Raw genomic sequence first — 46,455 nt, 5'->3', positions numbered from 1 at the left:
GAGAAGGAATGCGGACAGAGTGGCCGCGATACGGGACAGTTTCATGGAACCTCCCAAAGCAGGATTGCTGCCAGATCTGTGGTAGCAGCACCACGGATACTTTGGAAGTGTCCATGCCAAACCTTGCCCCGTATGGCCTCATAATTGGCGCCAATTCGCCCGCGCGGCCCGCTCCCGGGGCCTGCCCCGGACCCGCACCCCGCCCGCCCTTCGGGGCGACCACGGCCCGCAACGTACCGTCAGGCTCCCCCGTACGCGGCCCGCAACGCCTCCTCGACCGCCGCTCGGGCTGCCCGACGGTCCAGGCCGAGCCGGTGGACCCGCTGCGCGTAAGCAGTCGCCGCTGCCGCGGCCTCGCGCTCCGCTGCTTCTCCGGCCGCCGCGACGAACGTGCCGTTGCGCCCCCGGGTCTCGATCACACCGTCCGACTCCAGGGCCCGGTACGCCTTGGCCACGGTGTTCGCGGCGAGCCCGAGTTCCTCGGCCATCCCGCGCACCGTCGGCAGCCGGTAGCCGACCGGAAGCGCTCCCGACCGGGCCTGATCGGCCAGTTGGGCCCTCACCTGCTCGTACGGCGGCTCGGGCGAACCGGGGTCGACGCTGATCTGCAACTTCACGGACAGCTCCTCACGACACGTTCGTCGCACCCATTGTGTGGCATACCGGGGAGCTGCCTGCCCGCAGCCGCTCCGAGTTGATCCGAGCAGTCGGCAGGCGCCGCCCGCGGTGCGTACGCTCCCGGGCGGTGGCTTCGAACACCTTTGCCGGCCGGCCGTTTCGGCGTGGGCGAAGCCGGCTGATTCAGCCGGCCGGCGGCGGGGACGGCCGGGCACTCCGGGTACCCGGCAGGGGGACCGCGCGGGACGGTGAGCCCGGGGAGTGGGCGATCGCGTCCCCGGGCCGGTGCCGGTGCAGCACGAAACGGTGGCCCGCCCGGTACGCGTCCAGGCCGGCCCGGCAGTAAGCGACCATGTCGTCGGGCAATTCGGCGAGCGGGAACCAGCCGATCTCCGAGCACTTGTCGGGCTCGGCGTTCACCGGTTCGCCGCCCTCCCCGGCAGTGGCCTCGAAGAACCAGCCCATCCGCGGTTGTTCGCCGGGGGCGCAGTGCTGCATGACGAGGGCGACGCGCAGGTCCTCGGGAGCCAGGTCCATTCCGGTCTCCTCACGGGCCTCACGCACCATGGCCTCGACGACGTCCTCGCCGTCCTCGAGACGCCCGGAGGGCGCGTGCAGCAGTCCGTCGGCGTAACCGGTGCCCGCCCGGCGGCCCAGCAGGACCTCATCGCCCCGGCGCAGGATCAGGTGCACATCCACGATTTCGGCGTGACGCTGCGGCGGGGCCGGACGGACCACCATCGCGTACCGCTCGTCGGTCACCTGCCGCCCCCAGAGCCGGGGGTCGGCGGAGAGACGTTCGGTGTGCAGGCGGGCAGCAAGCGGCTCGGCCGCGGCTGCGAGGGCCGCGGCGGGGATGCCGATCGGATTCACCTGTCCCCAGACACCCTCCACCAGAACCAGCCGGCCGCCGGGGCGCACCAGGGAGACCCAGTGGCGCAGCACGGCCTCGGGGGACGGCAGCGCCCACAGCAGGTGCCGGGCGAGGACCACGTCGAACTTCCGCTCGCCGACCGGGGGGTGAGCTGCGTCGCCGACCAGAACGTCCGCGCCGGTGCCGGCGAGCTTGGCCCGCGCCCGTTCGGCCATGGCCGGTGACAGGTCGACCGCGGTGACCCGGTGGCCCTGCTCGCAGGCGAGCAGGGCCAGGCTGCCGGTACCGCAGCCGACGTCGAGGACGTCCGACGGTTCGCCGGGGAGCCAGTCCGCGAGCCGTTCGGCCCAGGCCGCCCGCACGCCGGGGTCGCGCAGCCCGTGGTCGGGTTCGTCGTCGAACCCGGCTGCGGCGGCGTTCCAGTACGCGATGGTGGCGCTCTCGGCTCCCATGGACGGATCCTCGCACCCGCCACTGACATCTCGACCGGGGCCCGGCGCCGCGGGTCCGCGTCCGCACCGGCGGGCCGGCCGGGTCTGCGGCCTCAGAGCCGCTTGCGGTAGTGGATCCTGTCGTAGGGCCCGTCCACCCGGCGCTCGGTGATCTCGTAGCCGTGCCGGGGATAGAGGCGCTGGTTCTCCCACATCAACACGTTGGTGTAGAGGCGGATCTCCGGCAGGCCGAGTTCCCGGGCGCGGGCGTCGGCGAAGTCGAGCAGCCGTCGGCCGGCCCCATAGCCCTGGTGATCGGGGTGGACGGCGACGCTCTCCACGAAGAGGTGATCGGCCTCGGCGACGAGGACCAGCACGCCGGACGCGGGCTCCCCCGTCACGTGGACCCGCCCGGCCGCGATGTCCGCCTCGTGGTTCGCGTCCATCGGCGCCGGGCGGATCCCGATCCGCTCGACGTAGTGGCGGTAGGCGGCTTCCGTCACGGCGCGCACGGCTGCGGCATCGGCGGGCCCCGCGGGGCGGATGGCGTCGTGCACGTGCTTCTCCTCGATCGGCGGGCAGTCGGCGGACGGTTCGCGGCGCGCCCACGCCTCACTCCTGCGAGGGCTCCGCATCCGCTGCTGTCGTGCTGCGGCGCCGGTAGTGGCGCGCGACCCGGGCCCGGTTGCCGCACGACGGCTTGCACCACTCCTGGCGTCCGTGGCTCCTGACGAAATACCGGACGCAGCGCGGAGCGGTACAGGCCCGCAGGCGGTCGAGTTCCGGGCCGGCCAGGAAGTCGATGGCCGCGCGAGCCAGGGCAGCGACGAGCCGCATCCGGAAATCGGGGCCGTCCGACAGCAACCGGACCGACGGCGGCTCCCCATCTGCCCACTCCAGTTGAGGGATGACGGGCTCCCGCCGGGCCGCGGCGTTCAAAGCAGCCAGAGCCCGGTCTGCGGGCATGAGACGGCCGGCGTCCGCGGGGCTCGGCGGCGACGGCCTCACCGCCTGTGCGAACAGCGCCCGTACCGCCTGCCGGAGAGCGACCAGCTCCCTTCTGAGCGCCTCGTCGGCGGCGAAGCCGTCCGCTTCGACGCCGACGGCCAGGAGCTCGGCCCGGTCGCGGATCCACGCGGATGTCCTCAGGAGGTCGCCCCAGTCGTCGGCGACTCCGCCGGCCCCGTCGTGCCGGATCGTGCCGACCAGCTCCAACGCCAGATCCCGGTCCATGCCGTTCCCCTTTCCGCCCGTCCCACCCTTCGTCAACGGATCACACTCACAGCCCTGATCCCGGGATTCTAATGAAACATTGACGCTGTGCCATTAGAGTCCGGATCCATGGCAGCCCGCGCTGTGCGGCTGCACGGATCGTGGCGGCATCCGCCGCGGGAGGGCAACAGCGATGGGAACTCTGCTGGCTCAGATCAGCGATCTCCACCTGGACGGAAGCGAGCGTGCGACGCAGCGGGCCCTGCGCGTCATGGACCACCTCCGGGCCCTGCCGCGTCCGGTCGATGCCCTGCTGGTCACCGGGGACATCGCCGACCACGGCGACCCGGCCGAGTACGAGGAGGCGGCGCGCCTCCTCGCCGCCCCGTTCCCCGTGCTGCCCTGCCCCGGCAACCACGACGAACGGGTGGCGTACCGCAAGGGGTTGCTCGCCGAGCCTGCCTCCGACGGTCCCGTCAACCGGGCCCACCACATCGCCGGAACCGCGATCCTCATGTGCGACTCGTCCATTCCTGGACGGGACGAGGGCCTGCTCGACGCGGAGACCCTGGACTGGATCGCGGGCACGCTCGACGGTCTGCCCCGGGAGACGCCCGCCCTGATCGCCTTCCACCATCCGCCGGTCGGCCTCCATCACCCGCTCCCCGACCGATACCTGCTCGGGCAACCCGCAGGCCTGGCGACCGTCCTTGCTTCGCACCCCCAGGTCACTGCTGTTCTCACCGGTCACGCGCACACCGCGGCGGCCTCCATGTTCGCCGGCCGGCCGCTCGTCGTCGGCCCCGCGGTCACGTGGACGCTGCGCCTGCCCTGGGAGGGCGACCGTCCCGCGGACCGCGAACAGCCACCCGCCCTCGCCTTCCACGTCCTCGACGACGACGGACGCCTGACCACCCATTACCGCGTCGTGATCTGACACCCGCGGGCTGCCGGAGACACAAATGGCGCATCACCATGCCGTGGCCGCGTTCCTCACCGCGATACTCCCCCTGGTCGCCACGCCCGGGGCGAGTCTCGCGCTGCTGATGCGGCAGGTCACCGAACGCGGCCGCGGCCGGGCTCTGCCCGTCGTCCTCGGCACCGCCACCGGTCTGTACGTTCACGCCGTGCTCGCGGCTGCGGGACTGTCCGCCCTGGTCATGCACTCCGACCAGGCCTTCCGGTCGGTCCGGCTCGGCGGAGCGGTCTTTCTGATCGGTCTGGGCGTGTGGACCTGGTGCTCGGCCGGAAGACGGCCGCCGGAGACCCTCTCGCGGTCGCGCGTCCGCCGGCGCCTGCCGGGGTTCACCGGTTCCGCCTACGCCCAGGCGTTGGCCGCCAACGTCCTGAACCCCAAAGCGGCCTCCGTGTACCTGACCCTGGTGCCCCAGTTCGTCGCCCCGGAGCGTGCCCTCACCGGCCAGATCCTCGTTCTCGCCACCGCACATGCCGTCCTCATGACGCTCTGGCTCCTGTTCTGGTCCCTGCTCGCCGGCCGGGCGGCACGCGCGCTGCGTACACCGCGCGTCAAGGACTGCCTCACCCGGGTCACGGCTCTCGTGCTGCTCGGGCTGGGCCTGCGGTCGGCCGTGGCGTAGGGCGCCGGCTCACCCGCGGCGTCGACCGCCGGGCCGGCCGGCGCACGGTTCAGCCCAGCCCCAGGCGCCGGTGCTTGAGCCGACGGGCCACGAGCCGTGTGCCGGACGGCTGCCCGCGCAGGGCGTCGAGTTCGGCACCGACCAGACGCCCGAGACGGGTGAGGAACTCCTCCGGGCGGTCGGCGGCGTCCAGGTCCCCGTCGGCCTCCTCGACGACACGGTCGACGATGCCCTGCTCCAGGAGATCGGCGGAGCGGACGCCCTGTCCTCCTGCCACCTCGAACGCCCGCTCCGTGGTGCGGTGCAGGATCGCCGACGCACCTTCGGGCGGCAGCGGCGAGAGCCAGGCGTGGCGGGCGGCGAGCACCCGGTCGGCGGGCAGCAGTGCCAGTGCTCCCCCGCCCGCGCCCTGGCCCAGCAGCAGGCAGAGGGTCGGCGCGGGCAGGGTGACGAGGTCGGCGAGGCACCGGGCGATCTCGGCCGCCAGCCCTCCCTCCTCCGCCTCCCTCGAGAGCGCGGCGCCCGCGGTGTCGACGACGGTGAGCAGCGGAAGACCGAGCTCCGCGGCCAGCCGCATTCCGCGCCGGGCCTCCCTCAGGCCCCCCGGGCCAAGCGGCGGCGCGTGGGCGCCGCGCCGGTCGTGGCCGAGGACGACACAGGGCGCGCCGCCGATCCGGGCCAGCGCGAGGCAGAGGCCGGGGTCGTGCTCCCCCGCGCCCGTGCCGTTGAAGAGGGTGACCGAGGTGCCCGCCACCTGCAACAGGTCGCGGACGCCCGGGCGTTCGGGGCGCCGGGAACGCCGTATCGAGTCCGCGGTGGACGGAACGGGCGCCCCGGGACGGCACTCCTGCCAGGGAGCCGGCACGGCCGTACGGTGGTCCGGGGCGGGCGCCGGGCACAGCACGTCGAGCGCACGGGCCAGGACGGCGGGGAGTTCACCGGACGTCAGCACCGCGTCGACCAGGCCGTGAGCCAGGAGGTTCTCGGCGACCTGGACGCCGGAGGGGAACGGCTCGCCGTACAGCGCTTCGTGCACCCGCGGCCCGAGGAAGCCGATGAGCGCCTCCGGCTCAGCGGACGTGAGGTGACCGAGCGATCCCCAGGAAGCGAGGACGCCGCCGGTCGTCGGATGCCGCAGGTGCACGAGGTAGGGCAGCCCGGCCGCCTTGTGCTCGGCGATGGCCGCCGTCACCTTGATCATCTGGACGAAGGCAACCGTGCCCTCCTGCATCCGCGTTCCCCCGGAAGCCGGGGCGGCCAGCAGCGGAAGCCGCTGAGCCGTGGCCCGTTCCACCGCGCGCACCAGCCGCTCCCCCGCCGTGAGGCCGATCGAACCGGCGAGGAAGCGGAACTCGCAGGCGACGACGGCGACCCGGCGGCCCCCGATGCGCGCCTCGCCGGTGACGACGGACTCGTCGAGGCCGGTGCTTTCCCTGGCCTTCGCCAGGTCGGCGGCGTAGTCCGGATCGGAGGTGGCTGCGGCGGCCCCGGGGGAAGACGTTCCACCCGGCTCGACCGGTTCGTCCCAGCCGATCCAGCTGCCGGGATCGGCGACGGTGTCGATGAGCTGGAGCACTGGGGCGCGGTGGCCGGATCCGGTCATGGATCCACCCTGCCACGGCGGCCGTCACCACCGGCAAGGCGCACTTACGCGGGGACGTTGCCGTCCGCCATGTCTCCCGACGCCACAGAAGCGGCCCACGGGACGGTCCACGAGGCCACCTCCGGGCCGTGACACGCCGGGTGCGGCCGAGCGGCGGCAGAGAAACCGGAGAAACGGGGCCGGCCTCTTCCCCTCGTCCACCGGCACCTGAAGGATGCGGTGCCAGTTCACGGTCCGGCCGGACGCGCCCGACGACGCGCACGGAACCGGCCGTCCGACGAGGGAAGCGAGGCAGGGCATGGCCGGTGACGTCGAGACCGCACCCGGTGCCGGGGAGCGGGAGGAGGAGACCCGGCTGGCACGGGTCGCCCTGCGGTTCACCGCCTTCACCGAGAAGTGGCTGCCGGACGCGTTCGGGTTCGTGCTCGTCGGCACGTTCATCGTCTTCGCTCTCGGGCTGGCCACGGGCGAGAGCCCCACCGCCCTGGCCGACGCCTGGGGCGAGGGTTTCTGGTCGCTGATCGAGTTCACCCTGCAGATGGCGATGATCATCATCGGCGGGTACGCGGTGGCGGTCTCCGCGCCCGTCGCCCGGCTGATCGCCCGTCTGGCGCAGGTGCCGAGAACGCCCCGTGCGGCGATCACCTTCACCGCTGCGGTCGCGATGATCAGCGCCTACCTCAACTGGGCGTTCAGCCTGGTCTTCACCGCCATTCTGGCCAAGGAGATCGCCCGGGTCGTGCGCGGTGTGGACTACCGGGCGATCGGCGCGATGGCCTTCCTCGGGCTGGGCACGGTGTGGGCGCAGGGTTTCTCCGGCTCGGCGGCCCTTCAGGTGGCCAGCCCCGCGTCCAGCCCGGAGGCCGTGCAGAAGGTGATCGCCGAGGGCCGCAACGGTGAGGGGATCATCCCGCTGACCGACACCATCTTCACCTGGCAGAGCCTGGTGTCGACGCTCGTCGTCTTCCTGGTGGCCCTCACCACGGCCTGGTTCCTCGCACCGACCGCAGCCCGTGCCAGGACCGCGGAGGACCTCGGGATCGAACTCCGCCCGCTGCTGGAGGACCGCCAGGAGAAGCAGACCGCCACCCGCCGCCCCGGCGACTGGCTCGAGCACAGCCCGCTGTTCGCGATCCTGACCGGACTGCTGGGACTGTGGTACCTGGTCCGCCACTTCGCGAGTGCCGAGGGCAATCCGATCGCGGCGCTCGACCTCAACACGGTCATCCTCATCCTGCTGCTGCTCGCGCTCTGCCTGCACTGGCGGCCGATACGCATGGCGGACGCCGTCCGCCGCGGCGCGCCCGCCGCCTCCGGTGTGCTGCTGCAGTTCCCGTTCTACGGGGCCATCTTCGGCATGATCGCGTTCACGGGGCTCTCCAAGCAGATCGCCGGCTGGCTGGTCAGCGTGTCCGACGAGGTCCTCTTCGCGCCGCTCATCGCCGTCTACTCGGCGGTGCTGGGGGTCTTCGTCCCGAGCGGCGGCAGCAAGTGGGTCATCGAGGCGCCGTACGTCATCGGCGCGGCGAACCAGCTGAACGTGGACCAGGGATGGATGGTCGTCGTCTACGACCTGGCGGAGGCGTCGGCGAACTTCCTGCAGCCGTTCTGGATGCTTCCGACACTGGCCGTTCTGGGACTCAAGGCCCGGGACATCATGGGGTACACGTTCGCGATGTTCCTCGCCTGCTTCCCGGTCGTCCTGGTGCTGGTCACCGTGTTCGCGCAGATCTGATGCCGTGGCCGGGCAGGTTTCCCGGCCCCATCACTGGACGCCGCGAGGTGCCGGGGGCGTGCAGTCAGGACGTACGCACCCGGCGCTCCGCCGGTCCGCTACCCGCTCCGGCCGGTGACGGCCACGCCCACGCCGAGCCCGATCATCGTCAGACCCCCGGTGCGGCCGAGGGCCGCCAAGCGGCGCGGAGACCTCCCCATCCAGGTACGGGCTGCCGACGCCGCCATGCCCCAGCCGCTGTCGGACAGGATCTGCAACAGCGCCCCCGCCAGTCCGAGCAGCAGCATCTGCACCACCACGTGGCCCGCCGCACGGTCCACGAACTGGGGCAGCACGGCGGTGAGGAAGACGATGCTCTTCGGATTCGTCACACCCACCACGAAGCCCTGCCACACGTGCCGGACCGTGGTTCGGGAAGCGGCCGTCCGCGCGGCCTCGAAGGCGCGGGCGTCGGGCGGGGACGGCCTGCGGTGGCTGCGCAACGCCTGGACGCCGAGGTACACCAGGTAGGCGGCGCCCGCCGTCCTGATCAGGCCGAAGAGAACCGCGGACTTCTCCACCGCGCTCCCGATCCCCCACGCGACAGCGACGACCAGCAGGTACCCGCCGAGCGCGTTGCCGGCCACGGATGCCAGGGCGGCCCGCCGGCCATGGGCCAGGGCCCGGCCGACGACGAACAGCACGGCGGGCCCGGGGAGGGCGGACAGGAGGAGGGACATCGCACAGAACGCGGCCAGCCGCTGGGGATCGAGCACGACCGGATCCTGCCGCGCATCCCGCGAACGTGTCGAGAGGGACCTTTGTCGTAGGACGTCAGGACGTCCCCGGTAATTGGTTGGACGCGCCCCGGAGGCTTGCCGGAACACTGTGTCCATGAAGCCCCGTCACTGGCCCTTGTACGGGTTGCGGATCACAACGCCCCGCCTCGAACTGCGGCTGCCGGACCTCGACGCGCTCGACGCACTGGCAGCCGTCGCCGGAGCCGGCGTGCACGACCCGGCGCAGATGCCGTTCACCGTGCCGTGGACGGACACGTCCCCCGAGGAACGGGCGCGGGGGACGTTCCAGCACGTGCTGGGGACCGTCGCCGCATGGCAGCCGGAGCAGTGGACGCTCAGCCTCGCGGTGCTGCACCAGGGGCAGGTGGTCGGGCGGCAGGACCTGATGACGAGTTGCTTCCCCGTGACCCGTGAGGCGGAGACGGGTTCCTGGCTGGGAACGGCGTACCAGGGCCGGGGCATCGGCACGGAGAGGCGAGCGGCCGTGGCGCATCTCGCGTTCGAGGGGCTGGGGGCCCGGTCCCTGACGTCCTCGGCCATGACGGACAACCAGCGCTCGCTGGGTGTCTCGAGGAAGCTGGGCTACCGGCCGGACGGACTGCTGACCGCCTCGGTGCGCGGCGAGGCGGTCACACTGCAACGGCTGCGCCTGGACCGCGAGAGCTGGCAGGCGCACCGCACGACGCCGGTCCGGCTGGACGGACTGGCGCCGTGCAGGGCGTTGTTCGGCATCTGACCCGGCCGTTGCGGGCCCTGTTCCGGCCCGCGGTCGGCAGGGTTCCGGCCCGTCAGCTCAATGCGGAGGCACAGGTGGTCGGGGTGGCACGGTCCGGATCCAGGGCGTTGGCCGCCTCGTGGAAGGCGATCCGATCGGCCAGTCCGATGGCCAGGTGCTCGGAGACGTCGGCCGGGCAGAGGTCCTGCAGGAGCACGTTGCGCACGTCGGGCCCGGCCAGGAACTGCGAGGTGTACGGGGTGACCACCTGGTCGTAGCGGGTGGCGATGACGGTGTACCGCACGCCCGGCACGGTGTCGCCGCCCTCGTTGAGCCTGCGCAGGAAGTCGGATCCGGCCATCTGGTCGGCGAGGCCGGGGGTGTGCTCGTCGACCGCGTCCTCGGCGCCGGGGAACTGCCGGACGAGCTCGGTGAGTCCGCCCATGGTGGTGCCGTGGTTGTCCGGGGCCAGGCCCACGAGGGTGTGCACCTTCGCGGCCCCGCCATGGAACTTGAGGTACTGCCGGGGCATCATGCCGCCCTGGGAGTGGCCGACGATGTCGGTCTCGGCGGCGCCTGTGGCCTCCAGGACGCGGTCGACGTAGACCTCCAGCTGCCGCGCCGAGTCCTCGATCGGGCCGAGACCGTGGAAGAAGGGCACACCGGGGAGCTGCCCGTAGTCGAGCGAGTAGACGCAGTACCCGCGCTGCACCAGGTAGGGCGCGAGGCCGAGCCAGTTGTCGACGGAGTTGCCGAACGTTCCGTGGACGAGCACCACGGGCCGGGGGTGGGCGGCGGACGGCTTGCAGCTGAAGTCGTTCCATCCCGCCTGCGTACGGGCGGTGTGGTCGCTCGTGGCCGGCCGGGCGGCTGCGGGGGCCGCACCGAGACCGACGGCCATCAAAATCACCGGCAGGATCCGGAGGGTCCGCTTCCAGGGCAGCTTCATGGGAACTCCTTGCGTTTCCGGTCAGGTTGGGGGCGCTGCTCCTCTGTGACCCGGGTCACGAAACGGCTGGTCGGTTGTCAAACTACGGGCGAGTAGCAAAGGTCACCAGCTACCGGTCGGTAAAAAAACCGTCAGATGCCGTGCTGAGGTACCCCGTTGCGCCGAACAGGCTGCGGAGCCCGAGCGGGCCCATGGCGCGGAGCGGATCGGGGGAACTCCGGGAGTAGCGTCCGCCGCATGACTGAAGCAGCGCACAGGACCCGGCTGGAGCGGATCCTCGGTGTCCCCCTGGCGGAGAACGCGGTACGGCAGTGGCCGCAGAGCGGCGAGATCCTGCACGGTCGTGCCCGTATCGCAGAGGTGGAGTCACACTTCGCCGGACTGCGGCTCGGCGTGGGCAGGAGGCATGCCGGCGGGGACACCCTGACCGTCGAGTGGAGCACGGACTACGGCGACGGACGGGTCTACCGGAACGTGTCGATCGCCGAGCTGGTGGCGGGCGAGGCGGTCCGGGTGACCGACTACTGGGGTGAGCCGTTCCCTCCGCCGGAGTGGCGCAGCGGACTCTCCGAGAGGCTGGAGATGCCCCGGGACGGCGTCTGGCCGGCCGCGGATGCCCTCACCCAGGACTGAGCGGCGCGCCGGACCACGACCGGGGCGGAGCCCCGATGTCGTCGAGCCCGGGCACCCACAGGCCCGAAAGGGCGTCAGGCGCTCCTCGGCCGCCCGGATTCCGCAGCCGCATCCGGGCCGGCGAGGGTGGCCGGCCGGACCGCGCCCGGCCAGCGGGAGTTGAGCCGGTCGATCACCGGCTCGAGAATGCGGGCCCGGGTGGCCTGCTCGTCGAACGTGAGCTGGTGGCCGGCGGAGTCGTCGCCGGTGATCTTTTCAGCCCGGAGCGAGACCCCGCGGACCCGGGCCCGCTGGAGCGCCAGCGCGTCGTGCAGGGCATAGGCCGCGGCGGTCAGTGCGGGGGTGTGGCCCGTCGGTTCCGCCAGGGTCCGGCTGCGGGTGGTCGTGGAACCGTCGGCGTAGCGGACGGTGAGGGTCAGCGCCCTGGCCAGCCGTCCTTCGGTGCGCAGCGCGTCGCCGAGCCGGCAGGCGAGCATGAGCAGCGCCCGTCGCCGCCGGTCCGGGTCCAACTCATCCTGCCGGAAAGGGTGTTCGGTGCTCAGGGAGCGGGGCGGCGCCTGTGGCGTGACAGAGGTCGGGTCGATCCCGCGGGCCCGCTCGTGGACCCGCCGGCCCGCGCTCGCGCCGAGGATCCGCTGGAGGGTCGCGGGCGGCGCGGCCGCGATCCGGCCGACGCTGTCGAGTCCGTAGGCGCTGAGGGTGCGGGCCGTCGCGGGGCCCACGCCGTGCAGCACGCCGGCGGGCTTGCGGGCGAGGAAGCCGGCCACCGCGGCCGGGTCGTCGGGAACGGTGCGGATCGCACCGGGACGGCCCGTTGTTCCGGCAGCGACCCGTGCGAGAAGCGGGTTGGCGGCGACACCGATCGTGCAGTCCGTGTCGTGACGGGCGAGAGCGCGGATCCGTACGAGCGCGGCGAGTCCGGCCGCATCCCGGCCGAAGTAGCGCAGCGCGCCGCGGACATCGGCGATCGCCGTGTCGGGGGGCAGCGCCTGCACCACGGGCGTGAACTCGGCGAGCAGGCCGAGGAGCCGGGTGTACGTGTCCGGGTCGAGCGAGCCGCTCCGGGCAGTGGGATGGAAGCGCACGTACAGCACGTGCGGGCCCGCGGGGGACGTCCGCTCCCGCTCCGGACCGGGGTGCTGCGTCGTCCGTGCGGTCATGGTCCCGCGCTCCCCGGACTGGAGTGCCACAGCTTGCGGCCGGTGGCGGCGCGGTCGCCCGCCGGCTGGAGGTCGGCCCAGGGGTGCATCTCGTACCCGGTGGGCATGCCGATGCGCCGGCCGGCCGCCGCGGGGCGGGGACCGGTGCCGTCGGCGGGCGGCTCGGGCACGGTCTCCGCGAGGCGGGCGGCGACCGCGTCGAGACCGCCGGTCCGGCGCAGTCCGGCGAGTTCGGCGAGGTCCCAGGCCCGGACGCCGACGACGCTGAGACTGCGCGGGCCGCGGCGCTGGACCGTCCCGCGCACCAGCAGCAGCCAGGAGTGGAAGACGGTGTGCGCGCAGGCGGCGTGGCTGTCGTCGAAGAAGGCGAGGTCGGCGAGGCCGGTGCCGTCGTCGAGGGTGATGAAGATGACGCGCCGTCCGGAGCGGATCGGCGGGGTCTGGGTGGCCGCCTTGGCCCCGGCGACGAGGACGGTCTCTCCGTGCCGTGCGTCCCGCAGCCGCTTCGCCGGGATCGCGCCCAGCTCCTCCAGCAGGGCGGTGTGGTCGCCCATGAGGTGCCGGGAGGTGTCCATGCCGAGGACACCGAGTTCGGCGCCGAGGCGTTCGTCCCGGTCGAGGTCGGGCAGCCCGGCGGGCTCGACGGCGGTGCGCGGCCCGGCGTCGAGCGGAAGCTGTCCGGTGCGTGTTCCCGCACCGCGGCGGGAGGCGGTCCGGTGCAGCCGGTGCAGTTCGGCGATGTTCAGCAGCAGGTCGCGGCGGTTGCCGCCGAAGGCCTCCAGCGCGCCGACCTGGGCGAGCCGTTCGGCGACGGGCCTCCCGGGGCGCGCCCGTTGCCAGAAGTCCTGGAGCGTGGAGTACGGCTGTCCGGACTCGATCCGCTGCGCCTCGGCGTCGCTGATGCCGTGGACATCGGCGAGTGCGAGGCGTATGCCCCACTTACCGTCAGACTCCAGTTCGATTCCATAAGCGACTGCCGACCGGTTGACGTCCAACGGCAGGACCGGCACCCCGCGCCGCCGGGCGTCCGCGAGCAGCAGCCGCTTCGGGTACATCCCGGGATCGTGGGTGAGCAGCCCGGCGTAGAAGGCCGCCGGATGATGGGCTTTCAGCCACGCCGACTGGTAGGTGGGCACGGCGAACGCGACGGCGTGCGCCTTGCAGAACCCATAGGACCCGAAGGCCTCGACGATCTCCCAGGTGGCCCGGACCGTCTCCGGCGGGTAGCCGCGTCCGGCCGCCTCGGCCGCGAACCAGGCCCGCACCCGTCCCTGCCGTCCGGAGTCGGAGAGCGCGCGCCGGGCCTCGTCCGCCGTCCCCCGGGAGCAGCCGGTCATGACCGAAAGGATCTCGATGATCTGCTCGTGGAAGACGACGACGCCGTACGTGTCCCGCAGCGCGCCCTCCAGATCGGGGTGCGGGTAGCGGGCGGGGCGGCGGCCGTGCCGCGCCTCGATGAAGGGGCGGACCATGTCGGCGGCGACCGGCCCGGGTCGGAACAGCGAGATGTCGACCACCAGGTCGTGGAAGGTGGCGGGCTCGAGCCTTCCGATCAGGTCGCGCTGGCCCGGCGACTCGATCTGGAAGCATCCGAGGGTCTCGGTGGACCGGATCAGCTCGTAGGTGGCAGGGTCGCCCGGCGGTACCTGCTGCGGATCGTCGAGGTCGAGCGGCCGGCCCGTCGTGCGCTGCACCTCGGCGGCGGCGTGGGCCATCGCGGACTGCATCCGGACCCCGAGCACGTCGAGCTTGAGCAGCCCCAGGTCCTCGACGTCGTCCTTGTCGAACTGGGACATGGGGAATCCGTCGCCACTGCTGACCACGGGGGTCCGGTCGTGCAGCGAGGCGTCGGACAGCAGCACTCCGCAGGGGTGCATGGCCGTCCCGCGAGGCAGTGCGTCGAGGGCCTCGACCAGTTCCCACAGCCTGCCGTACCGGTCCTGCCCGGCGGCGACCTCCCGCAGTTCGGGCAGTTCGGCGAGCGCTGCACGGGCGTCCCGGGCGCGAATGTGCGGGAACGCCTTGGCGATCCGGTCCACCTCGGCCGGATCCATGCCCAGGGCGGCGCCCACGTCCCGGACCGCGTGCCGCACCCGGTAGGTCTCGGGCATGGCGAGCGTGGCCACCCGCTCCGCGCCGAAACGCTCGAAGATCGCCCGGTACACGTCGAGGCGGCGGGCGGACTCGACGTCGATGTCGATGTCGGGCAGGACGCGCCGTTCCCTGGACAGGAAGCGTTCCATCAGCAGTCCGTGCTCGACGGGGTCGGCGTGCGCGATGCCGAGCAGGTGGTTGACCAGCGATCCCGCTCCGGACCCGCGGGCCGCGACGCGGACGCCGAGGCCCCGGGCGTCGTCGACGACCTGGGCGACGGTCAGGAAGTACGAGGCGAATCCGTGGTGCCCGATGGTGCCGAGTTCGTCGTGCAGTCGCTCCCACCGGGCACGGTCGCGGTCGTAGCCGCGCATCACCATCGCGGCGGCGCAGCGGGAGCGCAGCACCCGGTCGGCGGTGCGCCGGCCGCCGCCCACCAGGTGGGCCTCGGGGAAGTGGACGCTGCCGATGCCGAGGTCGTCCTCCGGGTCCACCCGGCACTCCGCGGCGGTCCGGCGGGTCTGTTCCAGCAAGGCGAGCGCGGTGTCGCGGCGCAGACCCGCGGCCTGCACGACCTCCTCCGCCAGGCCCGCCATCTCCGGTGCGCCCTTGAGCCAGCGCTCACCACTGTCGAGTCCCCCGGGCTTGCGCGGGTCGACGGGGACCAGCCTGCGGGAGGCGTCGAGCACGTCGGCGACCGGTCCCTGTCCGGGATCCGCGTAGCGGACGGCGTTGGTCAGCACTGCTCCCACGCCCTGTTCCCGGGCGAAGCCGAGGGTGCGGGCGGCCAGGCGCAGCGAGCCCGGGCCGTTGCCTGCTCCGGCGGGGCGCCTGTGGTGGACGATCTCCAGCCGCAGCGCGCTGCCGTGGATCTCCCTCCAGGGCTCGATCAGCCGCGCGGCCCGATCGGGCCGACCCGCTGCCAGGGCCCGTCCGACCTCCGAGTCCGGACCGAGGAGAACGGTGACCCCTTCTCCGGCCAGGTGCTCGAGGTCGTTCCACTCCAGTACGGGCCGCTCCGGCGTCCCGGCGTGAGCGGCCGAGACCAGCCGGCACAGGGCCGCCCAGCCCGGGGCGCCGTCCCGGGCGAGGAAGACCGCGCGGGGTGCCGATTCGTCGATGAACGCCCCGCCGCGCACCGGGGTCCGTCTGCGCTCGGTGCGATTTCCGGGTCCGGCCGCGGCTGAGCCGCCCTGCCGGTCCCGTCCTCGTTCCTCCGCTACGGCCAGGTCTGCCCCGAACAACGGCCGGACGCCGGCCTTCGCGCAGGCCTTGGCGAAGCGGACCGCGCCGGCGAGGGTGTCCCGGTCCGTGAGCGCGAGGGCTTCCAGTCCGCGCTCCGCGGCGCGCTCGGCGAGCCGCTCCGGGTGCGTGGCCCCGTAGCGCACGGAGAACCCGGAGGCGGTATGCAGATGCGTGAAGTCCGGCATGCGCACCTCCCGCTGAGCTCACCCCGCCGACCGACTGTTTCTGGCCACCCCTTGCCTCCACCATAAACCACTCTTCGAACATTCGTACGAGCAGCACGACCACAGCCTTTCCTCGCCAGGACGTCTCCCGAGCGCACCCGGGGGGCACTCCCCGGACGACCGGAAATGAACGTTCGGAGGTGCATCGCTCCGCGCATCGGCCACTCCCCTCCGGCCGGCCCCGCGAGAGCGCGCCCCCATGCCCAGAGGGACGACTCCGGCAGCACGAACCGCAACGAGGCCGCTTCCCGGCCCCGCTCCGGGACCGTGGGGCACCCGGGAACCAGGACCGGGAACGGCGCCGGCCCCCGTACACCTGGGGAGGTGTACGGGGGCCGGCCCTGTGGGACGTGGGCGTCGGGTCCTAGCCGATCTCGGCGCCGTACGCATCGAGCGCCTCGGTCACGGGCTGGAAGAAGGTCGTGCCGCCTGCGGAGCAGTCGCCGCTGCCGCCGGAGGTCAGGCCGAGGGCGGTGCTGCCGGAGAACATCGCACCGCCGCTGTCGCCGGGCTCGGCGCAGACGTCGGTCTTGATCAGACCCTCGACCGTGCCCTCCTGGTAGTTGACCGTCTCGTCGAGCCCGGTCACCTGGCCGTCGTGGAGCTGCGTGGTGCTGCCGCTGCGCTGCACCTGCTGGCCCACCGTGGCCTCACCGGCCTGCGTGATGGCCTGGGCGCTGCCGTTGTAGAGGTCGACCTCGCTGGGGTGGTCGGTGCCGGCCGTGTACTTGACCAGTCCGTAGTCGTCACCGGGGAAACTGCCCTCCTCGGTGACTCCGATCTGCGCGCCGCCCTGCGTGTCCGACCAGCTCTGCACCGCCGCGGTGCAGTGGCCCGCGGTGAGGAAGTACGGCTCACCGTTCCTGACCACGTTGAAGCCGAGCGAGCAGCGGCTGCTGCCGCCCCAGATGGCGTCGCCGCCGGCGACGAACGGCTCGAACTCCCCCGCGGAGCGGTTGACCTCGACCTTGCCGCCGAGGCTGCGGGTGACCTCGGTGAGCTTGGCCAGCTTGGCGCCCTTGACCGTGGAGTCGGCCGTCACGACCACCTTGTTCGAACGGGGGTCGATCGACCAGGAGGTCCCGGGGATGGTGGCCTTCGACTTCAGCGTCGCCCGCGCCGAGTTCAGCTCGCCGAGCGTGTGGGCGACGATCTTGGCGACGGCACCCTTGTCCCGCACCCGCTCCGCCGCCGACTCGTCGACCACGTTCACGACGAGCTTCCGGGACTTCGCGTCGTAGAACGAGCCGGCGGTCCGGCCGTCGAGGTCGGCGACCAGCGAGGTCGCGAGCCGGCCCGCGCCCTCGACCGAGAGGATCCGCTCACTCGGCGCCTGCGATGCGCTGGCGTACGAGAACGTCAGCGCTCCCGCGATCACTGCGGCCGCACCGGCCGCAGCTATCGAGGTGCCCCGTTTGGTGATGCGACGGTGCTTCAAGTCTTTTCCTCCAGTGGGGGGCGGGCCACCGCCGTGGGGAGCTCGGGCCCGGGGTACGCCCAACACGGACAGAGCACCCCAAACAGGACGCGTCCATGTCAATCGCTACCGCAGAGTTCTCCGGCGTCCATTCGCCGAACACAAGGTCGATTTCAAGCCGGGCACACCATAGCGAAGATGCGCCCCGCGGACGAGGCGCATCACATGGAAACCTGCGTCAGAGCAGGTCAGCAGGGCTTTCCGGCAGTCTCACGATCGTTCCGGCATGCGGACCGAAGGAACAGCCGTGGCCAGTAATCGACCGGAAAATTCTGAATTCCAGTCATAGAGCTCGCACGTCACTCCCCGTCGTACACCCCGGGCGGAAGGGGCTTCTCCGCCTGGTCCGGCGAGGGCCCCGGCCGGGACCGGCGGCCGGCCATCGGACGCACGGGCGTCTCGGGCATTTCGAACACCACCGGGGGCTCCTGCTCCCGGAGCACCCCCTGTCCGCCGGACGCCGCGGACGAGGATCCGGGCGTGGCCCGGGCGGCTTCCGCCCCCGAATCACCGGCCGGCGCGCTCTCCACCGCGGTCGTCGCCGTCCCCTGCGCCCGCTCGAGGAAACGCAGCAGTTCCACCGGGAACGGCAGCACAAGGGTCGAGTTCTTCTCCGCCGCCACCGCGACCACGGTCTGCAGCAGCCGCAACTGCAGGGCGGCGGGTTGCCCGGACATCTGCGCGGCCGCCTCGGACAGCTTCTTCGATGCCTGCAGCTCGGCGTCCGCATTGATGACCCGTGCACGCCGGTCCCGGGCCGCCTCGGCCTGGCGGGCCATGGACCGCTTCATCGCCTCGGGCAGGGAGACATCCTTGATCTCGACCCTGTCGATGTGGACCCCCCAGCCGACGGCGGGGCTGTCGATCATCAACTCCAGCCCCTCGTTGAGCTTCTCCCGGTTGGAGAGCAGGTCGTCCAGATCACTCTTGCCGATGATCGACCGCAGCGAGGTCTGAGCCATCTGCGAGACGGCGAAGCGATAGTCCTCCACCCGGACGATCGCGTCGGCGGCGTCGACGACCTTGAAATAGACGACGGCATCGACCCGGACCGTGACGTTGTCCCGGGTGATGCCCTCCTGCGCCGGCACGGGCAACGTGACGATCTGCAGGTTCACTTTGCGGAGCCGGTCGATCGCCGGAACGATCATGGTGAATCCGGGCTGCCGCACCTCCGGGAGAAGCCTCCCGAGCCGGAAGACGACCCCGCGCTCGTACTGCTTGACGACCTTGGCGGCCGCCATGACGTATACGGCAGCACATGCCGCCAGTGCGATCACTGCTGCCAGAAGCTCCCCGATCATCAGGCCACCCGCCGTCCCTCTCGCCCAGGAAACACTCGTGCCCCTTTTTTAACGATAGTCCAGTTTCGAACCATCGGGGAGAGTCCCGGAAGGCGGCCGACCGGGCTGCGCCGGGCCCGCGCAAGCACCTCGCCCCCGCCCGGGATCCGGGCGGGGGCGAGTGCTCACCGGGGAGAAGACCGGGCCGGTGACCTGCTCAGATGATGCTCACGCCATAGGCGCTCAGCGCCTCGGTGACCGGCTGGAAGAACGTGGTGCCACCGGAGGAGCAGTTGCCGCTGCCACCGGAGGTCAGACCGAGCGCGGTGCTGCCGGAGAACATCGCACCGCCGCTGTCGCCGGGCTCGGCGCAGACGTTGGTCTGGATCAGGCCGTACACGATGTCGCCGTTGCCGTAGTTGACAGTCGCGTTGAGGCCGGTGACGGTGCCGCCGTGGAGGCCCGTCGTGCTGCCGCTGCGCTGGACGGACTGACCGACCGAGGCGCTGCCGGCACCGGTGATGTCCCGGTACGAGCCGTTGTAGAGGTACACCCGGCCGTCCGCGGCAGACGGGTTCGAGTGCTGGATGATGCCGTAGTCGTTCGTCGGGAAGCTGCTGCCCGCCGTGGTGCCGATCGACCAGGAGCTGCCCGCGTTGGTGCAGTGGCCCGCGGTCAGGGCGTACTTGGTGCCGCTGCCGCTCTGGACGTTGAAGCCGAGCGAGCAACGGGAGCCACCGGTGGTGATGGCCTCGCCGCCGGCGATGAGCTTGTTGAACTTGCCCTCGGTGCGGTTGATCTCGATGGCACCGGCCTTGGCGCCGGCCTCCTTCTTGATCTTCGCTATCCCGGCCTTGGAGACCGTCGAGTCGGCCGTGACGACGACCTTGTCGGTCTTCTGGTCGACGTACCAGGCGGTGCCGGCCACGTCGGCCGTCTCCACCGCGTCGCTGACCTGCGCCAGCGCCGAGGCGCTGAACGTGGCCGGGGCGGGCTGCGCCGAAGCGGTGGCAGCCGGGACGGCAAGGGCGGCGGCAGCGAGGCCGGCCGTCATGGCGATGAGCCGCGCGCGTCTCGCAACAGAGTTGCGGTGGGGGGCAGTGCGCGTGATCTTCACATATTTCCTCCAGTCGTGGGGAACCGGCGGGCCCGTTGGGGGCGGGCCCGTGACCTGCCGTCAGAAAACAGCCACCCCTGCCGGTTGATCCGGCTTGATCGGCGTGCCCCTGACAAGCAGTTGAGGGGGAGTATTCGGCGGCCGGAGCTCCCCGCGCAAGACCTTGTTTCGGCCGTGATCAAGAAAGTTCGCCGACAGGTGACGATGAGGACGGCGACAACGGGAGCAAACAGACGCAAGGTGATTCCGGAAAGCGGGAGAGGGCAGTTCCACGTCCGGTGCGCATCGCCCGGGGGTGGACCCGGGAGGGGACGAAGCAATTCGACAGGCCTCCGCACAGCGATCGCCGGTGTCCGGATTCCGACCCTCGGGTCAGCAGTCGCACCCGCAGTCGCAGCAGCCATCGCCGCCGCAACAGTCACAGCCATCGCAGCAGTCACAGCAGTCGCAGTCGCACTTATGGCACCAGCCCTCGCGGGGCTCACCCGTCCACGGATCCTCGTAGGGGTCGCGGCAGCACACCTGGCCGGTGCAGAACAGCCCGGTCCAGACCGCGCAGCCGGCCAGTGCGCCGCGGCGGCGCGGGCGGGACGGCGGCGCTCCGGGCTCGTCGGGACCGTGCGGATCCCGGGTGATCCACGGCGACGGGGGCCGTTCGCCGTCGGCGTTCCGGCCCTCCGGCGGGCAGGAGGATCCGGAAGCCCGGAAGGCCCGGTCGACCGACCGCTTCAACTCGTGGACCAGCAGGAGGTGCACCAGTCGGCCGTCCACGAACTCGGCTTCCCGCAGCGCCAGGCGCACGCCGTGGACTGCGTCGTCGCACAGCCGCCGCACCTCGGCAAGGTCGGCACCGGTGGCGGTGACCGGGTTCCAGAGACCTGAGGCGGTGTCATGTCCGAAGTCCTCGACGGCGTCCAGCAGGTGTGCGAGACGGCCGAAGAACCGGCCCGCCTCGCGGAGCGGGGCCGCATTCCCCGGACGTCCGGCGAGCACGGCGGTGTGGCCGAACGCGGCGGCGGTGGCGGACTCCGCCGGTTCCGTCACCGCCGTCAGGGGGGTACCCGGCCCTGCGGACGCCTCGATCGCGTACTGCCGGTCCACCGCCTCGGTCAGCTCCGCGGTGTCGAATCCGACCGCCGCCCCGGCACAGCTCCCGGCCCGGTCCCACCGCCCGGCGACCCGGCGGGCCACGGCGGCGGCCGAGCGCCGCGCCAACAGGCCGTCCCCGTCGGCAACATGGTCGCGGATCTTCGCCGAGGCCAGCACCAGGGAGACCGCGGCAGCGAGCCGGGGCCCTTCGCCCTGCGCCACTTCGGCGGTCCGCATGCCGCGCAGCGGGCAAGGTCCCGCCGTACGCCGCCGGCCCTGCGCGACCGGGGACTGCGCCTCCACCAGAACGGAGACGATCAGCCCGTCGTAGTTGGTGGCGGCCCGGGCCGACTGGCCGTGGCCGGCACGCAACGCGAGGCAGAGCCCGCACAGATGCGCCATCCACTGGGCCCTCATGTCTTCCCGCAGCCGGTGCCGGCACGGACGGACGATCCCGAACAACTCCCCCCCCGACTCGTTCCACTCCCCCGGCGGAGCGGGACGCATGATAGCGGCAGCCGCGTTCACCCGGACGACCCTGCGTCACCCATACGGTTCGAAAAAAGGGATGTATTACCCCGTCAGTAGCCCTGTCCAGCAACAATGCTGATGGGCCGACACCCGTTGTGCACCAGTACCGTCACGAAAACGTTGTGCGACCGCTATCTGCTTGGCGCATCCTCCGCATCATGGACGACCATGGAGGGGTAGGTGGCAGCAGAGACCGCGGGTGAGAGGAGGCGTCCATGGGATCGGTGCGCAAGGCGAGTGCCTGGCTGGGCCTCGTCGACGACAACGATGACGAGCGGTACTACGACGACGACTACGCCGAAGGACCCGAGCCCGGCGACGCCTGGGTGACGGACCCGCGGATCCAGGTCGCCAACGAGGCTGCGCAGGAACAGGGACGCCGGATCGCCACGGTCACCCCGGACGGCTTCCGCGACGCCCGGGGCATCGGCGAGCTCTTCCGTGAGGGCGTGCCGGTGATCGTGAACCTCACGGCCATGGACCCCGCGGACGCCAAACGCGTCGTGGACTTCGCGGCGGGGCTCACCTTCGGCCTGCGCGGTTCGATCGAACGCGTCGCCACCCGTGTCTTCCTGCTCACGCCCAGCGACTACACGGTCGTCAACGACCCCTCCGCCCGGCGCTCCGCCGACGGCGGGTTCTTCAACCAGAGCTGACAGCGGCAGGGCCCCGGCTGGTGGGTCGGGAGCCCTGCCGGACGGCGGGCCGGAACGGTCGCCGCGCCGGCCGCGGACGGCGGCTTCAGCTCCTGGACTTCGCCCCCGCCCGAGGGCGCCTGCTCTGCGGGATCCGGGGGGTGCTGCCGGGCTCGGCGGGCCCGGGCGCCGGCCGATCAGCGCAGTCCATGGTGCGGGGCAGCCGCAGGGCGGCGAGCGCGCCGGCCACCAGCAGTACGGAACTGACCACGAGGGTCACGTGCATGCCCTGGACGAACGCGGCCCGGGCAGCCGAGCGCAGCGACGCCCCGGCCGGCCCGCCCAGCTGCGCGGCCACTTCGTAGGCCTCCCCGAGGGAGTTCCCGGCGGCGGCGGACGCCCGCGAGGAGACGCCCGGCAGATGGGCGAGAGCGGGGGCGTACACCGCGTTCATGACGCTGCCGAGCAGCGCGATGCCGAATCCCGCCCCCAATTGGTAGGAGGTCTCGCCCACGGCGGCAGCGCCACCGGCCCGGTCGGCGGGCGACTCGCTGAGCATCGACTCATAGGACCCGAAGAGGGTGTTCTCGAGGCCGAATCCGAGGAGCAGGAAGCAGCCGGTCAGCAGCCACGGGCGGTCGTGCTGGCCCATGAAGGTCAGCATGAGGACGGCGACGGCCGTCAGCCCGAAGCCGAGGGCGACCATCGTGCGCGGCCCGGTCCACTGGAGCATCCGGGAGCCGAGCAGGCCACCGACGACCGCGGCGAGCGTGAGCGGGACCATGCGCAGCCCGGTCTCCAGCGGCGACAGCCCGAGGACGAGCTGGAGGTACTGGGCGGCGATGAGCTGGAGGCCCACCAGGGCGAGCATCGCGAGCACGATGCAGCCCACGGAGGTGCCGAACGCCGGGCGCCGCATCATCCGCAGGTCGATCAACGGGTGCTCGCGCCGCTGCTGGCGGCGCACGAAGGCGGCGAGCAGGAGGCTGCCCCCTGCCAGGGGAACGAGCGTCATCGCCGCCTGCAGGCCCTCACCGCCGCCGGTCCGCTTGACCGCCAGGACCACACCGAACAGGCCGAACGCTGCCATGAGGGCCCCGAGGACGTCCCACGGTCCGTTGTGGTCGCCGGTCGACTCGGGAAGGATCCACCGACCGACCGGGAGGCAGACCGCCATGAGCGGAATGTTGATGAGGAAGACGGAGCCCCACCAGAAGTGCTCGAGCAGGAAGCCGCCGAGGAGCGGGCCGAGTGCCGCGCCGACCGCGGCGACCGCGCTCCAGACGCCGATGGCCATCGCGCGTTCCCGGCGGTCCGGGAAGACCTGGCGCAGGATCGACAGCGTGGCGGGCATGATCATCGCCCCGCCGACTCCGAGCAGGGCCCGGGCGGCGATGAGCAGGCGCGGATCACCGCCCAGTGCAGCGAGTGCCGAGGCCATGGCGAAGATGGCGTAGCCGAGGAGCAGGATGCGCCGGCGTCCGACCCGGTCCCCCAGCGTTCCGAAGAGGATCAGCAGGGAGGCGGCCACCAGCGGGTAGGCGTCCACGATCCAGAGCAGCTGGATCGCACCGGGGCGGATGTCCTCGGTGACCGCCGGCACCGCGACGTGCAGCACGGTGGCGTCCAGCGCCACCAGCAGCAGGCTGACGCACAGGACGACCAGGACCGCCCACCGGTTTGCGCCCGCAGCCGCCCCGTGCCGTTGTCGGGGAACGTCCGCCGCTCGCCGTTCGCGGGCCGTGGTCGTCCCGGACATGTCGACACCTCCCTGAGTTGCTTTCGCGCTCGGCGCGGGCAGGGCGTCCGGGGGGTCCGGAGGCCGCCCGGAGGCGAAGGGCGAGTGAACCGACAGGGTACGCGAGGCCGTTCCGGCGCCCGCCGCCCACCTCGCCTGCGCAGCGCACGCCGTGCGTCCACGTGAATTCCCCGAATCCCCACTGGGAAAGTTTGAGCGAATCCGGCGGGGGTAATGAAGAGCGTCCGGCTCAATTAACGGCGGCGGGCTCGAATTCCTCCGCCGACCGCTAAAAGGAAAACTTCCGGTGAGACGAACTCCACATCACATGGTCATCACGAAGCGGGGCGGCCGACGCGAGGACCGGTCTCACGCACGGTAACGTCGATTCAGTGCGTACCGACCGAGTCTTCGCCCGCCTGGAGCAAGAGCCCGAGCGGCCGAGCAACCTCCAAGTCCCGCGGATGAGTCGTATCCGGCGGGTCTTGTTCGGCATGACACTCGTGGTCTACGCGGCGATCGTCGGTGCCGTGCTGACGACGACGCGGCTCGTGCGCCTCGACTGGCAGGTGATGCTCTTCCGCCCCTACCAGGAGTGGCCCGAATGGCATGCCTTCCTGGACTACTTCGTCGTCCTCGGACAGCGCGGGCCCACCGCGGTCCTCGTGGCGGCCTGGCTCGGCTGGCGGTCGTGGCGGCAGCGGACGCTCCGGCCGCTGCTTGCCCTGGGCGTCGCCCTGCTCCTGCTCAACGTGACGGTGGGAGCGGTCAAGATCGGGCTGGGACGGCTCGGGCCGCACTACGCCACCAGTGTCGGATCGGCCGAACTCTTCGCCGGCGGCGACATATTTCCCTCCGGCCACACCGCGAACGCGGTGGTGACCTGGGGCGTCCTGGCCTATCTCGCCACCACACCGAGCGCCCGGCGGGTGCTCTCCGTGGTGGGCGCGGTCTTCGCGCTGGGTGTCGGGGCGACCACCGTCTACCTGGGCACCCACTGGGTGAGCGACGTCCTCCTGGGCTGGGCGGCAGGGCTGCTGATCCTGCTCGGACTGCCCTGGTTCGAGCCGTCCATCGCCTGGGCGGAGCAGTGGATCCTGGCGCACCGCGGGCGGCTGCGGGAGCGCCGCGGGCTCATCAGCGTCCCCCCGCTCTCCCCGGTCGCCGTACGGGCGGCCATGGCCGCTCAGCGGGCCGAGGCGGGCGACCCCGTCGCCCCGCACACCGGGGGGGCCGGAAGCCGCGCAGGCCACGGCACGGCGGCTCGGAACACCGACTGGCCGCACCACCCCGCCCGTCCGCACACCTCCCGCTCGGAGCGCACTCCGGTCACACCGTCCGGCAGCAGGCGGCCGCAGCACCCGGACCGTGCCCCGCGCACCGCGCCGCTCGGCCCTTCGACGCCGCGGGGCCGCGCGAGCGGATGACCGGATGCACACATCGCAGGGGGCGGCCCCCGAAGTGCTGCACTTCGGGGGCCGCCCCCTGCGGGCCGCCGGTCACCCCTTCCAGCACCGGACGACCGCGTCGTCCTCGACCGTGAAGTTCAGCCTGCCCTCCAGGTACTCCATCGTGATCATCGCGCCCGGGGGCAGCGCCCGGACCGTGGTCCAGCCGTGCTGCCTGGCGCGGCTCTCCGCCTCGGCGGACGCCAGCCCGACGTAGGCGTCGAGATCGTCGGCGGCGGGATCCTGGGGCCTCGAAGTGTCATTCATGTCACCACCGTAGGCCGCCGGAGAGCGACGCGGAAGGAAGATCCAGGCGACCAGCAGATCCACGGATCGTCACACTTGTGTCACAAGCCGTTCCGTGAGTTCCGGCCCTTCCGGGCCTCTTTTCCGGGTCTTACCGACGAAATACCGGCACCGGGGACCGACATCTGCGCATCCGCCGAGAAGGCCCGCAAATTCCGCTGGGGAATGTACGTCCACAGCGCACCGGGCAGGAATTCCGGGGCCTCCGACGCCCGTCCGGGCCGTACGGGGAAACGCCCCCCGGGGAACCCGGGCCGGAGCGCTCCGGCGCTGCACCGTGGAGACCCCGTCGCTCCGCCCTAGGGTGTGGACGATCGCAAACCCGGGTGCGGGCGAGTAGTTCGCCTCCCCGGCGGAGGCCGCACTGAGACGGCGAAGGGGCGACGATGGCGACGGTCAGTTCGGCGACGGAGGCTGCCGCAGCACCGGCCAGGAGGCCGGGCAGGGTGGTGGTCGACTGGCTGACCACCACCGACCACAAGAAGATCGGCCACCTCTACCTGATCACGTCCTTCGGCTTCCTGTTGGCCGGCGGGGTGCTCGCGATGCTCATCCGCGTGGAGCTGCTGCAGCCCGGCCTCCAGCTGCTCTCCAACGAGCAGTACAACCAGGCGTTCACGCTGCACGGCACGATCATGCTGCTGCTGTTCGCCACCCCGACCTTCGCCGGCTTCGCCAACGAGATCGTGCCGCTCCAGATCGGTTCGCCGGACGTCGCCTTCCCCCGGCTGAACATGCTCTCCTACTGGCTCTTCCTGTTCGGCGGCCTGATCGTCGTGATGGCGATGATGGTGCCGGGCGGCGCCGCCGACTTCGGGTGGACGGCCTACGCGCCGCTGAACAGCCTCGTGCGCAGCCCCGGGGTCGGAGCCGACATGTGGATCATGGGGCTGGCCCTCGCCGGATTCGGCACGATCCTGGGCGCGGTCAACTTCCTCACAACGATCATCTGCATGCGCGCACCGGGGATGACCATGTTCCGGATGCCGATTTTCACCTGGAACGCCCTTTTCACATCGATTCTGATTCTGCTGGCCTTCCCCGTGCTCGCCGCGGCGCTGTTGTGCCTCGAGGCGGACCGCCGCTTCGGCTCGCACGTCTTCGCCCCCGAGAACGGCGGGGCGCTGCTGTGGCAGCACCTGTTCTGGTTCTTCGGCCACCCCGAGGTCTACATCATCGCCCTGCCGTTCTTCGGCATCATCACGGAGATCCTTCCGGTGTTCTCCCGGAAGCCGGTGTTCGGGTATCTCACCCTGATCGGCGCCACGATGGCCATCACCGGTCTTTCGGTGGTGGTGTGGGCGCATCACATGTTCGTGACCGGCGCGGTACTGCTTCCCTTCTTCTCCCTTCTGTCGTTCCTGATCGCTGTTCCGACCGGGGTCAAGTTCTTCAACTGGTCCGGAACGATGCTCCGCGGTTCCCTGTCGTTCGAGACGCCGATGCTGTGGGCCGTCGGATTCCTCGTCACATTCCTGTTCGGCGGCCTGACCGGGGTGATCCTGGCCTCTCCCCCGATGGACTTTCACGTGACGGACAGTTATTTCGTCGTGGCCCACTTCCATTACGTGGTTTTCGGCACGGTGGTCTTCGCGACGTTCGCCGGATTCCACTTCTGGTGGCCGAAGTTCACCGGCAGGATGCTGGACGAACGGCTGGGGAAGATCCACTTCTGGACCCTGTTCGCGGGCTTCCACACGACGTTCCTGGTCCAGCACTGGCTGGGAGCCGAGGGAATGCCCCGGCGCTACGCCGACTACCTGGCCGCGGACGGGTTCACCGCCCTGAACATGGTGTCGTCGGCCGGCGCCTTCCTGCTCGGCCTGTCGACGCTGCCGTTCCTCTACAACGTGTGGCGGACGGCCCGGTACGCGCCCCGGGTGCACGTGGACGACCCGTGGGGCTGGGGCCGGTCGCTGGAGTGGGCGACGTCCTGCCCGCCGCCCCGGCACAACTTCGTGACCCTGCCGCGCATCCGTTCCGAGTCCCCGGCCCTCGACCTGCACCGGCCGGAGGTGGCGGCCCTGGAACCTGTTCCCCCGCTGCGCGAGCGCTCGCTTCCGGACGGGGACTGAGCCGGCCGCCGGGACAGCCCGCCTCCGTCAGGGCCGGTAGGGCAATTGGGGCACGGTGAAGCAGTTGCGGGTCATGTCGCCGCCCCGGGTCACCCAGCCGCCGCGGCCGTCCAGGGCCCGGTCCTGCCAGCGGGCCACGGACAGGCAGCTCCTCCCGGTCGCCGGCGGCCGGGGGGAACGGCGGAACCCTGCGGGCAGCAGCAGGCCCTCAGCCGTGTAGGGCCGGGCGCGGTTCATGAAGCGCTCGACGCACGCACGGGTCAGGCCGGCGCCGCAGGACTTCGCCGCGTCGGTGAACCACATGGCCGCGGCCCATCCCTCCAGCTGCCACTGCGAGAGCGGCCGGCCGGGGAACCGGTCCCGCATGGCGTCCCGGAACCGTGCGACCGCCGGGTTGCCGGTCTCGTCGTGGTTGCGGCTGGAGCCCGTGACCCACAGGGCGTTGCGGCAGCCGGGGGCGTCCTTGTAGTCGTCGGCGACCGTGTCCGTCCAGTTCTGGACGTTGGTGACCTTGGCGTCCACGCGAACGTCTGCCGCGTCCAGCGCCTTGCACAGTTCGGTGTTGCCGTGGACGTCCATGGCGTCGAACACCACATCGGTCCCGCGGTCCCGCAGATCGGCGGCCACCGCCGCGAAGTTGGGCAGCGCGAAGTCGACCTGCTCCGGCACCACTCGGTAGCCCTCGGCACGCAGACCGCGCATCACCAGCCGGGCGTAAGCGGCCGACGACGCCTGGTTGTAGAAGACGACGCCGGCGGTACGCGCCCCGACTTCCCGCCGGAAGAACCGGTACACCTCGGTCCCGCCGTAGAGCAGGCCGTTCCAGCCCGGTTCGCCGTCGCGGGGAGCGCTGCTGCCGTGGATGCCGTAGAGGTGCGGGTAGGTGTCGTACGCGGCGCCGATCGGCTGGCCCCCGATGTCGGGCACTCCCGCACGGCTGACGCGGGCGGCCCCGGCGTAGTCCAGGGACGTGGTGGCGACCAGTGCGAACACCTTCTCCTGCTCGACGAGCCGCTGCACACAGGCGCTGTTGCCCACCCCGCTGCCCCCGTCGTCGCAGGTCAGCAGCTTGACGGAACGGCCCCCGATGCCGCCCTTCGCATTCAGCCGGTCGAAGTACGCCTCGGCGCCGTCCCGCGGGCCGGTGAACGCGGCCCCGCCGACCGGGCTCGTCGCACTGCTGATGATCCCGACCTCGATCGGACTGCGCGAGCCCGCGCTCGGGGAGCCCTCGCGGCCGCGGCGTTCGAAGGCGTTCTCCGGCAGCCGGCTCCCGCAGGCGGCGACGGGGACGAGCAGCAGGCCGAGCAGTGCCACCGTCAGGATCCGGTCAGCAGCCCGGGATGTCCTGGCCATCGCCCTGCTGCACCAGCCCGCAGAGGGATTTCGCGGACACCTTCCACGTCCCGCCCTCCTCGACCGACACGCCCGTCGCGTCGGGGAGCGCGGTCTGGCCCTGGAGCGTGAGGTCGTAGGTGACGTCGGCCTTCGTCGACGAGGTGAAGTCCACCTTCTTGACGTCCGCCTTGACCTGGCCGACCCGCTCGTCGCCGCTGAACGCCTCCAGGGCGGGCCGCAGCCTGCCGCCGCCCTCCAGCAGGTCCAGCTTCTGCTGAATGGGGGTGGCCGGGTCGAAGAACTTCTCCCAATCGGCCGTCACCTGCTTGCGCGCGGCAGCGGGATCGGAGGGCTCGTTCGCCTTCTTGGACGTCGTCTCCTTCGACGGGGTCGCACTGGGCGACGCTCCCCCGCCGTAGCCGCCGCCACCACCGCACGCCGCGGCCCCCGCGCCCAGCAGGAGGGCCGCTGCCGCGGCCCAGGACACACTGCGCGCCTGCGTGCCGAAAGCCATCTGGCTCACCACCGGGTGTAGTCGGTCGGATACTGATCGATGATCTCAGAGTGTGGCCGGGGGAACGCTCGTGCAACTCATCGGCGAGCGCTCGGGCCTGTGACCAGCGGTCGGCAACCACGAGGGGGCCCGGATGCGGACACCACGGCTTCCGGCCCCGGTGCGGGTCGCTCCGTGGGCCGGCTGGGCCGCGCTGGCGGCCGGCGCAGTGCTGTCCGTGCTCGGCTGGTACGGCGTGTCGGGCGAACGGTTCGCGGAGCGGCAACTGCCCTATCTGGCCTCCGGCACGGTCCCCGGCGCCGCGGCGGCGAGCAGCGCATGCTGGCCGTGGCCCGCGCGCTGCTGTCGCCCGCTCGGCTGCTGCTGTTCGACGAGCCGTTCCAAGGGCATGGCTCCCGCGACCGCCGAGCGGACGTACGCCCTGCTCGGCTCGGCGACAGCAACCGGACGGACGGTCGTCGTGGCCGAGCAGGCGCTGCCGCCGGGGCTGCGTGCCGTGACGGCGGTGGTGTACGAACTGCGGCGCGGGACGGTGGTGTTCTGCGGTGAGCCGTCCGAGCGGCCGGACGGCGGCGGTACTACGGGATCCGCAGCCGCGCTCCGACATTGATCAGGTCCGGGTTGTTCCCGACCGTCTGCCGGTTCGCCCGGTAGAGAGCGGGCCATCCGCCCTTGACCAGGTAACGCTGGGCGATGACGCTCAGCGACTCGCCCTTGCGGACCACATGGATCGACCGGGCCCCCCGCGGGGCCGACCCGTACCGCTGACCCTCCACGGCCTGTCTCCTCTGCTTGTTGCGTTGCTGCTTCTGCGGGGTGTCCTGCGCTGCCGACCCGGACGTGGTGACGTTGCCGGCAGCGCTCTGTGCCGAGGTGCCGTCGTCGGCACCCGGCGGGACTGTGCTGTCCGAAGGCGGGGCGGGCTGCGGTCGGGAAGGGCTGAGGCCGGCCAGCCCGTACCGGCGGGAGCAGGCCGGCCAGGCGCCCCAGCCCTGGATGCGCTGAACGGATCGGGCCACCTTGATCTGCTGTTCGCGGGTGGCCAGGTCGGCGCGGGGTGCGTAGGCGCGTCCGCCGTGGCTCACCCAGGTGGCCTGGCGGAACTGCAGGCCGCCGTAGTAGCCGTTCCCCGTGTTGGCGCTCCAGCGTCCGCTGCTTTCGCACTTGGCGAGACAGTCCCACGGTCCGAGGTCACCGCAGGAGCCGGTACTGCGAAGGATGTTCGGCCCGCGGGCCTGACTATCAGGGATGGGCACCGCGGTGCGTGTGCTTCCGGAGAAGGCTGCCGCGTCGCCGGGGGCGAGGGCGAGCAGAGCGAGGGCGGCCGGAAGCGATGATGTGATGAAACGAGTGGTGTATGCCATTTCGGCACGCTAGGCAGCATCTTCGCGCGCTGCCGGGGAGCCGCGCCGCACGCCGCGCCGAGGACCACCCGCGCAGACCAAGCCCCGGAGCGTGACCCGGGACCGCGGTTCTCCGTTGTTCTCATATGAGCCGGGGGCCCCCGGCTCGCGTTCCGAGACCGAGGAGCCACCCCGTGCCGCGCATGCTCGACGTCAGCGATGACGTACGCGCCGAGATCGGCGACGAAGAAGCCGACCGGCTGCTCGCCGGCGTCAACGCCCCGGGCCATTACGACTGCACCTCGTGCCGCACCCCGGGCGACACCCAGCAGGAGCGCACCAGCACCGTGCTCTTCGTCGGCGACGAGACCGCGGTGCTGGCCTTCGCCCACGCGACTTGCATCCCCTCCCAGGTGGTCCCGGTGTCGGAGGAGCAGTTGCAGGGGGCGGTGCGGAGCATCACCGGCGACGAAGGACCCCTCGCCGGCCCTCCTGCACCCGCCGCAGCCGAACCGGCGCCCTCCGTCCCCGCAACGCCACCCGCAGGCCCTGCTCCTGCGCTCGCCGGCGAACCCGCGTCCGTACCGCAGCAGGCGCGCCACACCTCGCACGCGGACAGCACGGAGAGCCCGCGGCAAGCGGTCATCGGCGTCACGAGCGGCCTGGTGCTGATCGACGGAGTGCTGCACGCGGCGATCGTCGCCGAGCCGACCGGGCCCGTCGCCCGCGCGGGCACCGACGGTCCGGGCGACGACTTCCTGCCCCTGCTCCTCGAGCACGGCTTCGCCCCGGTCACCGACGTCGAGCGGCCACCCGCCCCGCTCGGGGGCTGGTCGGTGCTGCTGGTGAACGGGGAACTGCACGCCGTCCTGCAGCCGGGTCCGGCCGGGCCGGTGGCGTGGTGGCAGGCTCATCGACCGCTCGCGGTCACGGAAGCCTGGCGGGCGACCGTCAATCGGACCCACACGGTCCTGATGTTCGCAGGCCCGGCGGGCTCGATCGGCCAGCAGGCGCGCGAGGACCTGCTCCGGGACGCGCTGGACAAGGCCGCCACCGATGGGCTCCTGGTCGGGGCCATGATGCCGCTGACCGGCGCATGACCGCACCCGGCCCCGGGGCGCACCGCCTGCCGGTTCCCGCTCTCGGCCATACGTCGCACAGGGTGCAAAACGGCTGGTTCTCCGCGAACCCGCATCCGCCGGACCTCGGAGTCGTTGGCACCTACGTGCACCCCTACGACTCCTCCCACCGGCTCCCCCATCCGAGCCCCATCCCCGCGATGCGTCCGTCATACGACGCCCCGGTCGTCCGTCACCGGACTTCCACGCCCATCTACGACGCTCTCTACGCCGAGTACCGCCGGGCCTTCAAGGCGCTGCCCGGCGACCGGTCGGGCGAGGAAGACTACGAGTTCACGCCGTTCGACTCGCTGCCGAGCACGGTGGACTGGGACCGCATCAGTTCGTGGGAACCGACCGGGTCGTGGGAAGCCACCGGACGGCGAAGGCGCCGGGGAAACCCTCCTCCGGCCCTGCCGCCAGGGAACCGCGACGACCGCCGGCACGGGTTGTAGCGCACACGGAAGGGGCCGCCCGGAAAAATCTCCGGGCGGCCCCTTCCGGTGTGTGGCCTCACTTCTTCCGCCCGCGCTTCTCGCGGACCCGGACGGAGATCTGGATCGGTGTGCCCTCGAAACCGAACTCCTCGCGCAGCCGCCGTTCGACGAAGCGGCGGTAGCCGGCCTCCAGGAACCCGGAGGCGAAGAGCACGAACCGGGGCGGCCGGGTTCCCGCCTGGGTGCCGAACAGGATGCGGGGCTGCTTGCCGCCGCGGATGGGGTGCGGGTGCGAGGCGACGATCTCACCGAGGAACGCGTTGAGCCGCCCGGTCGGGACGCGGGTCTCCCAGCCGGCCAGAGCGGTCTCGATGGCGGGGACGAGCCGCTCCATGTGCCGTCCGGTCAGCGCCGAGACGTTGACCCGGGGCGCCCACTGGACCTGTACCAGGTCCCTTTCGATCTCGCGCTCGAGGTAGTAACGGCGCTCCTCGTCGAGCAGGTCCCACTTGTTGTAGGCGATGACGACAGCCCGGCCGGCCTCGACCGCCATGGTGATGATCCGGGTGTCCTGGACGCTGATGGTCTCCCCGGCGTCGATCAGGACCACCGCGACCTCGGCCTTCTCCAGCGCAGCAGCGGTCCGCAGCGACGCGTAGTAGTCCGCCCCCTCCTGGAGGTGCACTCGGCGGCGGATACCGGCGGTGTCCACGAACTTCCAGGTGATACCGCCGAGTTCGATGAGCTCGTCGACCGGATCGCGCGTTGTGCCGGCCAACTCGTCCACCACCACGCGCTCCTCGCGGGCCACCTTGTTGAGCAGCGACGACTTGCCGACGTTGGGCCGGCCGATGAGCGCGATCCGCCGCGGCCCGCCGGTGCCGCCTCCGAAGGTCTGGGCGGGAGCCTCCGGCAGCGCCTCGAGTACCGCGTCGAGCAGATCACCGGTTCCGCGGCCGTGGAGGGAGGACACGGGGTGCGGCTCGCCGAGGCCGAGCGACCAGAGCATGGCCGCGTCGGGCTCTCCGGTCGGGCCGTCGACCTTGTTGGCACACAGCACCACGGGCTTGCCGGCCCGGCGGAGCAGCTTGACCACGGCCTCGTCGGTGTCCGTGGCGCCCACCGTGGAGTCCACCACGAACACCACGGCGTCCGCCGCCTCGATGGCGAACTCCGCCTGGGCGGCCACCGCGGCGTCGATGCCGAGGACGTCCTGCTCCCAGCCGCCGGTGTCGACGACCTTGAACCGGCGGCCGGCCCACTCGGCCTCGTACGTCACGCGGTCGCGGGTGACGCCCGGACGGTCCTCGACGACGGCCTCGCGGCGGCCGAGGATCCGGTTCACCAGCGTCGACTTGCCCACATTCGGCCGGCCGACGACGGCGAGGACGGGCAAGGGCCCGTGCCCGGCCGCGGCGAGTTCGCTCTCGACCTGCTCGGGGTCGAAGCCCTCCTGCGCCGCGAGCTCCATGAACTCCGCGTACTCGGCTTCGCCAAGCTCACCGTGCTCGTCGCCGGTGTGGATCTGGTCGTTCATGAGCTCTGTACCTCGTCGTCCTTCGTCCGCCGGCGGCTGTCCACCTCCGGCGCGGGGCGCGGGCCCGTGCGGCCCGCGTCTCAGGTTGTGGGAGCCGGGGAGGTGTTCCCCGGAGTGGCGGCGGCGCGTCCGGTGACGCGTCTCGCCTCGTGCAGGTGGGCGGTGAGCCGCTCCTGGATACGGACAGTCGCGGCGTCGAGCGCCGTGCGGGTTCGTCTGCCGCTGCCGTCCCCGGCCTCGAACGCCGCACCGAAGACCACGTCGATACCGCTGCGCAGCGGCGGCAGCGCGGAAACCAGCAGGCCGGGGCGCTCGGCACTGCCCAGCACCACCACCGGCACGACCGGAGCGCCGGACCGGACCGCGAAGTAGGCGAGGCCGGCGCGCAGCGAGGCGAAGTCGCCCTCGCCCCGGGTGCCCTCCGGGAAGATACCGAGGACGCCGCCGTCCTGCAGCACGTGCAGTGCGTCGGTGACGGCCCTGCGGTCGGTGGTGCCGCGGTCCACCTTCAGCTGGCCGATTCCGCGCAGGAAGGGGTCGAGCGGTCCGACGAAAGCCTCTTTCTTGATCAGGAAGTGCACCGGCCGGGGTGCCGTCCCCATCAGCATCGGGCCGTCGAGGAGGTTCGCGTGGTTGACCGCCAGGATGACCGGGCCGGAGGCCGGGACCCGCCAGGCGCCGAGTACCCGCGGCTTCCACAGCGAGCGCATCAGGCCGATGCCGATCCTCCTGCCGACGGCCGCCCCCCGCGGACTGGGCCCCGCACCGCTGGCGGCTCGGGTCACGCCTGCTGTCCCGCCCGGGCGATCGCGCCCTCGATCAGGGTCACCACGCACTCTATGACCTGGTCCAGGGTGAGGTCCGTGGTGTCGACCTCGACGGCGTCGTCCGCCTTGGCCAGCGGCGACGTCTTGCGGCCGGCGTCTGCCGCATCGCGCTTGACCAGCGCCTCGCGGGTCGCGGCGACGTCCACGGGAACCTTGCCGCGCAGTTCACCGCTCCGGCGGGCGGCGCGGGCCTCCGGCGACGCAGTGAGGAAGATCTTGATGTCGGCGTCCGGGAGCACGGTGGTGCCGATGTCCCGCCCCTCCACGACGATGCCGTTCCCGGCGCTCGTGGCGATGACGCGCTGCAGGTCCGTTATCAGGGTTCGGACCTCCGGGACGGCACTGACCGCACTGACCGCCGAGGTGACCTCCTGGGTGCGGATCGGTCCGGAGACGTCCACTGCGTCGACCGTGATGGCGGGAGCCAGCGGGTCGGTGCCGGAGACGATGACCGGCTTGGCCGCGGCCGTCGCCACGGCGGACGGGTCGTTCACGTCGACACCGTTGTTCAGCATCCACCAGGTGATGGCCCGGTACTGGGCTCCGGTGTCGAGGTAGCTCAGGCCGAGCTTGGCGGCCACGGCCTTGGACGTGCTGGACTTGCCCGTGCCGGAGGGGCCGTCGATGGCGACAATGACTGCTGCCGGGGCGGTCCGGGCGGCGGTTTCCACGGTGACGAACACCTTCCTGTGCACGGGGGGAACGGTCGGGGCCCCGTCCGGCAGGTCAGGCCTCACGGCGGACGGCTCTGCGTGTCGGACGGGCCCTCGGGGCATGCGGGCCTTCGGACAAGGTTACCGGCCGGGCGAGCCTGCCCTCACCCCCCGTGGGGAGGGGAAGGCCCCGGGGCCTCCGTGAGCCTGCGCACAGCATGCCCCGCGCAGGTCCGCCGCTCACGCCGGTCAGCGCCTCACTGCCGGATCGACCAGCCCCGCTCGCGCAGCGCCGCGCTCAGGCCGGGCGCAGCCTTGGGCTCGACCATGAGCTGCACCAGGCCGGTCTGCTGCCCGGTCGCGTGCTCGATGCGCACGTCCTCGATGTTGACGCCCGCCCGGCCGGCGTCGGCGAACACCCGGGCCAGTTCGCCGGGCTGGTCCCCGATGAGCACGGCGACGACCTCGTAGGCGGCCGGGGCGGTGCCGTGCTTGCCCGGTACGCGGGCCCGGCCGCTGTTGCCGCGGCGCAGGACGTCCTCGATACCGGCGGCGCCCCCGCCGCGCTCCCCCTCGTCGGAGGACTGGAGGGAGCGCAGGGCCTGCACCGTCTCGTCGAGGTCCGCGGCCACCGACGCGAGGACGTCGGCGACGGGGCCGGGGTTGGCCGAGAGGATGTCGATCCACATCCCGGGCTCTGAGGCCGCGATTCTGGTGACGTCCCGGATGCCCTGGCCGCACAGTCGTACGGCCGTCTCCTCGGCCCCCTCCAGACGGGCCGCCACCAGGCTGGACAGCAGCTGGGGGGTGTGGGACACGAGCGCGACGGCGCGGTCGTGGGCGTCGGCGTCCATCACCACCGGCACCGCGCGGCACAGCGAGACCAGCTCAAGGGCGAGGTTGAGCACCTCGGTGTCCGTGTCCCGGGTGGGAGTCAGCACCCACGGTCTGCCCTCGAAGAGGTCCGCCGTGGCGGCGAGCGGGCCGGAGCGCTCGCTGCCCGACATCGGGTGCGTGCCGAGGTACTGGCTCAGGTCGCCCCCGAGGTCCGCGAGCTCCCGTCGAGGCCGGCCCTTCACGCTGGCGACGTCGATGCAGCCGCGCGCCAGGCCGCGGCGCTGGACATCGGCGACGACACCCGCCACGTGTGCGGGCGGCACCGCGACGACGGCCAGGTCCACCCGGCCCTCCGGCCCCTCGTCGGTGCCGGCTCCGAGAGCGGCGGCGGTGCGCGCCCGGGCGGGGTCGTGGTCCTGCAGGTGCACCCGGACCCCGCGCCCCGACAGCGCCAGGGCGGCGGAGGTACCGATGAGCCCGGTGCCGATGACGACCGCGGTCCTCACTGGGCGATGTCCTTGCGCAGGGCTGCGGCGGCGCCGAGGTACACGTGGGCGATGTCGCTCTTGGCCAGGTCGGTCTCGACGTGCGCGAGGACCCGGACGACGCGCGGCATCGCCCCGTCGATGTCCAGTTCCTGGGCGCAGATCAGCGGCACGTCGACGATGCCGAGCCCGCGGGCCGCGGCCGCCGGGAAGTCACTGTGCAGGTCGGGTGTGGCCGTGAACCAGACACTGATCAGGTCGTCCGCCACCAGGTCGTTGCGGTCCAGAACGGCGGTGAGCAGCTCGCTCACCTGCTCGTGCATGTGTCCGGATTCGTCCCGCTCGAGCTGGACGGCTCCTCGGACGGCTCGTACCGCCACGTTTCGCTCCCTCGGGGCATGCGCGCGCACGCGCTCGGATGGCCGGTGGTGTGGCGATCAGCCTAGTCACTGGGGAGACGGCGGGGAGCGGGCGACCGGCCTGCGAGACGGGCACGGGGAGGTGCGTCCGGCGCACGGGGAACGGCCGGACGCGGAAGAGGGTCATCCGAGCTGCTGCTGCTTGATGACCTCGTCGAGGGAGCCGCTCTGCGGGAGTCGTCCCCGCGGGGTGAGCTCGTCCACGGTGCGGGGCAGTACGTCGGCCAGCCGCTCCGCGGCCTCGTGCGGACCGACCCCCTCCCGGTGGGCCACTTCGAGGAGGACGTCCGGCGGCAGGGCGTCGATCAGATCCTCCCCGGTGACGGGCTGGTTCCGGCCGGTTCCGATCCAGGACTGCGCCTGCTCGCCGAGACCGCCGGCGCTCAGCGACCGCAGCAGCCCTTCGAGCGGGTTGCCGCTGCCGGCACCGCCGCTGCGGCCCAGCGCACCGAGCAGCGATCCGACGATGTTGCCGCCTCCGGCGCTCTGTCCGCCGAGGAGGCCGCCGAGGAGATTCCCGAGATCCTTGCCGGCCATGGCTGCACCTTCCTGCTCGTGGCCGGTTCCGGACGCCACCCGTCCCGGCCCTCACCCCCATTGTCCCGCGGTCCGCGCGCCGGACCCTGTCGAGAGTGTGTATAAATCTAACGACAGCGGTTGATTTCCTCATCCGGGACGGGGCGAGTCAGGTGAGCAGACGTCCGGTAGAACAATCAGCATGATCTTCCACGTGGTTCCGCTCGACGACTGGCTGGCTGCGCCGGACCGCCCGTACGCACCGCCCGGCCTGGCCGAGGACGGTTTCGTGCACTGCTCCCCGGACGAGGCCACCGCGCTCGCCGTCGCCGACGCCCTGTACCGCGAGACGGTCGGGCCGCTGATGGTGCTTCTCATCGACGAGCAGCTTCTGGACTCCCCCGTGCGCTGGGAGGCCGCCGACCCCTCCCCGCCGCCGGGCGTCGGCCCGGATGTCCTCTTCCCCCACGTCTACGGCCGCATCAACCGCGCGGCGGTGGCCGGGATGCTGGAGGTGCGGCGGGACGCCGACGGCGGGGCGACGGGACTAGCCGTCTGGTCCTGAACCCGGTTGCCGCGCCGGGCGGTTCGGGGCCGCGTGACGGCCATGGCCGGGCAACTGGTGTCCTCCTGCTGCTGCGAGGACATCGCACCTGGCCGGAGCATGTACGACGGTGGTGGCTGCAACGCCGTTCCTGTGCCACGGTCGGTCACATGACCAGGAATCAGCACTCCGGCTCCCACCACCGCGGGCAGCGGCACGTGCACACCGGCGCGGACCCCGGGAGGAAGCCCGTCTCCCGGGCGGCGCGCCTGCGGCACCGGCTCGCCCACCTGGTGCCCCCCACGGTCACGGGACCACGGACAAGGTGGACCCCTCGATGGAGAGCTCGCGGGAGGGGATGCGCACCCTGTGGATCTCGCTCGTCGTCCTGGGGGCCACCACCGTCGTCCGGGGTCTGATCGTCGCCCTGTCGGGATCGGTGGCGCTGCTGGGCGACACCGTCCACAACGCCGCCGACGCGCTGACCGCCGTCCCGTTGGGCGTCGCGTTCCTGCTCGGCAGACGGGCGGCGAACTCCCGCTACACGTACGGCTACGGACGAGCGGAGGACCTGGCCGGCGTCCTCATCGTCGCGACGATCGCCGCGTCCGGCCCTGGCCGCCCACGCGGCCGTCGACCGGCTGCTCGCCCCGCAGGACGTCACCCACCTGTGGGCGGTTGCCGGCGCCGCGCTCGCCGGCTTCGCCGGCAACGAGTGGGTGGCCCGCTACCGCATCCGCACCGGGCGCCGGATCGGCTCCGCCTCCCTGGTCGCCGACGACCTGCACGCCCGCACGGACGGCTTCACCTCGCTGGCCGTCCTCCTGGGGGCCGGAGGCGCCGCACTCGGCTGGCGCGCAGCCGACCCCGTCGTCGGCCTGGTCATCACCCTCGCCATCGCCATGGTTCTCAAGGACGCCGCACGCGAGGTCGGCCGGCGGCTGATGGACTCCGTGGACCCCGGCCTGGTCGAGACCGCCCGCACCGCGCTGCGCGGGGTGGAGGGCGTACGCGGCACCGGGCACGTGCGGATGCGGTGGATCGGCCACGCTCTGCGCGCCGAGGCCGACATCGTCGTCGACCCCCGCCTCACGGTCGTGGAGGCCCATCGCATCGCGGTTGCCGCCGAGCACGCCCTGGTCCACGCCGTGCCGCGGCTCACCGCCGCGACCGTGCACACCGACCACACGCCCGTCGGCACGGACCCCCACGCCGTCATCGAGCACCACCGGAGCGCACCGACCGGTTCCGGGCCGCGGGCGGCCGCCGGCGGCCCGTGAGGGGATCCGGGACCCGGACCTGCGGCCGCGCCCGGCGCGGAGCGCGCGGATGCCGCAGTCAGGTGCGCGGGGCATCCCAGAGCGCGCCGAGTCCGAGGAGCTCGTCCCGGTACTCGATGCGCTCCGCCCACTCCTCCGGCCAGGCGTCGGCTCCCCGGTGGGCGCCGGCGAACGCACCGGCGAGGCAGGCGATCGAGTCGGAGTCGCCGGAGGTGCAGGCGGCCCGCCGCAGCGCCGTCACCGGTTCGCCGGGGAAGAGCAGGAAGCACAGCAGCCCGGTCGCCAGGGCCTCCTCGGCGATCCAGCCCTCGCCCGTGGCCCGGCAGGGGTCCTGCTCCGGGTCCGGAGAGCGCAGTGCCGCCTCGAGCCGGTCGAGGGCGTGCAGGCACTCGTCCCACCCGCGCCGCACGAAGTGCGCGGGTGAGGGGTCCTGCGCATGGCTCCACAGATCGCCGAGCCATTCCTCGGGGTAGTGGTCCCGGCTCGCCCTCGCGTACTCCCGGAGGCGAGCCGGGAGCCGGGCGGGGTCCGTGCCCTGCGCCAGTTCGTGGACAACGCGGGCGGTCAGGTCGCTCGCGGCCAGGGCGGTGGGGTGGCCGTGGGTCAGAGCGGACTGCAACTGGGCTGCCCCGGCTCGCTGTTCGTCGGTCAGGCCGGGTATGAGACCGACGGGGGCCACGCGCATGTTCGCCCCGCAGCCCTTCGAGCCGACCTGGCTCGCCTGCTGCCAGGGCAGGTCGCCGTCGAGCTTCCGGCACGCGACGAGGCAGGTGCGGCCCGGGGCCCGGTTGTTGTCGGGTGAGTGGTACCAGTCGACGAACTCGTCGCGCACCGGGCGCACCAGACGCGTCGGGACCAGCCGGCCGCGTTCCATGGCGGTGCGCAGGCCGCGTGCGAGGGCCAGGGTCATCTGGGTGTCGTCGGTGACGATCGCGGGCCGGGGCAGTTCCATTCCCCGCCAGGGACCGCACTTGGCGAGGATCGACGGGACGTCGTTGAACTCGGTCGGGAAACCGAGGGCGTCGCCCAGGGCGAGGCCGATCAGGGTTCCGGTGGCGGTGCGCTTCATGGGGTCCGTCCTTCGGGTCGCATGAGCGGTGGCTGGAGGGTGGCTGCGCTGCCGGCGCGGTACAGGGCCGCCGGTGCGCCGCGGCCTCCCGTGCGCCGCGGCGCGTTTGGCATTCGCTCGACGAAGCCGGGGCTCGCGAGCACCTTGCGGCGGAAGTTGGGCCGGTCGAGGGCGACGCCCCAGACCGTCTCGTACACCTGCTGCAACTCGCCGAGGGTGAACGCGGCGGGGCAGAAGGCGGTGCCGAGGCAGGTGTACTCGAGCTTGGCGCGGACGCGTTCGTGCGCGTCCGCGAGGATGCGGTCGTGGTCGAAGGCGAGGCCCGTGCAGTCCGCGACGGGTCGCCAGCACGCTCCCGTCGCGTCGCCGCCACCGCGCGGTTCGGGCAGGTCGGGTACGAGCGCGGCGAACGCGACCGACACCACGCGCATCCGCGGATCACGCCCGGGATCGCTGTAGGTGCGCAGCTGTTCCAGGTGGAGCCGGGCGGCGTTGGGCCCCGACAGGCCCGTCTCCTCGGCGAGTTCACGGCGAGCCGCCTCCTCGGCGGACTCCTCCCGGCGGACGAATCCGCCGGGCAGCGCCCACCGTCCCGCGTAGGGCTCCTCGCCGCGCTCGATCAGCAGTGCTTGGAGGACGTGCTCGCGGACGGTGAACACGGCCAGGTCGACGGTCACCGCGAACGGCTCGAAGGCGTAGGGGTCGTAGCCGGGCGGAACCTCGGCGCTCACCGGGCCGGCTCCCGGAGTTGCCTGTCCCCGACGGGCTGCCCGGAGCCGCGGATCGGGAGGGTTCCTCGCCGCTCGGGCAGCGGGTCGGTCATCCCCCAGCGCCCGGCGAGCAGCGCGTCGACAGCGGCCACGGCGGTCGCGAGGCGTTCGGGGTGCGAACCGCGGAGCGTCACGAACGGCCTTCCGGTGGAGCGGAGTTCCGTACGGAAACGGTCGGTCATCCAGCCGCGCAGGTGCTCGCCGTCACGCAGGCCGTCGTCCTCGAACGGCACGTCCTCGTGATCGGTCAGCAGCCACAGGTGCTGGCGGCGGCCTTCGGGCGGGTCGGCGACCGCGGCCACCTCGGGGCTCGGGACGCCCAGGTAACGCTCGTGCCAGACGGTGGTGGCGAAGGCGTCGGTGTCGCAGAACAGGACGGGTCCCCCGGTGCGGGAGGCCGCCTCCTCGTCGGCGCACTGCCGACGGGCGATGAGCGGGAACTCGTCGCCGGTGAAGACGACTTCGCTCCAGTGGGCCTGGGGACGCGCGGCCCGGAGCGCCGCGAGCTTCTCCTCGCTGCGGCGACGGCCGTACTCCGGCACCCAGGCGGTGCCGGCCCAGGGGCCGCCCCGCTCCCGGTAGTGCTCGGCGAGGGCACGCGCCATGGTCGTGGTGCCGGACGACTCCGCGCCGAGGACGACGACGCGGCGGGCGAGGGCCGCGCGCACCGGCGGGGACAGGAACGCCCAGTGGGACGCGGGGTCCCGGCGCACGGCGGTGCCGGAGACGGGGTACGCCACGCGGTCCGGATCGACGAGGACGGCCGTGGCGCCGAAGCGGCGGGCCAGTTCCTCGCCGTAGTCCTCGGAGCTGAAGACGGCGTCGACCGGTTCGGGGACCGCCGCCCGGAAGACGGCCATGTGGGCATCCCAGGCGGCCGGATCGGTGGTGTCGACGGGATGGTCGTCGACGGTTCCGGTGACCCGGACGTCCGGGTGCGCCTCCCGCATCCACGCGACGCGGCCGGCCAGCGGAAGGGATTCGGCCGTGGACGCGCAGACGAGCACGGTGAGCCGCCGGCACCGGGCCGCCGCGGTGCGGACGAGGTGGTGGTGGCCGGCGTGCGGTGGATAGAACTTGCCCAGGACGAGGCCGTGTTCGTACTCCGTCATGCTGCTGCCCCGACGGTCGCGGAGCCGGACGGCAGTGGCGCGATGTCGCGCCGCCAGTCGCGCAGGCCGAAGACGCACAGCGTCATGAAGCCGAGATAGAGCAGCGAGGTGAGGTAGAGCTCCTTGTGGGCGTAGAGCGGGATGTAGATCACATCGGCGGCGATCCACAGCCACCACGACTCGAGACGCTTGCGGCACTGCCCGTACGTGGCCGTCAGGGACAGCGCGGTCGTCAGGGCGTCCCAGAAGGGAACCGTCGAATCCGTCGCCCGGTCGAGGAGCAGGGCGAGGGCGGCCGTCCCCGCCGCACCGGCTGCGGTGAGCCAGAGCCACTCCCGCCGGCTCGTTCGGCGCACCGGAAGCCGCGAGCCCGGCGCGCCGCCGCGGGCCCAGGTCCACCAGCCGTACACGGCAAGGGAGATGAAGACGACCTGGAGTCCGGCGTCGGCGTAGAGGCCGGCCTGGACGAACAGCAGGATGAAGAAGACGTTGTTGGCAATGCCGATCGGCCAGTTGGCGATGTGCTGCCGCGCGACGAGCCAGACGCAGAGGGCTCCGGTGCCGAATCCCAGGACCTCCGTCCAGCTGACCGGGGTGTCGAGCAGCGTCACGAACGGCTGCTGCAGGGGTCCGAGTAGGTCCGCGAGTCCCATTGCCCGCCTCCTTTATAGTCGAATTGACTATAAAGGAGCGCGAGGGGCGTGCACAAGCGGACAGCGTCTGTTCCCTGGCCCTTCGGGGCCGGAAACAGACGCTGTCCGGCGTCAGTTCAAGGGTCGGTTCAGAGGTCGACCTCGCGCATCAGCATCCCGACCTCGGTGTTCGTCAGCCGGCGCAGCCAGCCGGACTTCTGGTCGCCGAGGGCGATCGGCCCGAAGCTGGTGCGCACCAGCTTCTCGACGGGGAAGCCCGCCTCGGCCAGCATGCGGCGCACGATGTGCTTGCGGCCCTCGTGCAGCGTCACCTCGACGAGGTAGTTCTTGCCGACGTTCTCGACCACGCGGAAGTGGTCGGCGCGGGCGTAGCCGTCCTCCAGCTCGATGCCGTTCTTCAACCGCTTGCCGAGATCGCGCGGCAACGGGCCCTGGATCGCGGCCAGATAGGTCTTCTTGACCCCGTACCGCGGGTGGGTGAGCCGGTGCGAGAGCTCACCGTGGTTGGTGAGCAGAATGATGCCCTCGGTCTCGGTGTCCAGCCGGCCGACGTGGAACAGGCGGGTCTCCCGGTTCGTCACGTAGTCGCCGAGGCACTGCCGCCCGTCGGGGTCCTCCATCGTGGAGACGACGCCCGCCGGCTTGTTCAGCGCGAAGAACAGGTACGACTGGGTCGCCACCGTCAGGCCGTCGACCTTGACCTCGTCCTTCTCGGGGTCGACCCGGAGTCCCTGCTCGGTGACGATCTCACCGTTGACCTCGACCCGCCGCTGCTCGATCAGCTCCTCGCAGGCGCGCCGCGAACCCATTCCCGCGCGGGCGAGCACCTTCTGCAGCCGCTCACCCTCCTGCTCGCCGAAGGTCTTGGGGAGCTTGACCTGCTGCTTGCTGTGGCGCGCACGGTTCCGCTCCTCGATCTGGGCGTCGAACTCGCGCGGCCGGGCCGGCTTCGACGGCCCGCGACGGGCGCCCGGCCCGCTTTTTGCACCGGGCCCGCCGGGGCCGCCGCTGCGGCCGCCCGATCCCTTGAAGCCGCCGGACTTCGCGGCGCCCTGCGCCCCCGTGCGCGGCCCGGGACCGCCCTTGCCCCCGCGCTTGGCGTCTCCGGACCGGCCCCCGCCGGAGCCGGAGTCCTGCCGGCCGCCCACGTCGTAGCGGCGCTCCTCGGGACGGGGACGGCGCTCGCGCTCCTGCCTGTCGTCCCGCCGGCCGCTGCCGCCCTGCGGGCCGGGGCGGCCACCGCCCGCGCCCCGCCGGCCCTGCCCGCCGCTGTCCCTGTTGTTCCTGCCGCTGCTTCGCATCAATGTTCCGTCTGAGAGTGGCCGCTGTCGTGTACGCCGGGCGCCCGCACGTCCTCGTCGGGAGCGTCCGGGTCGAACGACGGCACCCCTTCCTGGGACTCGCCTTCGACCGCGTCCGCCTCCGGGAGGAAGGGCGCCAGCTCGGGGAGCTCCTCCAGGCCGCGCAGGCCCATCCGCTCCAGAAAATAGTTCGTCGTCCTGTACAGGATCGCACCTGTTTCGGGTTCCGTTCCCGCCTCCTCCACGAGTCCACGCTGGAGGAGGGTCCGCATCACGCCGTCGCAGTTCACTCCGCGGACCGCCGAGACACGGGAACGGCTGACCGGCTGACGGTACGCGACCACGGCGAGGGTTTCCAAAGCGGCCTGCGTCAGCCGAGCGTGCTGGCCGTCGAGAACGAAGGCATCCACGGCATCGGCGTAGTCGGGCCGGGTGTAGAAACGCCAGCCGCCGGCGACGAGCCGCAGGTCGAAGCCACGGCCCTGGCGCGTGTACTCGTCGGACAGTTCGCGCAGCGCCTGGCCCACCACCCGGCGGGGACGGTCGAGCACCTTGGCCAGGTGCGCGTCTGTCGCCGGCTCGTCGACGACCATGAGGACCGCCTCCAGTGCGGGCTTGAGCTCGAGAGCGGCGATGTCCTTCTCCTGGGCGGCCTCCGGTCCGGTGGGCCCGGGGACCGTCTCGGCCTGCTGCGGCTCGTACCCGGCCGTGTCGCTCATGCCTTCTCCTTCTCGTCGGCTCGGTCGCCCGGCTCGTGGTCGAATTCGTCCGTGACGACCGGCCGGGCGCCATCCGCGGTACCGGTCCAGCGCACCGTGAGCGAGCCAAGCGCCTCCTCCTGGTCGAGGGCGACCGCGCGCTCGCGGTAGAGCTCGAGGAGTGCCAGGAACCGGGCCACCACCGTCAGGGTGTCCGGGGCGTCCTCGGTCAGCTGCCGGAAGCTCGCCTCCCCGGCCTCGCGCAGCCGGTCGATGACCACCTGCGCCTGTTCCCGGACGCTCACCAGCGGGGCGTGGATGTGGTCGACGTACACCTGGGGCTTCGGCTTGGGCCGCATCGCCTTGACGGCCAGCTTCGCGAAACCCTCGGGGCCGATGCTGATGACCACCTCGGGCAGGAGTTCCGCGTGGTGCGGCTCGAGCCCGACCGTGCGGGGCCGGCTCAGCGCCTCTGCGGCCAGCCGCTCGCTGAAGATGTCCGCGATCCGCTTGTAGGCGCGGTACTGCAGGAGCCGGGCGAACAGCAGGTCCCGCGCCTCCAGCAGCGCGAGGTCCGCCTCGTCCTCGACCTCGGCGGCCGGCAGCAGGCGGGCCGCCTTGAGGTCGAGCAGGGTCGCCGCCACCACGAGGAATTCGGTGGTCTGGTCGAGGTCCCAGTCAGGGCCCATCGCGCGGATGTGCGCCATGAACTCGTCGGTGACCTTGGACAGGGCGACCTCGGTGACGTCCAGCTTGTGCTTCGAGATCAGCTGGAGCAGCAGGTCGAAGGGGCCCTCGAAGTTGGCGAGCCGGACGGTGAAGCGGGCGTCGGTCTCCGCTTCTGCAGGCCTGTCCCCGGGTTCCGCAGCGGCCGGGGCGGGCTGCTCGGACGGTCGGCCGGATCCGGGGGGCGGTGCGGGCGGCGGCTGTACCTCGACGCGGACGGCCGGCCGCCGAGGTCCCGGTTCCGGGACGGGCCCGGAATCCGGCACGACGGGCGCCGGCGGTTCCGGATCCGGCCGGGGCTCCGGCTCGGTCACGGACTGCGCGTCGGGCTCGCCGTCCGGCGCGGCCTCACGCAACGGTTCGGCGACGGAGGGCGGCGGAGGCACCGGCGCGCCCGCCCCCGCAGTACCGGGGCCCCGGCCGAGCACACGGCGGGAGCGGCGTCCGGGGGGAGCGGGATCGTCGGTCGGCATGGCGGTCCAGAGTGCGGATGTCCCCCTGGCCGGGGGTCGGGCGGGGCAGCCCGCGAACCGGCAGGTTACCTCTCCGGGTCACCGATACGGGGGATGTACTCCGCAATCCCGGCACCGGGGCAGTGGACCGGGTGTCGGCGCTCTCCCGGCCGCAGTGTCAGCGTCCGCGCAGCCGGCGCACGAGGATGCTCGCCTCGCCACGGGACTCCAGGTCGGCGAGGACGACCGCGACGGCC

The 46,455-nt window shown here is 72.2% G+C and carries 43 protein-coding genes and 1 pseudogene; 13 read left to right on the top strand and 31 right to left on the bottom strand.

What is annotated here, in order from left to right:
- Positions 1–239 precede the first annotated feature (239 nt).
- The 4 genes from M1E25_RS04365 to M1E25_RS04350 form a co-directional block, all read right to left on the bottom strand.
- Positions 240–617 carry a GntR family transcriptional regulator gene (locus M1E25_RS04365; protein WP_251409816.1) on the bottom strand — a complete coding sequence of 126 codons (378 nt, stop codon included), beginning with the start codon at positions 615–617 and terminating at the stop codon, positions 240–242.
- Positions 618–801: 184 nt separating this feature from the next.
- Entirely contained in the window at positions 802–1,944 is a 1,143-nt protein-coding gene (locus M1E25_RS04360; RefSeq protein WP_251409813.1) for a methyltransferase domain-containing protein, read from the bottom strand.
- Positions 1,945–2,036: 92 nt separating this feature from the next.
- A complete protein-coding gene (locus M1E25_RS04355) occupies positions 2,037–2,480 on the bottom strand; it encodes a GNAT family N-acetyltransferase (protein WP_251409810.1) in 444 nt (147 codons plus the stop codon).
- A 55-nt stretch (positions 2,481–2,535) separates the two neighbouring features.
- On the bottom strand, positions 2,536–3,156 hold the full coding sequence (locus M1E25_RS04350) for a CGNR zinc finger domain-containing protein (RefSeq protein WP_251409807.1): 621 nt from the start codon (positions 3,154–3,156) through the stop codon (positions 2,536–2,538).
- Between the two features lie 172 nt (positions 3,157–3,328).
- On the opposite strand from M1E25_RS04350, the gene M1E25_RS04345 reads away from it, so the two are divergent.
- Together M1E25_RS04345 and M1E25_RS04340 are read left to right on the top strand one after the other, a co-directional pair.
- Positions 3,329–4,072, top strand: coding sequence for a metallophosphoesterase (locus tag M1E25_RS04345; RefSeq protein ID WP_251409804.1), 744 nt, complete (start codon positions 3,329–3,331; stop codon positions 4,070–4,072).
- A 25-nt stretch (positions 4,073–4,097) separates the two neighbouring features.
- The gene (locus M1E25_RS04340) at positions 4,098–4,733 is read left to right on the top strand and encodes a LysE family translocator (RefSeq protein ID WP_251409801.1); all 636 of its coding nucleotides are present in this window, start codon (positions 4,098–4,100) and stop codon (positions 4,731–4,733) included.
- A 49-nt stretch (positions 4,734–4,782) separates the two neighbouring features.
- Here the strand turns inward: M1E25_RS04340 and M1E25_RS04335 are convergent, their stop codons facing one another.
- Positions 4,783–6,336: a carboxyl transferase domain-containing protein gene (locus M1E25_RS04335; RefSeq protein ID WP_251409798.1), complete on the bottom strand. Its 1,554-nt coding sequence runs from the start codon at positions 6,334–6,336 to the stop codon at positions 4,783–4,785.
- A 298-nt stretch (positions 6,337–6,634) separates the two neighbouring features.
- Here M1E25_RS04335 and M1E25_RS04330 point away from each other — a divergent pair, with 298 nt between their 5' ends.
- Positions 6,635–8,071, top strand: coding sequence for a short-chain fatty acid transporter (locus M1E25_RS04330; RefSeq protein WP_251409795.1), 1,437 nt, complete (start codon positions 6,635–6,637; stop codon positions 8,069–8,071).
- A gap of 98 nt (positions 8,072–8,169) precedes the next feature.
- Here the strand turns inward: M1E25_RS04330 and M1E25_RS04325 are convergent, their stop codons facing one another.
- Complete coding sequence (locus tag M1E25_RS04325; protein WP_285830364.1) at positions 8,170–8,790, bottom strand: LysE family translocator; 621 nt, start codon at positions 8,788–8,790, stop codon at positions 8,170–8,172.
- A 154-nt stretch (positions 8,791–8,944) separates the two neighbouring features.
- Here M1E25_RS04325 and M1E25_RS04320 point away from each other — a divergent pair, with 154 nt between their 5' ends.
- Complete coding sequence (locus M1E25_RS04320) at positions 8,945–9,586, top strand: GNAT family N-acetyltransferase (protein ID WP_251409789.1); 642 nt, start codon at positions 8,945–8,947, stop codon at positions 9,584–9,586.
- 52 nt (positions 9,587–9,638) lie between these two features.
- Here M1E25_RS04320 and M1E25_RS04315 read toward each other — a convergent pair whose 3' ends face one another.
- Positions 9,639–10,514: an esterase/lipase family protein gene (locus M1E25_RS04315; RefSeq protein WP_251409786.1), complete on the bottom strand. Its 876-nt coding sequence runs from the start codon at positions 10,512–10,514 to the stop codon at positions 9,639–9,641.
- A 237-nt stretch (positions 10,515–10,751) separates the two neighbouring features.
- Between M1E25_RS04315 and M1E25_RS04310 the strand changes: the two genes are divergently transcribed.
- Positions 10,752–11,147 carry a nuclear transport factor 2-like protein gene (locus M1E25_RS04310; RefSeq protein ID WP_251409783.1) on the top strand — a complete coding sequence of 132 codons (396 nt, stop codon included), beginning with the start codon at positions 10,752–10,754 and terminating at the stop codon, positions 11,145–11,147.
- Between the two features lie 74 nt (positions 11,148–11,221).
- Here M1E25_RS04310 and M1E25_RS04305 read toward each other — a convergent pair whose 3' ends face one another.
- The 6 genes from M1E25_RS04305 to M1E25_RS04280 form a co-directional block, all read right to left on the bottom strand.
- The gene (locus tag M1E25_RS04305; protein ID WP_251409780.1) at positions 11,222–12,307 is read right to left on the bottom strand and encodes a DNA polymerase Y family protein; all 1,086 of its coding nucleotides are present in this window, start codon (positions 12,305–12,307) and stop codon (positions 11,222–11,224) included.
- Entirely contained in the window at positions 12,304–15,831 is a 3,528-nt protein-coding gene (locus M1E25_RS04300; RefSeq protein WP_251409777.1) for a DNA polymerase III subunit alpha, read from the bottom strand. The genes M1E25_RS04305 and M1E25_RS04300 overlap by 4 nt, the downstream gene beginning before the upstream one ends.
- Positions 15,832–16,234: 403 nt before the next feature.
- Positions 16,235–17,308, bottom strand: a complete 1,074-nt coding sequence (locus M1E25_RS04295; RefSeq protein WP_251409774.1) for a S1 family peptidase — start codon at positions 17,306–17,308, stop codon at positions 16,235–16,237.
- A 338-nt stretch (positions 17,309–17,646) separates the two neighbouring features.
- Entirely contained in the window at positions 17,647–18,651 is a 1,005-nt protein-coding gene (locus tag M1E25_RS04290; protein ID WP_251409771.1) for a slipin family protein, read from the bottom strand.
- A gap of 196 nt (positions 18,652–18,847) precedes the next feature.
- Positions 18,848–19,684, bottom strand: a complete 837-nt coding sequence (locus tag M1E25_RS04285; protein WP_251409769.1) for a S1 family peptidase — start codon at positions 19,682–19,684, stop codon at positions 18,848–18,850.
- 435 nt (positions 19,685–20,119) lie between these two features.
- The gene (locus M1E25_RS04280) at positions 20,120–21,298 is read right to left on the bottom strand and encodes a DUF5685 family protein (RefSeq protein WP_251409766.1); all 1,179 of its coding nucleotides are present in this window, start codon (positions 21,296–21,298) and stop codon (positions 20,120–20,122) included.
- Between the two features lie 284 nt (positions 21,299–21,582).
- On the opposite strand from M1E25_RS04280, the gene M1E25_RS04275 reads away from it, so the two are divergent.
- Positions 21,583–22,023, top strand: a complete 441-nt coding sequence (locus tag M1E25_RS04275) for a cell division protein SepF (protein ID WP_251409764.1) — start codon at positions 21,583–21,585, stop codon at positions 22,021–22,023.
- Between the two features lie 85 nt (positions 22,024–22,108).
- On the opposite strand, the gene M1E25_RS04270 is transcribed toward M1E25_RS04275, so the two are convergent.
- The gene (locus tag M1E25_RS04270; RefSeq protein WP_251409761.1) at positions 22,109–23,761 is read right to left on the bottom strand and encodes an MFS transporter; all 1,653 of its coding nucleotides are present in this window, start codon (positions 23,759–23,761) and stop codon (positions 22,109–22,111) included.
- A 371-nt stretch (positions 23,762–24,132) separates the two neighbouring features.
- Between M1E25_RS04270 and M1E25_RS04265 the strand changes: the two genes are divergently transcribed.
- A complete protein-coding gene (locus M1E25_RS04265) occupies positions 24,133–25,167 on the top strand; it encodes a phosphatase PAP2 family protein (RefSeq protein ID WP_251409759.1) in 1,035 nt (344 codons plus the stop codon).
- Positions 25,168–25,239: 72 nt separating this feature from the next.
- On the opposite strand, the gene M1E25_RS04260 is transcribed toward M1E25_RS04265, so the two are convergent.
- Positions 25,240–25,455, bottom strand: coding sequence for an I78 family peptidase inhibitor (locus tag M1E25_RS04260; protein WP_251409756.1), 216 nt, complete (start codon positions 25,453–25,455; stop codon positions 25,240–25,242).
- Positions 25,456–25,880: 425 nt separating this feature from the next.
- Between M1E25_RS04260 and ctaD the strand changes: the two genes are divergently transcribed.
- The gene (ctaD, locus tag M1E25_RS04255) at positions 25,881–27,569 is read left to right on the top strand and encodes an aa3-type cytochrome oxidase subunit I (RefSeq protein ID WP_251409752.1); all 1,689 of its coding nucleotides are present in this window, start codon (positions 25,881–25,883) and stop codon (positions 27,567–27,569) included.
- 27 nt (positions 27,570–27,596) lie between these two features.
- On the opposite strand, the gene M1E25_RS04250 is transcribed toward ctaD, so the two are convergent.
- Positions 27,597–28,925, bottom strand: a complete 1,329-nt coding sequence (locus M1E25_RS04250; RefSeq protein ID WP_251409749.1) for an ABC transporter substrate-binding protein — start codon at positions 28,923–28,925, stop codon at positions 27,597–27,599.
- Positions 28,900–29,421, bottom strand: a complete 522-nt coding sequence (locus M1E25_RS04245; protein WP_251409746.1) for an MTB12 C-terminal domain-containing protein — start codon at positions 29,419–29,421, stop codon at positions 28,900–28,902. The genes M1E25_RS04250 and M1E25_RS04245 overlap by 26 nt, the downstream gene beginning before the upstream one ends.
- A 133-nt stretch (positions 29,422–29,554) precedes the next feature.
- Here M1E25_RS04245 and M1E25_RS04240 point away from each other — a divergent pair, with 133 nt between their 5' ends.
- Positions 29,555–30,031, top strand: coding sequence for a hypothetical protein (locus M1E25_RS04240; protein WP_251409743.1), 477 nt, complete (start codon positions 29,555–29,557; stop codon positions 30,029–30,031).
- On the opposite strand, the gene M1E25_RS25565 is transcribed toward M1E25_RS04240, so the two are convergent.
- Positions 30,000–30,785 carry a transglycosylase family protein gene (locus tag M1E25_RS25565; protein ID WP_285830361.1) on the bottom strand — a complete coding sequence of 262 codons (786 nt, stop codon included), beginning with the start codon at positions 30,783–30,785 and terminating at the stop codon, positions 30,000–30,002. The two genes, M1E25_RS04240 and M1E25_RS25565, sit on opposite strands and share 32 nt — an antisense overlap.
- Before the next feature lie 173 nt (positions 30,786–30,958).
- On the opposite strand from M1E25_RS25565, the gene M1E25_RS04225 reads away from it, so the two are divergent.
- Together M1E25_RS04225 and M1E25_RS04220 are read left to right on the top strand one after the other, a co-directional pair.
- Positions 30,959–31,864, top strand: coding sequence for a DUF8842 C-terminal domain-containing protein (locus M1E25_RS04225; protein WP_251409741.1), 906 nt, complete (start codon positions 30,959–30,961; stop codon positions 31,862–31,864).
- A 179-nt stretch (positions 31,865–32,043) separates the two neighbouring features.
- On the top strand, positions 32,044–32,337 hold the full coding sequence (locus tag M1E25_RS04220; protein WP_285830360.1) for a hypothetical protein: 294 nt from the start codon (positions 32,044–32,046) through the stop codon (positions 32,335–32,337).
- A 58-nt stretch (positions 32,338–32,395) separates the two neighbouring features.
- On the opposite strand, the gene der is transcribed toward M1E25_RS04220, so the two are convergent.
- The 6 genes from der to M1E25_RS04190 form a co-directional block, all read right to left on the bottom strand.
- Entirely contained in the window at positions 32,396–33,856 is a 1,461-nt protein-coding gene (gene der, locus M1E25_RS04215; protein ID WP_251409738.1) for a ribosome biogenesis GTPase Der, read from the bottom strand.
- A gap of 80 nt (positions 33,857–33,936) precedes the next feature.
- On the bottom strand, positions 33,937–34,566 hold the full coding sequence (locus M1E25_RS04210; RefSeq protein WP_251409822.1) for a lysophospholipid acyltransferase family protein: 630 nt from the start codon (positions 34,564–34,566) through the stop codon (positions 33,937–33,939).
- A gap of 71 nt (positions 34,567–34,637) precedes the next feature.
- Positions 34,638–35,366, bottom strand: a complete 729-nt coding sequence (cmk, locus tag M1E25_RS04205) for a (d)CMP kinase (protein ID WP_251409819.1) — start codon at positions 35,364–35,366, stop codon at positions 34,638–34,640.
- Positions 35,367–35,593: 227 nt separating this feature from the next.
- Positions 35,594–36,679: a prephenate dehydrogenase gene (locus M1E25_RS04200; RefSeq protein ID WP_251409737.1), complete on the bottom strand. Its 1,086-nt coding sequence runs from the start codon at positions 36,677–36,679 to the stop codon at positions 35,594–35,596.
- Positions 36,676–37,038, bottom strand: coding sequence for a chorismate mutase (gene aroH, locus M1E25_RS04195; protein WP_251409734.1), 363 nt, complete (start codon positions 37,036–37,038; stop codon positions 36,676–36,678). Before aroH ends, M1E25_RS04200 begins: the two co-directional genes overlap by 4 nt.
- 162 nt (positions 37,039–37,200) lie before the next feature.
- A complete protein-coding gene (locus tag M1E25_RS04190) occupies positions 37,201–37,614 on the bottom strand; it encodes a YidB family protein (RefSeq protein WP_251409731.1) in 414 nt (137 codons plus the stop codon).
- Positions 37,615–37,795: 181 nt separating this feature from the next.
- On the opposite strand from M1E25_RS04190, the gene M1E25_RS04185 reads away from it, so the two are divergent.
- Both M1E25_RS04185 and M1E25_RS04180 read left to right on the top strand, forming a co-directional pair.
- On the top strand, positions 37,796–38,158 hold the full coding sequence (locus M1E25_RS04185; protein ID WP_251409728.1) for a DUF952 domain-containing protein: 363 nt from the start codon (positions 37,796–37,798) through the stop codon (positions 38,156–38,158).
- A 149-nt stretch (positions 38,159–38,307) separates the two neighbouring features.
- A pseudogene (locus M1E25_RS04180) lies at positions 38,308–39,417 on the top strand (cation diffusion facilitator family transporter).
- 58 nt (positions 39,418–39,475) lie between these two features.
- On the opposite strand, the gene M1E25_RS04175 reads toward M1E25_RS04180, so the two are convergent.
- From M1E25_RS04175 to M1E25_RS04145, 7 genes are all read right to left on the bottom strand, one after another.
- On the bottom strand, positions 39,476–40,486 hold the full coding sequence (locus M1E25_RS04175) for an ADP-ribosylglycohydrolase family protein (RefSeq protein ID WP_251409725.1): 1,011 nt from the start codon (positions 40,484–40,486) through the stop codon (positions 39,476–39,478).
- The gene (locus M1E25_RS04170) at positions 40,483–41,217 is read right to left on the bottom strand and encodes an NUDIX hydrolase (protein ID WP_251409722.1); all 735 of its coding nucleotides are present in this window, start codon (positions 41,215–41,217) and stop codon (positions 40,483–40,485) included. Before M1E25_RS04170 ends, M1E25_RS04175 begins: the two co-directional genes overlap by 4 nt.
- Complete coding sequence (locus M1E25_RS04165; protein WP_251409719.1) at positions 41,214–42,368, bottom strand: AAA family ATPase; 1,155 nt, start codon at positions 42,366–42,368, stop codon at positions 41,214–41,216. The genes M1E25_RS04170 and M1E25_RS04165 overlap by 4 nt, the downstream gene beginning before the upstream one ends.
- A complete protein-coding gene (pnuC, locus tag M1E25_RS04160; RefSeq protein ID WP_251409715.1) occupies positions 42,365–43,021 on the bottom strand; it encodes a nicotinamide riboside transporter PnuC in 657 nt (218 codons plus the stop codon). The genes M1E25_RS04165 and pnuC overlap by 4 nt, the downstream gene beginning before the upstream one ends.
- Positions 43,022–43,149: 128 nt before the next feature.
- Positions 43,150–44,322 (bottom strand): pseudouridine synthase, encoded by a 1,173-nt coding sequence (locus M1E25_RS04155; protein ID WP_251409711.1) that lies wholly within the window; start codon positions 44,320–44,322, stop codon positions 43,150–43,152.
- Positions 44,322–45,041 carry an SMC-Scp complex subunit ScpB gene (gene scpB / locus M1E25_RS04150; protein WP_251409708.1) on the bottom strand — a complete coding sequence of 240 codons (720 nt, stop codon included), beginning with the start codon at positions 45,039–45,041 and terminating at the stop codon, positions 44,322–44,324. The genes M1E25_RS04155 and scpB overlap by 1 nt, the downstream gene beginning before the upstream one ends.
- Positions 45,038–46,219 carry a segregation and condensation protein A gene (locus tag M1E25_RS04145; protein ID WP_251409706.1) on the bottom strand — a complete coding sequence of 394 codons (1,182 nt, stop codon included), beginning with the start codon at positions 46,217–46,219 and terminating at the stop codon, positions 45,038–45,040. The genes scpB and M1E25_RS04145 overlap by 4 nt, the downstream gene beginning before the upstream one ends.
- Between the last annotated feature and the right edge of the window lie 236 nt (positions 46,220–46,455).

This window comes from Streptomyces meridianus, from assembly GCF_023703325.1.
Classification (GTDB): domain Bacteria; phylum Actinomycetota; class Actinomycetes; order Streptomycetales; family Streptomycetaceae; genus Streptomyces; species Streptomyces meridianus.
The sequence above is the reverse complement of the archived record's forward strand: the minus strand, read 5'-3'. Positions and strand labels throughout refer to the sequence as shown.

What these genes read in the sequence shown, in the direction of transcription:
- M1E25_RS04360 (WP_251409813.1), bottom strand. Translation starts at nt 1,944, where the DNA reads ATGGGAGCCGAGAGCGCCACCATCGCGTACTGGAACGCCGCCGCAGCC.
- M1E25_RS04350 (WP_251409807.1), bottom strand. Translation starts at nt 3,156, where the DNA reads ATGGACCGGGATCTGGCGTTGGAGCTGGTCGGCACGATCCGGCACGAC.
- M1E25_RS04345 (WP_251409804.1), top strand. Translation starts at nt 3,329, where the DNA reads ATGGGAACTCTGCTGGCTCAGATCAGCGATCTCCACCTGGACGGAAGC.
- M1E25_RS04340 (WP_251409801.1), top strand. Translation starts at nt 4,098, where the DNA reads ATGGCGCATCACCATGCCGTGGCCGCGTTCCTCACCGCGATACTCCCC.
- M1E25_RS04335 (WP_251409798.1), bottom strand. Translation starts at nt 6,336, where the DNA reads ATGACCGGATCCGGCCACCGCGCCCCAGTGCTCCAGCTCATCGACACC.
- M1E25_RS04330 (WP_251409795.1), top strand. Translation starts at nt 6,635, where the DNA reads ATGGCCGGTGACGTCGAGACCGCACCCGGTGCCGGGGAGCGGGAGGAG.
- M1E25_RS04325 (WP_285830364.1), bottom strand. Translation starts at nt 8,790, where the DNA reads ATGTCCCTCCTCCTGTCCGCCCTCCCCGGGCCCGCCGTGCTGTTCGTC.
- M1E25_RS04320 (WP_251409789.1), top strand. Translation starts at nt 8,945, where the DNA reads ATGAAGCCCCGTCACTGGCCCTTGTACGGGTTGCGGATCACAACGCCC.
- M1E25_RS04315 (WP_251409786.1), bottom strand. Translation starts at nt 10,514, where the DNA reads ATGAAGCTGCCCTGGAAGCGGACCCTCCGGATCCTGCCGGTGATTTTG.
- M1E25_RS04310 (WP_251409783.1), top strand. Translation starts at nt 10,752, where the DNA reads ATGACTGAAGCAGCGCACAGGACCCGGCTGGAGCGGATCCTCGGTGTC.
- M1E25_RS04305 (WP_251409780.1), bottom strand. Translation starts at nt 12,307, where the DNA reads ATGACCGCACGGACGACGCAGCACCCCGGTCCGGAGCGGGAGCGGACG.
- M1E25_RS04300 (WP_251409777.1), bottom strand. Translation starts at nt 15,831, where the DNA reads ATGCCGGACTTCACGCATCTGCATACCGCCTCCGGGTTCTCCGTGCGC.
- M1E25_RS04290 (WP_251409771.1), bottom strand. Translation starts at nt 18,651, where the DNA reads ATGATCGGGGAGCTTCTGGCAGCAGTGATCGCACTGGCGGCATGTGCT.
- M1E25_RS04285 (WP_251409769.1), bottom strand. Translation starts at nt 19,684, where the DNA reads ATGACGGCCGGCCTCGCTGCCGCCGCCCTTGCCGTCCCGGCTGCCACC.
- M1E25_RS04275 (WP_251409764.1), top strand. Translation starts at nt 21,583, where the DNA reads ATGGGATCGGTGCGCAAGGCGAGTGCCTGGCTGGGCCTCGTCGACGAC.
- M1E25_RS04270 (WP_251409761.1), bottom strand. Translation starts at nt 23,761, where the DNA reads ATGTCCGGGACGACCACGGCCCGCGAACGGCGAGCGGCGGACGTTCCC.
- M1E25_RS04260 (WP_251409756.1), bottom strand. Translation starts at nt 25,455, where the DNA reads ATGAATGACACTTCGAGGCCCCAGGATCCCGCCGCCGACGATCTCGAC.
- ctaD (WP_251409752.1), top strand. Translation starts at nt 25,881, where the DNA reads ATGGCGACGGTCAGTTCGGCGACGGAGGCTGCCGCAGCACCGGCCAGG.
- M1E25_RS04250 (WP_251409749.1), bottom strand. Translation starts at nt 28,925, where the DNA reads ATGGCCAGGACATCCCGGGCTGCTGACCGGATCCTGACGGTGGCACTG.
- M1E25_RS04245 (WP_251409746.1), bottom strand. Translation starts at nt 29,421, where the DNA reads ATGGCTTTCGGCACGCAGGCGCGCAGTGTGTCCTGGGCCGCGGCAGCG.
- M1E25_RS04240 (WP_251409743.1), top strand. Translation starts at nt 29,555, where the DNA reads ATGCGGACACCACGGCTTCCGGCCCCGGTGCGGGTCGCTCCGTGGGCC.
- M1E25_RS25565 (WP_285830361.1), bottom strand. Translation starts at nt 30,785, where the DNA reads ATGGCATACACCACTCGTTTCATCACATCATCGCTTCCGGCCGCCCTC.
- M1E25_RS04220 (WP_285830360.1), top strand. Translation starts at nt 32,044, where the DNA reads ATGCGTCCGTCATACGACGCCCCGGTCGTCCGTCACCGGACTTCCACG.
- der (WP_251409738.1), bottom strand. Translation starts at nt 33,856, where the DNA reads ATGAACGACCAGATCCACACCGGCGACGAGCACGGTGAGCTTGGCGAA.
- M1E25_RS04210 (WP_251409822.1), bottom strand. Translation starts at nt 34,566, where the DNA reads ATGCGCTCGCTGTGGAAGCCGCGGGTACTCGGCGCCTGGCGGGTCCCG.
- M1E25_RS04190 (WP_251409731.1), bottom strand. Translation starts at nt 37,614, where the DNA reads ATGGCCGGCAAGGATCTCGGGAATCTCCTCGGCGGCCTCCTCGGCGGA.
- M1E25_RS04185 (WP_251409728.1), top strand. Translation starts at nt 37,796, where the DNA reads ATGATCTTCCACGTGGTTCCGCTCGACGACTGGCTGGCTGCGCCGGAC.
- M1E25_RS04175 (WP_251409725.1), bottom strand. Translation starts at nt 40,486, where the DNA reads ATGAAGCGCACCGCCACCGGAACCCTGATCGGCCTCGCCCTGGGCGAC.
- M1E25_RS04165 (WP_251409719.1), bottom strand. Translation starts at nt 42,368, where the DNA reads ATGACGGAGTACGAACACGGCCTCGTCCTGGGCAAGTTCTATCCACCG.
- pnuC (WP_251409715.1), bottom strand. Translation starts at nt 43,021, where the DNA reads ATGGGACTCGCGGACCTACTCGGACCCCTGCAGCAGCCGTTCGTGACG.
- M1E25_RS04155 (WP_251409711.1), bottom strand. Translation starts at nt 44,322, where the DNA reads ATGCGAAGCAGCGGCAGGAACAACAGGGACAGCGGCGGGCAGGGCCGG.
- scpB (WP_251409708.1), bottom strand. Translation starts at nt 45,041, where the DNA reads ATGAGCGACACGGCCGGGTACGAGCCGCAGCAGGCCGAGACGGTCCCC.
- M1E25_RS04145 (WP_251409706.1), bottom strand. Translation starts at nt 46,219, where the DNA reads ATGCCGACCGACGATCCCGCTCCCCCCGGACGCCGCTCCCGCCGTGTG.